The following is a 55,764-nucleotide window of genomic DNA, read 5'->3' as shown; positions in this document are numbered from 1 at the left end:
CTCCCTCGCCGCCGCCGCGGAGGCGATCCGGGCCCGGCGGCTCTCCCCCGTCGAGCTGGTGGACTCGGTCCTCGACCGCATCGAGCAGGTCGAACCGCAGCTCGGCGCCTACGTCACGGTCACCGCGGAGCAGGCCCGACGGGCTGCGCGCGAGGCCGAGCGCGAAGCAGCGCAGGGCCGGGACCGGGGGCCGCTGCACGGCGTCCCGGCCGGACTCAAGGACCTGATCGACGTCGCCGGGCTCCCCACCACGGCCAGCTCCCGGGTCCGCGCCGACCACCGCGCTCGGGCCGACAGCACGGTCGCCGCGCGCCTAACGGCGGCCGGCGCGGTCCTGGTCGGCAAGACGCACACCCACGAGTTCGCCTACGGCCTGACCACCCCGCAGACCGGCAACGCCTGGGACCGCGGCCGGGTCGCCGGCGGCTCCAGCGGCGGATCCGCCGTCGCCGTCGCCTCGGGCACGGCGACCTTCGCCCTGGGCACCGACACCGGAGGGTCGATCCGCGTACCCGCCGCGCTCAACGGGGTCGTCGGCCTCAAGCCGACCTACGGCCTGGTCCCCCGCCACGGCGTCACGTCCCTGTCCTGGTCGCTGGACCACGTCGGCCCGATCACCCGTACCGTCGAGGACGCGGCCATCGTCCTGAACGCCCTCGCCGGGCACGACCCGCGCGACCCCGCCTCGCTGGCCACCCCCGCCGTCGACCACCGGCCGGGCGCGGACACGGATCTGACGGGGCTGCGCGTCGGCGTGCCGCGCACCTACTACTTCGACCACGTCGACGCCCAGGTGGAGGCCGCCGTCCGGCGCGCCATCGGGCAGTTGGAGGCGCTCGGCGCACGGCTCGTCGAGGTCGACATCCCGATGACCCGCTACATCCAGGCCACCCTGTGGGGCCTGGTGGCGCCGGAGGCCAGCGCCTACCACGAGGCCGGCCTGCGGACGGTCCCCGACCTGTACCAGGCGGATGTGCGCGTCCTCCTGGAGGCCGGCGAGCTGATGACCGCCGGCGACTACCTGCGCGCCCAGCGCTCCCGGACGCTGATGCGGAGCGAGTGGGGCCGCATGCTCGCGGAGGTCGACGTGATCGCCGCCCCGACCGTCCCGATCACCGCGGTGCGGGCCGGCGAGGAGACGGTCAGCTGGCCCGACGGCACGGCCGAGAGCGTCTCCGACGCCCTCGTACGCCTTTCCGCCCCGGCCAACATCACCGGGGTGCCCGCCCTGTCCGTCCCGGTCGGCCACGACACGGCGGGCCTGCCGATCGGCATGCAACTGCTCGGCCGCCCGCTCGGGGAGCGCACACTGCTACGGGTCGGCCACGCCTACGAGCAGACCCAGCCCGCCCGGGCACTCGCACCGGCCGCCGCCCACTAAACGCAAGAAATATGTTTTAAGATGCTTTCATGAGCCGCAAACCGATGGTGCGCCCCGGCGGCCGCAGCGCCCGGGTCCAGGCGGCGGTGCACACCGCCGTCCGCGAACTCCTGGCAGAGGTGGGCCGCGACGCACTGACGGTGCCGCTCGTCGCCCACCGCGCAGGAGTCACCCCCTCGACCGTCTACCGCCGCTGGGGCGACCTGCAGGAGCTGCTGTCGGACGTCGCGGTGGAGCGCCTGCGACCCGACACGGCGCCGGAGGACCACGGCGACCTGAGGTCCGACCTGACGGCCTGGGCCGAACAGTTCCTCGACGAGATGGCGTCCCCCTCGGGCCGCGCCTACATCCGCGACGCCCTGCTCGGCGACCCGGACGGCGGCAACGCCGGCCAGTGCTCGGCCTACGCGGCCGAACAGATCGACGCCATCCTCACCCGCGCGATCGACCGCCAGGAGAACACCCCCGCCGTCGAGACGGTCATGGACGGCGTCGTCGCCCCCTTGATGTACCGCATCCTCTTCCGCCCGGCAGGCCTCGCCCCCGCCTACGCGCGCCGCCTCGTCGCCGAGCTCCTCGACCCCCGCGCGGGCCGCACGGCGTGACCCGCGGTACCGGGTGATCGCTCGCCAACCGGCCTGCGGTGCAACCGAATTCGGCTCCGTTCGCCCCCTTGCCAAGGTTAGTGACGTTTCCTAACTTTGCCTCATGTCCGAGACCTCACGGCACAGCCGGTCCACCGACAACGCGCCGTCCCTCGAATCCGCCGCAACCGACCGGGCCGGCCACACCACCCGGCCCCGCCCGGCCGAGCAGCACGGGAGCCCCGCCGCCCGCCACTCCCGGCGCGACCTCCTCCGGGTGGGCGCGGCGGGCGGAGCCGCCCTCGCCGCCGCCGGCATCCTGCTGCCCGGCACCGCGCACGCTTCCGCACGCCCCACCGTCCTCGGCACGCCGCCCCTGCCCGCGCCCAGGATCGAGAGGGCCGCCGGGTCCGCGCTGCGCCCCTTCGGCCGGCACCTGGCCTTCGGGGCCGATCCGTCCCAACAGGTGGTCGTCTCCTGGCAGGTACCGGGTGCGGTGACCGCGCCCTTCGTCCGGATCGGCCTCCAGCCCGGCGACTTCGGCTCCCCCGTCGCCGCCGAAGTCCGCACGCTGGTCAGCAAGCTCTCCTGGCAGCACCCGGTCGAGGACCAATCCCTGGTCAAGCCGACGACCGTCACCCAGTACTACCTGCACGCACAGCTGGACCGCCTGATCCCGGACACCACGTACTACTACGTCGTGGGCCATCAGGGCTACGACCCCGCAGGGCAGCGCGCGCAGCCCGGCGACGTGGCGAGCTTCCGCACCGCGCCCGCCCCGGGACGCGGCACCGGGTTCACCTTCACGGCCTTCGGCGACCAGGGCATCGGGTCCGACGCGGCCGCCACCGGCCGGCTGGTCGCCGGCCTCGGCCCCGCCTTCCACCTCCACATGGGCGACCTGTCGTACGCCAACAGCGGCGGCAGCGGCCAGACCGGCGACACATACGACGCCCGCCTGTGGGACGCCTTCTTCGTGCAGAACGATCCCGTCGCCGCCCACACCCCCTGGATGATGGCGGTCGGCAACCACGAGATGGAGCCGTGGTACGCGTCCGACGGCTACGGGGGCGTCCGCGCGCGGTTCACGATGCCCGACAACGCCTGGGGCCAGTCCACCGGCATCTACTCCTGGCGGTACCAGAACGTCGGCCTGATCAGCCTCGACGGCAACGACATCTGCTACAACACCCCGACCAACCTGAACCACACCAAGGGCAAGCAGAAGACGTGGCTGGAGAGCCGGCTCGCCGCGTTCCGCGCCGACAGGACCATCGACTTCGTCGTCGTCTACCTCCACCAGTGCACGTACTCCACCTGCCACGACAACGGGGCCGAACTCGGTGCGCAGCAGGACTGGGCCCCGCTGTTCGACAAGTACCAGGTGGATCTGGTGCTCAGCGGCCACAACCACATCTACGAGCGCACCGACCCCATCCGCGCCGGCAAGGCCACCCGTAAGGTCGGCTCCGGCGGCACCGTCGACCCCGCGAAGGACGGCACCACCTACGTCGTCGCGGGAGGCGGCGGTGACGCGCTCTACACCTTCCCTGCCGCCGACACCTACCTCGGGCACGAGACCCCGAACGACTCGCCCGTCCCCATGGTGATCTCCGATCCGAGCGGCCACGACCACACCGTCAAGGTCACCTGGTCCAGGGTGCGTTACACCGGCTACTGCCTGGTGGCGGTCGACGCGGCGCCCGCCACCCCGGGCAAGCCGGCCCGGCTGACGGTGCGCTCACTCACCGAGAACGGCACAGCCGTCGACCTGTTCACCGTGCAGCGCAGCTGAGGCGGCGCACCCACTGCCGTCAACCGCGCCGGAGGCGGAAGCGGAGGGCGTGCCGGCCTTGCCGTCCAGGGGCGGGGCCGGGGAGGGCGTCGCCGACGGCTCCGGGGTGCTCGCGGGGCCGGTGGCTGCGGCGGTACCTCCGGGTGTCCGCTGGTCCATGGCCTTGACGGTGAGGGCCCCGGCCCCCAGCACGGCCACCGTCGCGATGGAGGCCACCAGCATGCCACGACGGCCCTGGCGTCGCGTGGGCTGGTCCGGCACGTCGGCGGTGGTCGGCTCACCGTCGCCGCCACCGGTCCCGCCGCGTCCGGTCGCCGCTCATGCGTCGGTGCGGGCCCGGCTCCGCTCGGCCGCCAGCTGGGCGGCCCTGGCGGCGATCGGATTGACGTGGGCCCGGCGCGCCTGCTGCATGGCCGTCAGCCGGTGCACCACCACGATCGCGGCCACGGCCGCCACCAGCCTCAGCGCCGCCCCGGCCGTCTCCACCCGAACCGCGCTGCGCAGTTCCTCCAGGCTGCCGTCCACCGCTATGTGCACGGACTTCAGGACGGAGTAGGCGTACCAGCCGACCAGAAGCGAGCCGATCCAGGTGGACCACCACAGGACCAGAACCCGCTGCGACAGCGTAGGCCGTCGTCCGTCGGCGTCGAGTGGGGCGCTCGCCTGCCAGCAGTCCACCATCAACTGCCAGGGGAACCACAGCAGGACGATCGGGGTGAACCAGGAGCCGATGGTCCAGCCGCGCCCGAGGCGGTGCCCGTTCGGCACCAGCAGATCGGCGTTCTGGCGGACACGGTGGAACCAGCGGATGAACACCACGGCGGTGGCCAGCATCACCACGATCGAGAATGTGTTCACCCCGGTCGCCAGAGTGCCCAGCGAGGCGACCTCGTCGGCGCCGACGTCGCCCGACCCGTCCAGCAGCCGACCGAGGATCGTGTCGCTCCAGAGGTCGATCACGACCACCCATGCCGACACTGCGGCGCTCAGCCCCAGCAGGACGAAGACCGCCACCGCGAGGCCGTTCGCCGAGCGGTATGCCGCCAGCCAGCCCGGAGTCGCCTCGGTGCAGCCGAAGCAGCGCCCGCTCTCGGTCCCCACGGGACGCGCCCCGCACACCACACACACCATCAGACCGTCAACTCCTGGATTTGCCGCGCGCCCGGACATCCGCGCTGGCCACGCCGAAGCCCCGACCGGGGCAGGCTCGCCGACCTTAGGGGGTCCGCGACCTCTTCCGCCAGCAGGAATTCACAGCTCGGCGACGGTATCCGCACATAGCCGACAGATCGTACGGGCGTCGGGCCGCCCGGGGTGAAACGCCTCCGGCGCGGCACTGCCGGCGAGCACGGGCCGGCCGATGGAACACGACGTGCCGACGGACGGAGTCCTGACCCCGCCCCGTTTCGGCTCCGCCCGGGCGCCTTCGTACGCTGGGAGGACATCAGGGGGCGCCCGGTCTGCTGGACACCGGCCGAAACCAGCCGAAACCGCGCGGTCCTCACCACGCGCCGCCGGCATCCAGCATCCTGGACCCGCCCCTTCCCGGCCTTGGCCGGGATCGCGCTTGGGAGGAATCGCCGTGGGGAAGAAGATCCCGGTCCGGACCGGATGTCAGAACTGCTCGCGATGCACCGGCTCGATCGGCGGCAACGCGGCCCGCAAGGCGGCGCGGGGTACCGGGGTGACGGTGGGAGCGCTCGTCACCGTCGGGGTGAGCCTGCTGTTCATCCGGAAGTGCCGCGCGTGCGACCACCCCATGGGTAGCCACCACCACCGCTGACCACGGACCTCGACGGGCCTGTCCGGCCCCCGTCGGATCCGGACAGGCCCGCCGGCCGGCTGCTCAGGCCGCTTGGTCGTCCAGGTGCTTCAGGAAGTCCAGCAGCGCCTCGTTCACCTCGGCCGGGCGCTCCTGCTGCGTCCAGTGCCCGGTCTCCGGCAGCCGGACGTGGCGGTGCAGCCGGGGCACCCGGCCCAGCAGGTGCGCCAGCACGTCCGGCGGGACGAGCGCGTTCACCAGGTCCAGTTCGCCGGCCACGTACAGCGCCGGGACCTGCACCGTCAGGCCGTCGAAGGCGGTCAGCAGTTCGGCGTTGCGGTCGATGTTGCGGTACCAGTTGAGCCCGCCGGTGAAGGCGTGCTCGCCGTGCCGGGCGTAGTCGGCCGCGAAGGCGTCGATGTCCGCCTCGGTGAGCCAGTCCGGCAGCCGCTCCGGCTCCGGGACGGTGTCCAGCAGGGTCTTGCCCTCGGGCACGACCCACGCCCGTGGCTTGCCGTCGGGGTGGGTGCCCCCGAGGATGCGGCGGAAGCTCGACTTGATGTCGGCCGCCAGCTCGGCGTCGGCCCGGCCGGGCTGCTGGAAGTAGATCTGGTAGAAGCCCTCGCCGAACCTCTCCCGGGACTCGCTCGTCGGCCGCAGCCCGCTCACGCCCACCGGCGGGACGCTCAACCCGGCGACGCCGCGCACCAGATCCGGCCGCAGCGTGGCGGCGGCCCAGGCGACCGGGGCGCCCCAGTCGTGCCCGACCACGACGGCCCGCTCCTCGCCGAGCGCGCCGATCAGCGCCGTCACGTCGCCGACCAGGTGCAGCAGGCTGTACGCGTCCACGGACTCGGGCTGCTCGCTGCGGGCGTACCCGCGCTGGTCGGGGGCGACGACCCGGTAACCGGCCTCCGCGAGGGGGCCGAACTGGTGCCGCCAGGAGTACCAGCTCTCCGGGAAGCCGTGCAGCAGCAGGACCAGGGGGCCCTCGCCCTGTTCCGCCAGGTGCAGCCGCACGCCGTTCACCTCGACGTGGCTGTGCTTGATCGCGTCGTTCAACTCCCGCTCCCGGTCCGCTCCGAAGGTCCGGGGCGTCGGCCGCCCCGGTTCTGCCCGCCCCAACACCCCCGGAGCCCCGGGCATTCCCCCCGCCCCGCACGCGACGCGGCCGAGGCCGCCCCGGAACTCCGGGACGGCCTCGGCCTCATGGTGGTGCGTCAGTTCACCGTGTAGCTGTACGGGATCGCCGCGAGCACCGAACCGGTGGTGCTCAGGACGTTGTTGGCGGTCGCCAGCGAGGTGGGGCCGGACACCAGGTACAGCACACCGTGGACGGTGCTGCCCTTCGGGCCGGTCGGGGTGACGGTCACCTGCAGCGAGCCGCCGGCACCCGGCTGGACGGTCACCGGGTTGGCGGCCGGGGCCGTGGCGTCGACCGCGCGGGCGTACGGGTCACCGGTGCTGGAGGCCAGCGCCGGGTCGAACGCCTGGGTGTGCGCGGTCGCCGTGATGGTGGCGGTGCCGGTCGGGGCGCCGGCGGTGCCGAACGGACCGATCTGCTGCAGGAAGGTGCCCCACACGCCGGGGAGGATCGGCTGGGCCTGGCTGCCGGTGTCGGTCACGACCGAGATGGTCGAACCGTCCTGGGCCTTCTTCAGGTCACCGAAGAGGTCCGGCGAGCCGGTGGTGCCGGACAGCTCCAGGTGGGCCGGCGTCGAGGAGGCCGCCACCGCCTTCAGCTGGTCGGTGCCCGGCGGGACGAGGAAGGACGGCACCGCGGAGGTGAGGCTCAGCGGCAGGCTGACCGTCGCGGAGGCGCCCTGCGGCACCAGCGGGAGGTCCGCCCGGCGGTCCAGGCGACCGTCGGCCGAGATGTTCTGCGGGGCGACGGTGTTGTTGGTGTAGTTCACCTGGACGGTGACCGGCTTGCCGGCCGCCAGCTTGGTGCGCGCGTCGTTCGGCAGGCCGGCGGCGGTGGCGCGGTTCTGGTTGAACGCGACGGTGCCGGTGAAGTCCTGGGCGAGCTCCTGGCCGCTGACCGGGCCGAGCACGTTCAGGACGAACCGCCAGCGGCCGGCGGCCGGGTTGACGGTGGTGGCCGAGACGCCCCCGGTGGTGCCGGTCAGGTTGCCCTGCGCGTCGAGCAGGCCGTTGCCCTCGATGTCGATCGGGGTGCCGTTCGGGCTGATCAGCGCGCCCTGCATGAGCAGCTTCGAGTCCTTGGCGACGGTGAGGCCGACGCGCAGGTCCTTCTGGCCCTTCGGGACGTCGAAGGCGTACGCGAAGCTCTGCGTCGGCGAGGAGCCGCGGCCGTTGCCACCGGTGATGGTGCCGGTGAAGGTGCCGGTGCCCTGGTTGACCGGGACGAGGCTGCGCAGCACGACCGGGACGCTGGTGGTGGTGCCGTTGGAGCCGGCCACGGTGATCGACTCGCTGGAGTCGCCGCTGGTCGCCGGGGTGGTGAGCTGGACCTTCAGGGTCTTGGTCTCACCCGGCTTCAGGTCCGCGACGGTCGGGCTGACGGCGCCGGCCGGCACCGCGCGCTGGGTGGCGGTGCCCAGCTGGACCGGGCCGTTGTAGCCGGCCTTGCCCGCCGGGGTGTACAGGATGGCGGTCCACTCGCCGGCCACCGGGTGCGGGACGTCCACCAGGCCGAAGTTCGCCGAGGTGGCACCGCCCTGCGGACGGGTGTTGGTCTCGAAGCGGCCCGACGGGTCGAGCAGCGTCATGCGGACCACCGGGCCGTTGACGACCGGGCTGGCCGCACCCTGCCAGGCGATCGACGCCGCGAGGCGGTCGGCGCCGGCCGGGACGGTGAACTTGACCTGCTTCTGCACCCAGGTGGCGCCGTTGGTGGCGTACTTGAAGGTATCGGTCGAGGCCGTGTCCAGCTGGACGGTCTGCTGGTTGCTCGCCTGCGGGACGAAGGTGCGGGTCGCACCGCTGACCGTCTGGGTGGCGCCACTGGTGTTGGTGACGGTCACGTCGGCGGTGTGGGTCGAGCCGGGGGTGCCGGCGACGTCGACCTGACCGGAGGTGACGACGACGGTCTTGCTGTCGGACGAGCCGGAGCCACCCTGGTAGCCACGGGCGGCCTCGACGGCCGCACGGACGTTCAGCAGACCGGCGCCCTGCTCCTCGGCCGGCACGCCGAGGTCCTGAGCGGTGCCGGTGATGAACTTCTTCACCAGCGCCGGAGCGGGCGACTGGCCGTGGTGGGTGTCGCGGTAGGCCTGGATGACCAGGGCCGCGGCGCCGGTGACGAACGGCGCGGCCTGGCTGGTGCCGCCGAACGACTGGATCGGCGAACCCTGGCCGCTGAAGCCCGTGCAGTCGGTGTACTTGCTGGTGTCGGGCGAGCAGAGCGCCCAGTCCGACTCGCCCGGCGCGACCAGGTCGACCGTGCGGCCGGCCTGGGTGAAGCCGCCCGAGGAGAGCGCGGAGATGCGGTTGTCGCTCCAGGTCTTGTTGGAGAACTGGGAAGCCGCGTAACCGGTCTGCTGGTAGTTCTGGTTGTCCGTGGAGGCACCGACCGCGATCACGTTCGGGTCGGTGGCCGGGGTGCCGATGGTGCCGCTGATGCCCGCGTCGCCGGAGGAGACGGAGACGGTGACACCGGCCTTGACGGCCTGGTCGTTGAAGAGCGAGATGGTGTCGTGCGCGCCGCTGTCCGGGGTGACGTTGCCGCCGAAGGACTCGTTCAGCACGTCGACCTTCGCGACCGAGACCGCGTAGTCGATGGACTGCAGGATCGACGAGTTGGACATGATCTCGCCGCCGGCCCGCAGGGCGACCAGCGAGGCGTCCGGGGCGAGGCCGCGGATGCGGATGTTGCAGCCGGCCGGCAGGGCGCGCGAGGAGTTGACGAACTTCGCGACGTCGTACACCTGGCGGCCCTGTGCGATGACCGCCGAGGCGTCGCCGAAGGCCTCCGCGCCACCGGTCGGCGCGTCCACGCCGTCGCCCGCGAAGTCCTGGTAGTCGACGACCGCGTGCGAGCCGTCGGCCCGGATGAAGTCCGGGTTGTTCGGGTCGAGGCCGTCCGCGATGTAGGCGACCTTGACGCCCTTGCCGGTGGCCAGGTCGGCCGCGCCGGGCTTGCCGCCGGCGCCGACGGCGTGCGTGGAGTAGAGGCCCTCCGGCTCCAGCAGCGGCTGGGACGGGTCGGACGGGCAGACCGTGTTGGTCGCGTTCTGCTCCGCGCCCTGGCTGCCGTTGCTGCCCGAAACGGCCTGCGGGGCGGCGGCGGCCTTGGGCGCCTTGGCGCCGGCCGTGGTGTCCGCGGCGTCCTTCTTGGCCGCGCCGGCGGCCGGCGGCGCGACGGCGACCTGCTCGTCCGCCACCACCGAGGCGACGGCCGGGTCGGCGAGCAGCGCGGCGCGCAGCGCCGGGCTGACGGTGGCCGAGAACGCGTTCCCGACCACGAAGCTCTTGATGTTGGTGCCGCCGTTGGCCTTGACCTTGTCCAGCAGCGGCGCCTGGGCGTTCGCGGCCTTCTGCTTACGGGCGCCGAGGTGGCCGTTGTCGGCCGGGGCGTCCGCTATCTGGTCCTTGAGAATCACGATCACCGGCACCGGGGCCCCGTCCGCGGACGCCACGGGGGCGTTCTGCGAGTCGGGGACCGGAGTCGCGTTGGCGCTGGACCCGAAGGTCAGGACCATGGACGCGGCGGTGACCGTGACGGCAGCTGCTAGCTGGGATTTCCGCCAGCCGATCAATGGACATCCTTTCGTCTGATGAGACGTCAGGTTGCGCAGCCCAGCGTACGCGGATCCTGTCGGACGCGTGGTTGCTCCGGACCGCGCGTCCCGACAGCGGTCGCATTCCAGCGCATCCGACACGACCACGACAAGGGGGGAAATGCCCATTAAAAAGTAAAAAAGACCATCAGAAAGTAAAATTCACAGCAGAAATCGGGCCATGTCCGCCCCTTTTCCCCTGACCGGGCCCGGCCGGATCCGTTCGATCCCGGTCGAAAAATGTCGGTGGCGAACTCTGGACACTGGCGAACCACCGCCACCTGCGACACATCGTCAACACCGCCACAGACCCTTCCCCGCACGCCCGCACTGAAACCGGACATGACAGAGCCGGCGGCCGCGGGAGGGCGGCCGGAAAGCCCGGCCGCCGCGACCGCAAGGACGGGATCAGGAGGCCGCGAACCGCTCCTGGGCGTCCGCCAGATCCTCGGCGGTGGGCGCGTCGTCCTGGGTCAACCGGTGGCGCCAGTACCCGGTGAAGTCGATCGAAGACTTCGGCACCCCGCGCTCCTCCACCAGCTGCCGGCGCAGCGCCCGCACCGCGCCCGCCTCGCCGGCCAGCCAGGCGAACGGCGTGCCGCCCGGCAGCCCGGCGGCCCGGACGGCCCCGACCAGCGCCTCCCCCGGAGCCCGCCCGCACCGGGTCAGCCAGTGCACGGCCAGTTCGGCACCGCTCTCCAGCGGCTGCCGCTCGGCCTCGTCCGCGACCTCGACGAACGCCACCGCCCGCACTCCGGCGGGCAGCGCCGCGACCAGCGTCGCGATCGCCGGCAGGGCCGTCTCGTCCCCGGCCAGCAGCACCCAGTCGGCAGCGGCGGCCGCCTCGGCGAACGGGACCGTCGGGGCGTACAAGGCCGAGGGACCGACCATGCCGAGCCGCTGCCCGGGCGCGGCGCGATCCGCCCAGGCCGCGGCCGGACCGCTGTCGCCGTGCAGGACGAAGTCGATCTCGACCAGCCGGGTGCCGGGCCGACGACGGCGGAGGGTGAAGCTGCGCAGCAGCGGGCGCGCGGCCTCGGGGATCGCCAGGTACGCCTGGTACCAGCTCATCGGATCGTCGCTCTGCGCCGGCAGTTCGGGCTCCGCCTGCCCGGGGCGGGGGAAGCACAGCTTGACCTGCTGGTCGGGCGCCACGCCCACAGAGTCCGCCAGGGCCCCGGCCTCGAAGGTGACCCGGGCGGTGCGCGGCGTGATCCGGCGGACCTCGACGACCTCGACGAAGGTGACGGGCAGTGTCATCGCGAAACCCCTTCGATTGATAACCTTACGGCATAAAGAGTTGCCGTTGCCGAGGTTACTTTACGCCATAAGGAGTTGCTGCATGGTCGTCTACGCGGGACAGGGCGACGCCCACCGGTCCCTGTCCCTGCTCTGGGGCGCGACACCGGAACCGGGCACCGGGCGTACCGGGCGCAGCGGCCCCAAGCCGGGCCTCAGCGTGGACGCGATCGTGTCCGCCGGCATCGCGGTGGCCGACACGGACGGCATGGCCGCGCTCTCGATGCGCGCCGTCGGCGAGCGGCTCGGCCGCACCGCGATGGCCCTCTACACCTACGTGCCGGGCAAGGCCGAACTCCTCGACCTGATGCACGACCGGGCACTCGCCGAACTCCCGGCCGACCCCCCGGTCGCGGACGGCTGGCGATCGGCCGTCACCGCCTGGGCCGAAGAACTGTACGCCTGCTACCTGCGCCACCCCTGGATGCTCCAGGTGTCCCAGGCCCGCCCGGTGCTCGGCCCGGCCGAACTGGCCGCCATGGAACGCCTGTTGCGCGCCCTGCGGCCGGCCGCCCTCGCCCCGGGGCGGCTGCCCGGCGTGGTCGCGGCGCTCTGGCAGCTCGTCCGCGGCATGGCGGCGGTGGCCGCCGAATCGCGCGGCGCGGCCGCCGCGACCGGCGTCGCCGACGAGGACTGGTGGACCACCCGATCCGCCCGACTCGCCGAACTGGCACCGGACTTCCCCGAGCGCTTCCCCCTGCTGACCGCACTGCAGGGCGCCGCCGACGGTACCCCGCAGGACCGCGACCAGGAGGCCTTCCGCACCGGCCTCGCCGTCCTGCTCGACGGCGTGGCGGCCTCCGCCGCTGCCGCTGATTAGCCCCGGCGGGCCGCGGGGATCGCCAGCAGGATGCCGAGCACCAGCAGGATGGCGTACCCCGCGGTCTCATGACCCTCCGGCACCAGGAAGCGGACGAAGCCGAACAGGCGGAAGCCCTCCAGCCGGTCCGCCAGCAGGCCGGACCCGCCGCCGAGGATCAGGACGAAACCGAGATAGCCGAGCAGGGTCTTCATACCCCGAGCCTAGACAGCGCCCCGCGCCCGGAAATCCGACTTTCGGCGCGACCCGACCCATCGAAGGTAGCGACCACCGCGATGCCCGGGGCTGAACGGACCGCCCTGTGCTTCGGGCTCCGCCGGTCCCCCGACCCGCCGGGGGTGAAGGCCCGGCCGGGCCGGGTGGTGGGAACGGGAGAGGGGCACCGGGTGTGTCCGGTGCCCCTCTCCTCACGGTGCGCGTCCGCTTCGGCGGGCCGGTCCCGCCTCGGCGGCGGTCAGTTCATGAAGGTGACGTCCCAGTGGCTGCCCTCGTTGGCGTAGATGTTGCCCGAGGGAGCGGTCCACAGGTCGGCGCCGTCGGCGCGGGTGCCGCTGTGCGCGAAGTTGCCGGTGATGTAGTTGGTGAGGCAGCTCATCATGCCGAAGTCCAGCTTGTAGCCGTTCCCGTGGCTGTAGGTGCCGCTGGCGTGGCCGGTCTCGGTGCCGCCGGTGATGTTCAGCGGGCAGCTGCCGACCGCGTGCTTGAGCGCGACGGCGCCGTCCGCCGAGGCGCGGCGCAGGCCGTCGAAGGAGGTGCAGCTGCTGTTGTTGCGGTCGGAGCAGCCGCCCGAGGAGGACCAGGTGATCCCGGCGGACGAGAGCATCGAGGCGGCCTGCGACTGGCTCAGGGTGTCGCCACCGCCGCCGCCGGTGCTGCCGCCGCCGGAGACCAGGGCGGCCCAGGTGGCGGGGCCGACGATGCCGTCGACCGGGTTCAGGCCCGCGGACTGCTGGAAGTTCCGCACCTTGGAGTCGGTGCCGGCGCCGAAGGCACCGTCCACGGCGAGCCCGGCACCGTGGGCGTTCAGCTGGACCTGGAGCGCCTTGACGGCGTCGCCGTTGTCGCCCTGACGGACGGTCACGATCAGCTTGGACCAGGTGTCGGTGCCGACGACGCCGTCCACCGGGTTCAGGCCGTTCGCGCTCTGGAAGCTCTTGACCTTGTCCTGGGTGCCGGGGCCGAAGGCGCCGTCGGCGGTGGTCCCGAAGCCGCGGGCGCTCAGCAGGTACTGGACGGTGGTCACATTGTCGCCCCGGTCACCGTTCTGGACGATGGGCCAGCTCGCGGCCTGGGCGACGGGGGCGGACAGCAGTGCCGCAAGGATCGCGGCGAACATCGCGGCGACTACGGCCGAGACGCGCTTCATGACGGTTCCTCACTGAGTGGGAAGGAAAGTGGAGAGGGGGTGGCGGCAGGGAAGGGCCGCCGCCGGAAGCGGAGCGGGGCGGTCGTGATCAGAAGTACGTCGGGATGAACTGGTAGCACGGCTGGGTGTGGCTGTAGACCATCGAGTTGCCCGTGTTCTTCCCGACGATGCCGTCCGGCACGATGCTCGGGTTGCTCTGGCTCTGGACCTGCTGGAAGTACGTCACCAGCCCCTTGGTCCGGGGACCCCAGAGGCCGTCCTCCTTCACCGAGACACCCTGGATGCCACCGTTGGAGGCCCAGGTGTTCAGCAACTGCTGTACGCACAGCACGCTCTGGTAGCTGTTCGGGTACCCGTCGCCGATGTAGTCCGCGGTGGTCGACGCCTGCGCCGGAGCGGCCAGCGCGAGCGTGGCGCCCGCCGTGGCCAGGGCGAGAGCCGTCTTGAGACCGAGCTTTGTCCGCATCATGGTGTGCCCCTTCCTGTGGGCCCGGGGAGGGAGTCCGGGCGGCCACCAGCCAAGCAGCGCCTCACGCGTCCCACCAGGTCATGCCGTCCCGGGACGCGGCCGGGACGGCCGTCCACGTTCATCCGGGGTCCGGGAAGCGGCAGTGTGGTCAGGGCGCGGGGGTGGTGGCCGGTGCCGGGGGCTTGGGCACCGGCATGGCGCTCGCGCGGGCGGCAGGGTCGTTGACGACGCTGGTGCAGGCCGCGCCGCCGGACCGGTGGCCGCACACCTGGAGAGTGGTGTCGCCCGGGCCCGCGTCGACCATCACCGAGTAGTTGTCGTAGCCCCAGTGGATCAGGGCGGTCTCCTGCTCGCCGGTGTTGGTGGTGATCGTGGCGCTGTCACCCGGGGAACCGTTGGTGATCCCGGCCCAGGCGGCCCGGCAGCGCGGGCTGTAGTGGACATAGAGAATCGCCTCGCCCACGTTGCCGGTCAGCAGGGTGCGCTCGTCGAGGTCGCACCCCTGGGTCTGAGGGTCCTTGCCCGCGCAGCCCACGCCCTGACAGGGCGTCGGCGCCGTCGGCGTCGTCGCTGCCGCCACCGGCTGCGATCCGGTCCGGTCGTCGTGCGTGCCGCGTGGGTACAGGGCCGCGAACAGTGCGAACGCGGCGACGACGGCCACGCCCAGGAGGGTCGCCGGCCGCCGCCACCCGGCGAGCGCCGGCCCGGCGGTGTCGGCGTCCGCCGTGGAGGGGGACGGATCCGGCGACGCTGCGGGCTCGACCGCTTCGACCGGCGGCGCGGGTGTGGGTACGGGTGCGGGCGTCGATATGGGTACGGCGGCGGGTGCGGCCTCCGTGTCGCGGGCGGCCTCGGCCTGTCGCAGGAGGGAGGTCAGCAGCGCGGCGTCGCACTCCACCGCCGCGATCAGGCCGGACAGCGCCTGCGAGGTGATCAGGCGCTTCCCGTTCAGCCACCGCTCCCAGGACGCCTTGCTGAGGTGGGTCCGCTTCCCCAGGTCGGCCAACGAGATCCGGTGCGCGTCCTTGACCGCGCGCAGTTCCTCGGCCAGGCGCCGAGCCGGCTCCGAAAGATCAGCGGGGAGTGGCTTCCAGGACTGGCTCATCTCGGCTACCTCGTCAGGTGGATCGATGGGAAGCGTGGGACTGATTGCAGCCTGTGAGTTTATGCGGTCGTTGCCTGTCCTTTCCACGCCTCCACGGACCGGCCCCGCCCCTGCCCGGGCCCCGCCCGGAGCCGCCGATCGGGACCGGCGTTCCGGGAGATCGTCTCAACTTGCTCCGGCCCGGCGTCTCAAAGCACAGCTCAGGGCCGTGGTGCGGGTTGGGTCGTCCCACAAAGTTCGGAGCTCTCGCATCTCACCGGAGGATGCCGCAGAGTTTGCATGGCTTTTGACCACACCAGAGTGAGCCACACCAGAGTGAGTACGGGGAGTAGCACCATGGTCCGCCACCTTGCATCCGGCAACACGCCTCCGGCCCCTGCCGATCAGCTCGCCAGCGAGCTCCAGGCGCTGAAGTCCGGTTCCGGTCTGACGTACGTCCGGATCAGCGAACGCACCCACTACGCGAAGTCCTCGTGGGAGCGGTGGGTGAACGGCAAGCAGTTCCCGCCCCGCGACGCCGTCGAGCGGATCGCCGGCCTCTGCGAGGGCGACGCCGCGCACCTGCTGGACCTGTGGAACCTGGCGGACGCCTGTCGCGCGGCGGGCGGTGCGCCGGACCGCACGGCGCCGGTCGGGCCGGCCGGCGCCGTGCGGTCCGAGGACCGGGACCGGGACCGGGACCGGTACCGCCAGCAGGTGGCCGTCCTGTGGTCACTGGCCTCGCTCGTGCTGATCCTGACGGCGGGTCTGGTGCTGACCACCGCCGGTCGGCGGACCTTCCGGCGCAGCAGCTGATCCACCGGCCACGACGCCGCGTTCACCCCGGGACGGTTCCGGAAACGACGATGCCCCCGCGGAGCGCAGCGGCTCCGCGGGGGCATCGGGGGTGTCCTGGTCGTCCGATCAGTACCAGTTGTGGGACTGCCAGAAACCCCACGCCGAACACGGGTCGCCGTAGCGGCCCTTGATGTAGTCCAGGCCCCAGCTGAGCTGGGTGTTCGGGTTGGTCTGCCAGTCGGATCCGGCGGCGGCCAGCTTGTCGCCGGGGAGCGCCTGCGGTATGCCGTACGCACCGGACGACGGGTTGGTCGCGTAGACCTTCCAGCCGCTCTCGTGGATGTAGATCTGGTCCAGGCAGCCGAACTGGCCGCTCACGCTCCAGCCGTGGCTGCCGAACTTCCACTGGGCGGTGATCTGCACGGTCCGCGCGATCCCCAGCGCGTTCATGGTCGCCGGCCCGGCGATGCCGTCGTAGCTCAGGCTGTGCGCACGCTGCCAGGTGGTGACGGCGTCGGTCGTCCCCGAGCCGTAGGCGCCGTCCGCGCCCGAGCCGACCGCGCGCTGCACCTCGGCGACCTTGTTGTGCAGCGCGAGTTCGGTGCGGCCGCCGTACACGCCGTCCTCGTCGAGCCCGTTGTCGTGCTGGAAGCTGCGGACGGCGGCGGTGGTGTTCGGGCCGTAGGTGCCGTCGACGCCGCCGCCGGCCAGGTAGCCGATCCCCACCAGGTTGCGCTGGAGCCAGGTGGTGGAGTCGAGTGCCTGTGCCGGTGCGGGCAGCAGGGCGAGTGCGACGAATGCGAGCGCGGCTGCGGCGAGTCCGCGCAGGGCCGAGGTACGTTTCACGGGTCATCCCTCCAGGGCCTGTCGGGTGATCAGGCGGTGTCGCCCACTGTCGGGCTCAACTGGCCGTCCCACCAGGGATCCTGGCGTCCCAGGGACGTCCCGGCAGCCCTCGGGGTGCCCGGTGGTCCCGGCGTGTGCGGCCGCCGACGCCGGTGCCCCTCGCGGGCGGCAGGTCCGCGAGGGGCACCGGCGGATGCGGCGTCAGGCGACCAGTCGGCTCCAGGTCCGGGCGTCGACCACGCCGTCGGCGGGCAGCGACGCCGAGTTCTGGAAGGACGTCACCCCGGACTGCGTGCCGGGGCCGAACGCGCCGTCGACCGTCACCGGGATCCCGTGCGCGACCAGCTGGCTCTGCACCGCCGTCACCGCGCTGCCCGAGGCGCCGCGGGCGAGCGGCGCGACGGCCTGGCTCCACGTCTGGTTGCCCGCGACCCCGTCCGCCGAGGCGTGCGTGGTGTTCTGGAAGGCCGTCACGGCGCTCTGCGTGGCCGGCCCGTACGACCCGTCCACGGTCAGGGTCGCACCGTGCTGCACCAGCAGGTACTGCAGCGTCTTCACCCGCTCGCCCGAGGCCCCGCTGCTGAGCATCGGCCACACCGGCCCGGTCGGGTCCCCGCCGATCCGCGCGGCCACATCGCGGCGCAGCTGCGGGAGCAGCGCGTACAGGCGGTCGCCGGGGCACTCGGTGTTGTTGAAGTCCCGGTGCCCGTAGATCTGGTAGGCCCGCAGCCCGTACTGGCGGCAGATGGAGGTGATCAGGTCGACCAGCGCCGCGTACTGCTCGCTACGCGGGTCGACGGTGCTGTAGGTGCCCTCGTTCTCGATGCCGATCGCCACCGTGTTCTGCGCCGTGCAGTGGGCGGACTCCACGTGCTGGGTGCCGCCGAGCAGCGTGGACAGGCTGTTGTGGCGGCCCTCCATGATGTACGCGCCGCGGCTGATGGTGAAGTGCTGGCCGGTGTCTATCCAGCTCTCGCTGTCCATCTGGTAGGTCTGCATCGACCGGGCCAGTGAGAACGCGGCCGCCTGCGAGTAGTCCGTCACGTTGGCGGTCGCGGTGTGGTGCACGATCACCTTGTCCGGCACGCCGGCCAGGACGTTGATGGGGCTGCTGGAGGGCCGGGCCCCCCACGCGTTCGTGTCGGCGATCGCCGGTCCACCGGCGGCCCGTGCCACCCCGGCGGGCAGCACGGACGAGAGCAGTGCACCGGTACCGATCGCGAAGGCGCCGGCCAGCACCGAGCGGCGGCCGGGGTGGGACGGGGTCGGGTCGGGGTTCATACGGGGCTACCTGGTCCTCAGCTGGTCGGGTGGTGGTGAAAACACCGCTGCCCTCGGGCCTCTTGACGGCGCGAGGGCAGCGGTGGAGTCCGGGCCCGGCGGGCGGGGTGTCGCGCGGCCGGCCGGGTCGGCTCCGGTCGCGTCGACGACGCGGCGCGGCAGAGCCGGGTGGCTCCGGAGCAGACGCGCTGCTACCTGGTCAGGAGCTGGTGGGCAGCGCGGCCCGGCACTTGCCGTCCCACCCCTGGTCGCCGTAGTCGAGCAGCAGGTCACCGGTGAGGGGGCCCACGATGCCGTCGGCGTGCTTCGCGTAGCTGATCAGCATGTTCTGCATCCAGATCACCGCGCTGCGGGTGTTCGGGCCCCAGTAGCCGTCCTCCTTGAGCGACGGGTAGTTACCGCCCCGGGCGAGGGCGAACTGGTTGAAGTCGTGTTGGACGCACTGCACGGCGGTCCAGTCGTTGGCCTGGTTGTCACCGACGTATCCGGCCTGGGTGTTGGCACTGGCCGTGCCGGCCAGCGTGGTCGCCGCGATGGCGGCGGACGCCGTCACCACGGCGGCACGCTTGACCAGGGAGTGAATCGCCACGGTTCTCCTCGGGCTAGGGCATGGTCCGCACTCGACGGACTCGATGACCGCCACGCTAGGAGCGGCACGGTCCGGACCACCACGCTTCGCCGTCCCCGAACCGTCCCCGAACCGTCCCTGGACCGTCCCTGATCCCGTCCCGGGACGTCCGAGCTCCGGCTTCACCCGCCCACGGACCGTCAGCGACCGGATCGTGCCCGCCCCAGCGGCTGCGCGGTCCGGCGCACCCTGGAGCGGAAGTCACCGAGTCGCCGGCCGGATAGGCGATGGCCTCGGCGATCTGCGCCGGGTCAGCCGAGCGCCCGGTCGAGGTTGAACGCCGCGCTGATCAGCGAGAGGTGGGTGAACGCCTGGGGGAAGTTGCCCAGTTGTTCACCGGTCGGGCCGATCTCCTCGGCGTAGAGGCCGAGGTGGTTGGCATAGGTGAGCATCTTCTCGAAGGCCAGCTGGGCCTCCTCCAGGCGCCCGGCGCGGGCGAGCGCCTCGACGTACCAGAAGGAGCAGATCGAGAAGGTGCCCTCGGTTCCCCGCAGGCCGTCCGGGCTGGCCTGCGGGTCGTAACGGTAGACCAACGAGTCCGACACCAGGTCCGTGGTGAGCGCGTCCAGGGTCGAGAGCCATTTGGGGTCGGTGGGCGAGATGAACTTGGCCATCGGCATCATCAGCAGGGAGGCGTCGAGTACGTCGCTGTCCAGGCCCTGGACGAACGCTCCCCGCTCGGCCGACCAGCCGCGCTGCATGATCTGCCGGTAGATCGCGTCACGGCTCTGCCGCCAGCGGGGGAGGTCGGCGGGCAGGCCGCGCCGGTTCGCCATCCGGATGGCCCGTTCGATCGCCACCCAGCACATCAGCCGCGAGTACAGGAAGTTCCGTCGACCCCCTCGGGTCTCCCAGACGCCTTCGTCGGGCTGGTCCCAGTGACCGCAGAGCCAGTCCACCACGACACCGACCTCGTCCCACCGGTCGCTGCTGATCGGCTGTCCCCACTTGTCGTACAGGTAGACGGAGTCGATCAGCGCTCCGTAGATGTCCAGCTGGAGCTGGCCGGTGGCGGCGTTCCCCACCCGCACCGGAGCGGATCCCAGGTATCCCTCCAGGTGGGACAGCTCGTGCTCGGGCAGTTCGTCGCGTCCGTCGATGCCGTACATGATCTGCAGCGGGCCCGTGGCGGCGCTGTCCTGGCCGGAGCCCTGCATGCCCCGCTCGTCGAGGAAGGCCATGAACGCCTCCGCCTCCGAGGTGAAGCCCAGCCGGAGCATGGCGTAGATGCAGAAGGCGGCGTCGCGGACCCACACGTACCGGTAGTCCCAGTTGCGCTCGCCGCCGATCTGCTCGGGCAGGCTGGTCGTGGGCGCGGCCACGATCGCGCCGGTCGGCGCATAGGTGAGCAGCTTCAGCACCAGCGCGGAGCGGTGCACCGTCTCCCGCCACCGACCGTGGTAGCGCGAACCGGCCAGCCAGCGCCGCCAGAACCTGACCGTCGCCTCGAACTGCTCCTCCGCCTCGGCCCGGGGGCAGGCGCGGGGAACGACGTCGTCGCCGATCTGGTCGAGGGCGAACACCGCGGACTCGCCTTCGAGGAGCTTGAAGTGCGACCACACGTCCAGGTCGTCGCACTCGAGCGCCGCGGTGGCCGTCAGCGCCAGCGACATCGACCGGGACCGGAAGAGCGCCTCGTGGGCCCGCAGCTCCACGGTGTGCGGTTCGGCCCCGTAGCCGAAGCGGGGAGCGATCCGCGCCCGGAACGGGAGCGTCCCCCGCACACAGATCACCCGTCGGATCAGCCGGTGCCGGGCCGCCTCGCGCGACTCGTCGACGACCGGCATGAAGTCCTGGATCTCCGCCACACCGTCGGAGGCGAAGAACCGCGTGATCAGCACGTTGGTGTCGGGGAAGTAGAACTGTCGCGTGCGGGTCGGTACATCGGCGGCCAGTTCGAACGATCCGCCCCGGTCGGCGTCGAGGATGGACGCGAACACGCTGGGTGCGTCGAAGCGCGGGCAGCAGTACCAGTCGATGGTGCCGTTGGTGCCCACGAGTGCGGCGGTACGGAGGTCACCGATCAGGCCGTGCTCGGAGATCGGCAGGTAGCGGGCGCCGTCCACGCCTCCGAGACAAGCATTCCCGAACGCCATGTCGGCCTCCCTACCACTGCGGCCCGGGCACCGAAGAATGTCCCTATTCATGGTAGTCGGCCCGGACCGCGACCACCCGCCCTGCACGAGGCCACACGCTGTCGGCATGCCCTCTGACCAGGCCGGACGAGGTCTCCGGGAGGGCGGGGTCGCCGGCTCGCAGCCGATGACCCCGTTGACCGAAGGCAGTCCTGGCGGGCGGCGCGTGTCCCGGGCGGATGATCACCGATCCGCAGGTGGAGTGCGGCCAGCCGGACGGAGCAGCAGGCGCGGCGGCCCGGCGGCGGCCCGGGTACGTTCGCCGTGTGCAGCAGAAGTCACAGCAGGTCAGCAGGATAGCGGCGGCCGCCGCGGTGTCCGCCCTGGCGCTCGGCGCCGGCGTCCCGACCGCCACCGGCGATCCGACGGCCTTCGGTGCGCCGACCGCCTTCGATACCCCGACCGCCTTCGGGAAGGACGCCGCCGGCGCGGTCGGCGGGGAGCGGCTCGGCCGATCGACCGTCCAGGTCGCGCCGCTGGCTGGTGCGCCCGCGCTCCCGCGCGCGTTGACCGGGCGGTCCTGGCTGATCGCCGACGCCGGCAGCGGCGAGGTGCTCGCGGCCCGCAACGCCCACCTGCCGCTGGCCCCGGCCAGCACCCTGAAGATGCTCTTCGCGGACACCGTGCTGCCCAAGTTCGACCGCGCGACGGAGCACCAGGTGACCGCGGCGGAACTGGCCGACGTCGGTGTCGGCAGCAGCCTGGTCGGCGTCAAGGAGAACTTGCCGTACCGCGTCGAGGACCTCTGGCGCGGCGTCTTCCTCAGCTCCGGCAACGACGCCGTCCACGTCCTCGCGCACATGAACGGCGGCCTCCAGCAGACCGTCGCGCAGATGCAGGCCCGCGCCAAGGCGCTACAGGCCGGCGACACCAAGGTGGTCTCCCCCGACGGCTACGACATGGACGGCCAGGTCTCCTCCGCCTACGACCTCACCCTGTTCGCCCGCGCGGGGCTGCGCAACGCCGACTTCCGCGCCTACTGCTCGACCCGCACCGCGCGCTTCCCCGGCGGGCTGGACAAGCTCACCGGGCAGCGCATCAGCTTCGACATCGCCAACACCGACCGGCTGCTCGGCAAGTACCCGGGCCTGATCGGCGTCAAGAACGGCTACACCACCAACGCGGGCGCCACCTTCACCGGCGCCGCCCAGCGCGGCGGCCGCACCCTGCTGGTGACGGTGATGCACCCCGAGGTGCAGGCCGAGGTCTACGACGAGGCGGCCGACCTGCTCGACTGGGGCTTCGCGGCGACCGGCAAGGTCCAGCCGGTCGGGCAGCTGGTGGAGGACACCTCCGCCGCCTCCGCGGGCCCGGCCCCCGTGCGCGGCGGGTCCGCCTCCGGCCCCACCGCGAAGGTGGACCCGCAGGCCGTCCAGGACAGCGGACCCGGCCTCGGCCCGGCCGCCTGGACGGCCGCGTCCCTCGGCGCCGCACTCGCGCTCTGGGCCGCCTGGCGCACCGCCGCCCGCCGCCGCGGCGCACCCGCCGCCTCGGCCGCCGCCGCGCCGCCGGCCGAGCTCCCCCGCCCGGGCGCCGGCGCCGTCGGCTCCACCGGTGTCGGCGGGTTCGGCCGGCTGACCCGCCGGGCCCGCGCCCTGGCCGTCACCGCCCGCACCCGTCTGCACCGCTGAGCCCCCGGCCCCGGCCGCGACCGGCCGGCCGGCCAGCGGTGATCGGGGCGGGGCCCTAGACTTCCGGCCATGACCACGCCCGACCCCGCCTCGCCGGACCGGCTCGCCCGGATCATCAGCCTCGCCGCCGGGAGCTACCTCCTCGTCAGCACCTACAAGAAGGACGGCACCGCCGTACCGACCCCGGTGTGGGTGGTCCGCGACGGCGAGGCGCTCGGCGTCTGGACCGTCGCGGACTCCTGGAAGGTCAAGCGGATCCGCAACCGCGCGGACGTCCTGGTCGGCCCGTGCGACGTCAAGGGCCGGCCGACCGGCGAGCAGTACCCGGCCACCGCCGAACTCCTCAGCCCCGAGCGCACCGCCGCCTACCGCACCCTGCTGCGGCAGAAGTACGGCCTGCTCGGCGTGCTCACCCTGCTCGGCAGCCGGCTGCGCCGCGGCGAGCGCGGCACCGTCGGCATCCGGATCACGCTGACCTGACGCCCCGCCACCGCCCGGCCTTCCCGGTGGGCGGAGCGGGAGCAGCCCGGGCCGTGGCAGGCTTGGCGGCCATGGGAGTCAAGGACGCGGCCGGGGCCCGGGGCGGGCTGTCGCTGCTGGTGGTGGACGGTGCCAACGTGGTCGGGTCGGTGCCCGACGGGTGGTGGCGGGACCGGCGCGGCGCCGCCGAGCGGCTGCGGGACGCGCTGGTCGCCGTCGCCGGACAGGGCCTGCCGGAGCGGCCGGGGCCGCTGGAGGTGGTGCTGGTCGTGGAGAGCGCGGCCCGGGGTGTGCGCGAGGTGCCCGAGGTGCGGGTGGTCGCCGCGACCGGCAGCGGTGACGACCTGATCGTCGAGCTGGTCCGGGCGGCCAGGGCCGATCAGCCTGACCGGGACTGCCTGGTCGTCACCGCCGACCGCGAACTGCGGGCCCGGGTCGGCGCGCTGGGCGCAGCGGTCACCGGGCCGCGCAGCGTGCGGCGCTAGGTGTTCTGCCCCGTGAGGGTGGGGTCAGTCCGCCTGGGTGGCGTACATGCCCCAGTGGATCGCCTGGTCGGAGGCGGTGACGGTGAACTGCAGGTCCCGGCCGGGCCTGGCGGGGATCTCCACCGAGCCGATGCCGATGGCGTCCGCCGGGCACTGGACCGCGAAGTCGGCCGGGGCCAGGCCGGCGACGTGGACCTGCACCGAGCCGCCGCCCTGGCAGCCGACCGTCACGGTGAAGGGCATCGAGGGGTTCACGGAGGCTGACACGGCACCGCCGTCGCCGATCCATTCCGGGATCCAGCCGATTCGGCGCCGGGCGCATTCACCGGCAGCCGGACTCAGTAACGGACGGCCTTGACCACCACGGGCAGCAGCCGCTGCTGTGCCGGGGTTCGGCTGAACGCGATCGGGGCGGCCTGCTCCCCCACCGGGACGTGCTCGGCGCCGACCACCGTGCTGTCCACGGCCCTTCCGGCGGTGTCGGTGAAGTCCACCTGCACCGCGTAGGAGGCCGCGTTGATGCCCTGGTTCTCGATGGTGGCCACGACGGCGGGCAGCCCACCGGAATCGCTCAGCGGCACCGGGGTGAGGGTGACCGAGTCGAGGGCGTTGCCGCCGCCGGGCAGATCGGCGAGCACCGAGGCGGCCTTGGCCTGGGTCTGGGCCTCCTGGGCGGAGACCGAGGCGGCGAACGAGGCCGCCACCGACGCGTCGGCCGTGGGGGCCGCGGACGGCGACCCGGCCGGTGACGGGGAGGCGGTGCCCTCGGAGGCGGTGGCCGACTCGGACGGCGCCGGCGCCGAGGCGGCGACCGAGGGGTTGGTCGACGAGCTGCTGCACGCTGCCAGCACCCCGGCGGCCGCGAGGGCCGCCAGCAGGGCGGCCGCCCGGCGGCGGGGACGGAGCCGGGGACGGCGGCCCTGCCGACGGCTGGTGGCCGAGGGACTGGGAAGGCTGTGGAGTTCGCGCACCGGGGTTCTCTCTTCTCGCTCGGCGTCCGGCGGCCGGAGGCCCGTATGCACCCCATGCTTCGGGGTGCCCCGGGCGGGAGCGAGAGCTGCACACCCGTTCGAGTGGAGGGGATGACGACCAGCGGGAACGGCTCGGACTCCGGCTCCCGGACGCACCCCCGGTGGTGGGAGGCGGACGGCGTGGGCGATGGAGGGCGCCTCCCGGGGATCACCAACGGGCACCGGCAACTCTTCTGACGGGAAGTAGCCGGGCCCAGCTCAGCGGGAGGCGCCGTCCCGGACGCTACCCGCTCCGTTCGGGTCCGTCATCCGAATAAAACCGCTGGTGGTTCGAACCGTACGGGAACCAACCGCCTCCGCCGTCCGACTGCTGGGGGGTGAGTGCGAAGTCGCCGGGTGTCCGGCCGTTGAGTGTGCTGGCGGGGTTCGCCCTGCTGCTGGTGGTGGTGTTCGTGGCGGCGTATGCCGTGGGACGGCAGGCGGGGCCGGTGTCCCCCGGGCTGAGGCCCGGGAACCAGGGCAGCGACTCGCCCGGGATGGGCGGGCACGACATGGGCGGGATGCGGTGAGCCCGGTCGCGGGGGCCGATGCCGGGGCCCTGGTGAGCACCGATCTGGCGGTCGGCGGGATGACCTGCGCGGCCTGCGTGGGCCGGGTGGAGAAACGGCTGGCCCGGATCGACGGGGTGAGCGCCGGGGTGAACCTGGCGACCGGTCGGGCCCGGGTGCTGCATCCCGCCGCGGTGCCGGTCGCGGAGCTGGTGGCAGCGGTCGAACGCGCCGGCTACACCGCAGAGCCCGCGCCCGAGGGGGTGGGCGTCGGAGTGCCGGACGAGGAGCCGGCGGAGCGGTGGCGGCTGCTGGTGACGGTCCTGCTGGCCGTCCCGGTGGTGGTGCTGTCGATGGTGCCGTCGCTGCAGTTCGCCGCCTGGCAGTGGGTCTGCTTCGCGCTGGCCGTCCCGGTGGTGACCTGGGGGTCGGCCGGGTTCCACCGCCGGGCCTGGCAGGGGCTGCGGCACGCGGCCGCCACCATGGACACCCTGGTCAGCCTGGGGGTGGTGGCGTCCTTCGGCTGGTCGGCGTACGCGCTGGTGTGCGGCGGCGCCGGGGAGATCGGCATGCGGATGCCGTTCTCACTGACCGCGGACGGCGGCGGCGCGGCGCACGTCTACCTGGAGGCCGCGGTCGGGGTGCCGCTGTTCGTGCTGGCCGGGCGGCTGCTGGAGGGCCGGGTGCGGCGGCGCAGCGGTTCCGCGCTGCGGGCGCTGGCCGAGCTGGGCGCGAAGCAGGTCTGCGTCCGGGCCGGCGGCACCGGGGAGGAGCGCCTGGTGGCGATCGAACTGCTGCTGCCCGGGCAGGAGTTCGTGGTGCGCCCGGGCGAGCGGGTGGCCACCGACGGGGTGGTGGTCGAGGGCGGTTCGGCGCTCGACCTGAGCCTGCTGACCGGGGAGAGCGTCCCGGTGGAGGTCGGTCCCGGGGACAAGGTGGCGGGCGCGACGGTCAACGTCGGCGGCGCGCTGGTGGTGCGGGCGACGGCCGTCGGCGCGGACACCCAGCTGGCCCGGATCACCGCGCTGGTGGCCGAGGCCCAGGCCGGCAAGGCGCGCGCCCAACGGCTGGCGGACGCGGTGGCCGGGGTGTTCGTGCCCTGCGTGCTGGCGGGTGCGGTGTGCGTACTGGGCTTCTGGCTGGGCGCGGGCGCGGCCCCCCAGGCGGCGGTGACGGCCGCGGTCGCGGTGCTGGTGGTGGCCTGCCCGTGCGCGCTGGGCCTGGCCACGCCGACGGCACTGCTGGCGGCGACCGGGCGGGGCGCGGAGCTGGGCGTGCTGGTGCGCGGACCGGAGGTGCTGGAGAGCCTGCGCCGGGTCGACACCGTCGTCCTGGACAAGACCGGGACGCTGACCACCGGGCGGATGGAGCTGGCCGAGGTCACGGTGGCGCCGGGCCTCGACGAGCGCGAGGTGCTGCGGCTGGCCGGCGCGGTGGAGCACCGCTCGGAGCATCCGATCGGGCGGGCCGTGGCGGCGGCCGCGCGGGAGCGCTGCGGCCCGCTGCCCACGGCGGACGGCTTCGCGGCCGCCACCGGGCTCGGGGTGTCCGGGGCGGTCGAGGGCCGTGCCGTCCGGGTGATCCGCCCGGACGGCACGGCGCAGCCGCTGCCCACCGCCCTGGCGGACGCCGTCGCCGCGGCTGCGGACGCGGGCCGCACCGCCGTCGTGGTGGAGCTGGACGGGCGGGCCTCGGCCGTGCTCGCGGTCGGCGACACGCTGCGCTCGGGCAGCTGGCGGGCGCTCCACCGGCTGCGCGGGATGGGCCTGGAGGCCGTGCTGGCGACCGGGGACGGTCCGGGCGCGGCCCGGGCGGTGGCGCGCGAGCTGGGCATCGAGCAGGTGCACGCCTCGGCCTCGCCGGAGCGCAAGGCCGAGGTGGTGGCCGAGCTGCGAGCCGCCGGGCGGACGATCGCGGTGGTCGGCGACGGCGTCAACGACGCGGTGGCGCTGGCCTCGGCGGACCTCGGGGTGGCCCTGGCCTCGGGCAGCGACGCCGCGATCGGCGCGGCGGGACTGACCCTGGTGCGCGGCGAGATCGAGGCGGTGGTGGACGCCGTCCGGCTGGCCCGGCAGACGCTCGCGACGATCCGGGCCAACCTGCTGTGGGCCTTCGGCTACAACGTCGTGCTGATCCCGCTGGCGGCGGTCGGACTGCTCAACCCGATGCTGGCGGCGGTGGCGATGTCGCTCAGCTCGCTGCTGGTGGTCGGCAACAGCCTGCGGCTGCGCACCTGGCAGCCGGGGCGCGGCACCTCGGCGGCCCGGAAGGGGGCGCGGCGATGAGCGCGATCGAACGGCTGCGGACGGTCGGCCCGCCGGTGGGCGCGGCGGCGCTGACGCTGGCGCTGCTGACCGGGTGGACGGCGGCCGGCGGAGCCGGGCGGCCCCGGCCGGTGGAGGCCGGAGCGGGCTGGCTGCTGCTGCCGACGGCGGGCGCGGCCCCGGCCACGGCGGCGTTCTTCACGATCCGCAACCCGGGCGACGTGCCGGACGAACTGACCAGTGCCAGCTGGGAGTTCGGCGGTCGGATCACCCTGAAGCGGCACCTGCACCAGGGCGCCGCAGGACGCTGGGAGCCGGTGAGCGCGCTCCCGGTGCCGGGCCGCGGCGAGCTGGCGATGTCCCCGGAGGACGCCGACCTGATGATCGCCGACCCGCCGCCGCTGCGGGCCGGCCAGTGGGTGGAGTTCACCCTCGGCTTCCGGCACAGCCCGGAGCTGCGGCTCAGGGCCCAGGTGTTGCCGCCGGGCTCCCGCCCGCGCTGAGCGGGCCCGCGACCGGCCGCCGGGGACGCCGCCGTCCCCGGCCGGCCCCCGTCAGGTCGCCGAGCCCGCCGCGGACCCGGAGGAGCCGGCGGCCACGGGCTGCTGCTGGGTGGAGCAGTGGATGCCGCCGCCGCCGGCGGCGATCGCGTTGATGCTCACCGGCACGATCTCGCGCCCGGGGTGGAGGTCGCCCAGGATGCCCGCCGCCCGGTCGTCGGAGGCCTTGTCCCCGAACTGGGGCATGATCACGGCTCCGTTGACGACGTAGTAGTTGAGGTAGGTGGCCAGGAAGTCCTTGCCCCGGTCCGGCTGTCCGCTGAGGTCGGGCTCGACGAGTTCCACGACGCGCGGCGTCCGGCCCTGGGCGTCGGTGGCGCCGTGGAGCACCTGCAGGGCCTGGTCGGAGGCGCGGGACCAGATGTCCGGCGGGGTGTCCGGGCCGGGGCGGTGGATGACGACCACGCCCGGCTCGGCGAAGCGGGCCAGGGCGTCGACGTGGCAGTCGGTGATGTCCTGCCCGGACACGCCGGGGAACCAGATGACCTTCCGGACGCCGAACAGGTCCATCAGAGCGGCCTCGATCTGGCCCCGGTCCTTGCCCGGGTTGCGGTTCCCGTTGACCCACGAGCTCTCGGTGGCCATCAGGGTGCCCTCGCCGTCGACCTCGATCGCGCCGCCCTCGCCGGTGACCGGTGCCTGGATACGCCGGATCCCGTAGTGGTCGAGGAGCTTGCGGGCGACCTGGCTGTCGTTGTCGTGGTTCTGCTTGTTGCCCCAGCCGTTGAAGTTGAGGTCGACGCCGGCCAGCGCGCCCGGCCCGGTGACGAAGGTGGGGCCGGTGTCGCGGGCCCACAGGTCGTCCACCATGAGGTCGATGACCTCGACGCTGGCACCGCACTGCTGCCGGGCCTCGGCGCTCTGGTCCGGGCGGGCCATCAGGACCACCGGCTCGAACCGGGCGACGGCCTGCGCCACGTGCGCGATGTCCTGGCGGACGGCGGGCAGCTGGTCGCCCCACACCTGATCGAGGGCCGGCCAGGCCATGAACGTCCGGGTGTGCGGGAGCCACTCGGCCGGCATCGCGAGCGGGCCCGGGGCCGTCGTGGCGGCGGGAGGTACCGAGGACTCCTCCTCCCCGGGCGGGGTCGCGTCCGAGCCGCAGCCCTCCAGTACCGCCAGCGCGGCGGCGACGGCCCCGGATCGCAGCAGGGCCCGGCGGGACAGGGCGGGTTCTCTCATGGCACGTCCCCTCGTGGTCGGATTCACCCGGAAACGGGCGAATCCGACAGTAGGGCGGGCGGGGGGCAGGTCGGTGAACCCGCGCGCCGCCGATCGGGGGAATCGGGTCCGGGCCGCCGCCGTGGGGGCGTCGACGACCCGGACCCGGGTCAGGGGGCCGCCGCGTTACAGCGCCCGGCGCGCGGCCGCGATGGACCGCGGGTCCCAGCCCGGTCGGGGCACGGAGTCCAGCAGCAGCCGGGTGTAGTCGTGCTGTGGGTGGGCGAGGACCTCGGTGGTGGGCCCGGACTCGACGATCCGGCCGTGCCGCATCACCACGACGTCGTCGGTGACGCACCGGACGACGCCGAGGTCGTGGGTGATGAACAGGTAGCCGATGCCGGTCCGGGCGCGGATGTCGGCCAGCAGGTTGAGGATCTGCGCCTGCACGGAGACGTCGAGGGCGGCCACCGCCTCGTCGAGGACGAGCACGGCCGGTTCGACCGCCAGCGCGCGGGCGATGGCGACGCGCTGGCGCTGGCCGCCGGACAGCTGCCGGGGCAGTGCGTCGGCCTCGCGCTCGCCGAGACCGACCTGGTCGAGGAGTTCGGCGATCCGCCGCGGGTGGTCCGCGTCGGGGAAGTGCAGCCGAAGGGTCTCGCGCAGCGCGGCGCCGACGGTGGTGCGCGGGTCCAGGGACAGGTACGGGTCCTGGAAGACCAGTTGGACCTCCCGGGCCCTGGCGAGCCGGTGGGCCCGGCCGCGCCGGTGCTCGGTGCGGTCCCGGCGGTGGACCAGGACCTGCCCGGCGTCCGCCCGTTCCAGCCCGACCACGATCCGGGCGGTGGTGGTCTTCCCGGAGCCGGACTCGCCGACGATGCCCAGCGACCCGCCCTCGGCCAGGGTGAAGGAGACGTCGTCCACCGCCCGCACCCCGCCGAACGCGCGGTGCAGGCCGACGACCTCCAGCACGGTCCTGCGCACCGCAGGCGCTCCCTTCGGATCGACGGCGTCCTCCTGGTTCAGGTCAGGCATCGGCGCTCCCCTCCCCCGTCCGGTCGCTGTGGTGGCAGGCGGTGCGGCGGCCCGGCTCGGCCTCGATCGGCAGCAGGGCGGGCGCCTGTTCGGTGCACAGTTCGGTGGCGATCGGGCAGCGCGGCGCGAACGGGCACCCCGTCAGCTCCTCGCGCAGGCCGGGCGGCCGGCCCTCGATGGCGGCCAGCCGGCCCTGCGGGGCGTCCAGGCGCGGGGTCGAGGCGAGCAGTGCCGCCGTGTACGGGTGGCGCGGCCGGCCGAACAGGTCCTCGGCGGGGCCGGTCTCGACGATCCGGCCCGCGTACATCACGGACACCCGGTCGCTGATGGCGGCGGCGAGGCCCAGGTCGTGGGTGACGAACAGCAGACCGGTGCCGAAGCGCTCCTGGAGGTCGCCCAGCAGCGCGACCACCTCGGCCTGGGTGGTGACGTCCAGGGCGGTGGTGGGCTCGTCGGCGAGGATCAGCGCCGGGTCGCCCATCAGGGCGGCCGCGATCATCACGCGTTGCAGCATGCCGCCGGACACCTGCCCCGGGTACCGGTCCAGGACGGCGGCGGGCAGCCCGACCGCGTCCAGCATCTCGGCGGCCCGCTCGGCGGCAGCCGGGGCGGCGAGCCGGCCGTTGAGGCGCACGCTCTCGGTGAGGAAGTCGCCGAGGCGGCGCAGCGGGTTGATGGCGGCGCGGGGGTCCTGGAAGACCATCGCGGCGGTGCCGGTGCGCAGGTCGCGCAGCCGCTCGGGCGTCATGGTGAGGACGTCCTCGCCGTTGACCCGTACGGTGCCCCCGCTGGTCGCCCCGTCGGGAAGCAGCCCGAGGACGCTGCGGGAGGTGAGGCTCTTGCCCGAACCGGACTCCCCGACCAGGGCGACCGTCTCCCCGGCCCGGACGGTGAGGTCGACGCCGTCGAGGACGGGCCGGGCGGTGTCCGGCAGGCGCAGGCGGTAGGCCTGGATGTCGAGGATGGTCATCGGTCCCTCCTGGCGACCTGGTCGGCCCAGCGTTCGCCGACGACGTTGAAGGCGACGACGGTCAGCATGATCGCCAGGCAGGGCAGGATCGCGGACAGCGGGTAGCCGTGCTGGATGGCGGACTGGCCGTCGAAGACCATGCGGCCCCAGTCGGGGGTGAGGGCGGGGACGCCGAGCCCGAGGAAGGAGAGGCCGGCCAGGTCGATCAGGGCGTAGCCGAAGTTGACCGTCGCCTGGGCGAGGACCACCGGGGCGATGCCGGGGATGACGTGGCGCAGGCAGATCTGCAGGCCGGAGTGGCCCTGCACCTGGTAGGCCTCGACGTAGGGACGGGAGCGTTCGGCGAGGACGAGGGAGCGGGTGAGGCGGCTGACGTAGGGCAGGTAGGCGATCGCGAGGGCGACGACGGGGGCGATCAGGCCCTCGCCGTACACGGAGACGATCAGGATGGCCAGCAGCAGACCGGGGAAGGCGAAGACCAGTTCGGTGCCGCGGGAGAGGACGGAGTCCAGCCAGCCGCCCCGCCAGGCGGCGGTGACGCCGACGGCGATGCCGGCCAGCGTGGAGAAGGCGACCACGCCGAGTGGTCCGAGCAGGGAGGTGCGGGCCCCGGCCACCAGCCGGGCCAGGGTGTCGCGGCCGGAGGCGTCGACGCCGAGCGGGTGGTCTCCGGACGGGCCGGCGAGGGCGTTGCCCAGGTCGACGGCGTTCGGGTCGTGGGGCGCGAGCCAGGGTGCGAGCAGCGCGGCGAGGACGACCAGGGCGACGAAGCCGAGGCAGATCCGGTGCAGCGGGGCGCGGGAGGTGCGCAGCCGGGCGAGGCCGGGCCGGCGCAGGAGGGTGGCGGTCATCCGGCGGCCCTCCCGGCTCCGAGCGTGACCCGGGGGTCGACCAGGGGGTGGAGCAGGTCGACGACCAGGTTCACGGCCATGAACAGGCCGACCAGGATCAGGGAGATGGCCTGCACGGTGGGGAAGTCCTTGGTGGTGGTGGACAGTTCGAGGAGCTGCCCGACGCCGCCGACGCTGAACGCGGTCTCCACCAGGACGGTGCACACCAGCAGGGTGGAGACGATGAGTCCGCCGGTGGTCAGTACGGTGCCCAGGGCGTTGCGGAAGACGTGACGGCGGATCACCTGGTGCCCGGTGACGCCGCGGCTGCGGGCGACGGTGACGTGCTCCTGCCCGAGGACCTCGACCATCGCGGCGCGGGTGACCCGGGCGAGCATGCCGATCAGGTAGAGGGCGAGGGCCAGCGCGGGCAGCACGAGGTGCCAGAGCATCGACCCGAGGCCGTCCCCGGTGCCGCCGGTCGGGAACCAGCCCAGCTTCACCGCGAACAGCCCCTGCAGCAGGACGGCCGCGACGAAGGACGGGGTGCCGAGCGCGACGGTGGTGCCGATCAGGATGGTGGAGTCGGCGGCGCCGCCCCGGACGGCGCCGATCCAGCCGAGCAGCAGGCCGAGGGCGACGACGAGGACGAGCGCCATCGCGACCAGCAGCAGCGTGGCGGGCAGGCGGTCGGCGAGCAGCCGGGAGACGTCCGTGCGGTAGGTGATCGAGCGGCCGAAGTCGCCGTGCAGGATCTGCCCCGCCCAGCGCAGGTACTGCACGATGAACGGGTCGTTCAGGTGGTACTGGGCGTTCACCGCCTGCAACGCCTCCGGGGTGGCCGAGCGGCCGGCGAGCAGGAAGCTCGCCGGACTGCCCGGGGCGAGGTACATCGCGCCGAAGATCACCAGCGAGGCGCCGGCCAGGGTGGCCGCCATCTCCAGGAGTCGACGGACGATGAATCTGAGGAAGCTCACCGGGCCGCCCCCACGTCGGCCGCCCACGGGTAGTAGAGGTAGGAGATGGTGGTGGGGGCGCCGGTGATCCGCTTGTTCAGGAACACCGTGGTGGGCCATTCGGCGACGGGGATCCAGAGCAGCTGCTCGGAGGCGGTCTTCTGGAGCTGGGCCTCCAGGGTGAACCGCTCGGTGCTGTCGGTGGCGGCGGTGGCCCGCTTGACCAGGTCGTCGTAGGCCGGGTCGCTGTACGAGGCGAAGTTCTGGTAGGCGCCGGTCCTGAAGTTGGCCAGGAGGTCCAGCGGGTCGGTGATGGAGTCGTAGTACGTCTCCGGGAAGAGGTCGATGCCCTCGCGTGCCTTGGGGTCGGTGAACAGGGCGGTGAAGGCGTTGGGGGCGATGGTCTTCAGCTGGACGTCCAGGCCGATCTTCGCGCCCGCCGCCTGCACGGCGGTGGCCAGCAGCGCGACGTCCTGGCCGATCGGGCTGGTGGCGACGGTGACGGTCTTCCCGGTGGCGCCCGCCTCCTTGATCAGTGCCTTGGCCTGGTCGACGTCCGGGGCGGTGGGGGTGAGCCCCTCGAACGCCTCGGTGCGGACGTGCTCGGGAGCGGCCGCCCAGGCGGCGCGGGTGGTGAGCGAGCCGGTGGCGCTGCCGGCCCCGCCGAGACCGGTCCGGACGAAGCCGGAGCGGTCCAGGGCGAGCGAGAGCGCCTTGCGGACCCGGACGTCGCCGAGCACGCCCGTCATGGTGGTGACGTTGACGTTGACTGTGCTGAGGCCCTCGCCGAAGTAGAGCGAGCCGTTGCCGGCCGAGCGCAGCCGGTCGTAGCTCTCGGTCGGGATGAGGTAGCCGCCGTCGGCCTCGCCGGTGAGCATGGCGTTGACCCGGGCCGAGGGGTCGGTGAGGAAGCGGAACACGGCCTTGGCCGACTTGGCCTTGGGGCCCCAGTAGTCGTCGAAACGCTGGAGCTCGACCGACTGGCCCTTGTTCCAGGTGCCGAGCCGGAACGGCCCGGTGCAGTCCAGGCTGCCGCTGGTGCCGTAGTCCTTCCCCGCCGCCTCGATCCCGGCCTTCGACGCGACGACCCCGGCCGCGGTGGCCATGTACTGGTTGAACTGCGAGTCGGGCTGGGTGAGTTTGACGGTGACCTGGAGCGGGCCGGTCTTGGTGATGCCGGCGACGTTCTGGAACTGCTGGGCCCAGGCCGCGGCGTTGTCCGGGTTGGTCTGGCGGCCGAGGCTGTAGACCACGTCGTCGGCGGTCAGCACGCCGCCGTCGTGGAAGTGGACGTCGGGGCGCAGGTCGTAGATCCAGGTCGTCGGGTCGGGGCTGCTGGCCTTCTCCGCCAGGCCCGGGGCGAGGGTGAGCTGAGGCGTCCACCGCATCAGGCTCTCGCAGACGTTGGAGAGGATGGTGTTCTGCGGGTAGTCGAACGCCGAGATGTAGTCCAGGGTCGGCGGCTCGGCGTAGACGGCCCAGGTGAAGGAGTCCAGACCGCCCTTGGCGGGCGGGGTGTCGGCGGAGAGCTTGTACGACACGCCGGCTCCGCCGTCCTTCGGCGGCCCGGCACAGCCGGTGGCCAGGGAGAGGGCGAGGACGGCGACGGCGGCGGCCGGGGCCACGAAGCGGCGGCGGCGCAGGATGCGGGTTCCGGCCCCGGCCTGAGAGGTGCTCATGAGGGTTCTCTTCCGTGGGGGAGGTGCCGGTCAGACGCCGGGCTGGGCGGCGGGCACCTGCTGGGTGATGCAGTGGACGCCGCCGCCGCCGTAGGCGATGACGCGGGAGCGCACCCCGACGACCTTGCGGCCGGGCAGCGCCTCGGCGAGCACCGCGAGGGCGCCCTCGTCCTGGGGCACGCCGGCCGTCGGCACGACGACGCCGCCGTTGGCGATGTAGAAGTTGAGGTAGCCGACCTCGGTCTCCTTGCCGTCGACGTCGACGAAGGCGCTCTGCGGCAGGTCGATGATCTCCAGCGTGCGGCCCTTGGCGTCGACGGCCGCCGCCAGGACGGCCCGGTTCTCGCGCATCCGCTCGTGGTCGGGGTGCGCCGGGTCGTCCGGGAGCTGGACGACGACCTTGCCGGGGGCCACGAAGGCGCACACGCCGTCGACGTGGCCGTCGGTCTCGGTGTCCAGCAGTCCGCCGTACGGCAGCCAGATCACCGTGGTGACGCCGAGCTTGGCCTTCAGCTCGGCCTCGATCTCCGCCCGGCTCATGCCCGGGTTGCGGTTGGGGTGGAGCAGGCACTGCTCGGTGGTGATCAGGGTGCCCTCGCCGTCGACGGTGACGGCGCCGCCCTCCAGGATCATCCGGGAGTCGATGCGCTCGACACCCAGGCGCTCCAGCAGGAGGCCCGCGATCCGGTCGTCGGTGTCGTACGGGTGGTGCTTGCCGCCCCAGGCGTTGAAGCGGAAGTCCACACCCGCCCGCCGGCCGTCGGGGTCGAGCACGAAGATCGGGCCGGAGTCGCGGAACCAGGAGTCGTCGAGGGGCAGTTCCACCACCTCGACGCCCTCGCCGCACAGGGTGCGGGCCTCCTCGCCCTGGCCGGGGCAGGCGACCATCGTCACCGGCTCGAACGCGGAGATCGCCCGGGCGACCCCGGCGTACTCCCGCTTGACCTCCTCGTAGGTCTCGCCCCAGAGCTCGGCCCGGGTGGGCCAGGCCATCAGGCAGCCCTCGTGGTGGGTCCACTCGGCGGGCATGCGGAAACCAGCGGTACTCACGATGGAACTCTTCTCTGCTCGGACGTTCGGTCGGTGCGGAAGGGCTCCCGCCCGGGCGCACGGGGCGCCTTCGGGCGGGTGGTTCGGGCTTGAGCGGCTCAGGGGGCGGGGCTCGGCGGGCGGGACGGTCAGAGGACGGCGGGCACGGCCGGCTGGGACTGCGTGGCGCAGTGGATGCCACCGCCGCCGGAGGCGATGGCGTCGATGTCGACCTGGACGACGGTGCGGTCCGGGTACGCGGCCTGGAGGATGGCGTAGGCGACGCCGTCCGCGTAGCCGTCGCCGAACTGCGGGACGATGACGGCGCCGTTGACGGTGTAGTAGTTGACGTAGCTGGACAGGAAGTCCTTGCCGCGGCCCCGGATCACGCTGCGGTCCGGCCCGGGGAGTTCGGTGATCTGCAGGCGTCTGCCCTGGGCGTCGGTGGCACCCTGCAGCACCTGCTTGGTCGCGTTGTAGACGGCGACCCACTGGGCGTCGACGCCGGGGCCGGGCTGGTCCAGGATGACCTGGCCGGGGGCGGTGAAGCGGGCCAGGCAGTCGATGTGGCAGTCGGTGATGTCCTGGCCGGCCAGGCCCGGGACCCAGATGACCTTGTCGATCCCCAGCGACGACTTCAGTGCCTGTTCCACCTGGGCCTGGGACTGGCCGGGGTTGCGGTTGGGGTTGACCAGCGAGCTGACGGTGGCCAGCAGGGTGCCCTGGCCGTCGGTCTCCAGCGCGCCGCCCTCACCGACGAACGGGGCCCGGATCCGGTCGACGCCGTAGCCGGCGAGGAGCGTCGCGGCGGCTGCGGCGTCGTCGGCGAACGGCTGGTAGTACGGCGTGCCGGTCTTGCCCCAGCCGTTGAAGTTGGTGTCGACGCCGGCGATCGCGCCGGGCCCGACCACGAAGGTCGGCCCGAAGTCGCGGATCCACAGGTCGTCGACGGCGATCTCCAGGACCTCGATGGCGTAGTAGGCGCCGGAGCCGCAGGCGTAGCGTGCGTCGGCGGCCTGCCCGGGGCGGGCGAGGAGCACCACCGGCTCGAAGCGTGAGATCTCGTAGGCCAGGTTGGCGATGTTCCGGCGGACGGCGGGCAGTTGGTCCTGCCAGACCGAGCTCAGGGCCGGCCAGGCCATGAAGGTGCGGGTGTGCCGGTCGGTCTCCACCGGCATCCGCAGCCCGCCGCCGGCCGGCGGGGTGGCGGCGTGCGCGCTCGTGGGGAGGGCGGCGCCGAGGGCCGCCAACGGCAGGGCGGCCGCGCCGAACTTGAGCACGCTGCGGCGCGAGGACGTGGGGGTGTTCATGGGGCTCCCTGGAGGGATCGGGAGGTGGGGGTGAGCACATCCTGGACCGAACTGAAAGTTCAGTCAATATTTCGGCGCGAGATACCCGTCGGTGGATTCGGCGCGGCCCGCACAGCCCGCGCCGTGCGCGGACGTACCGAATCCCGGGCGCCGCCGAACCCCGGGCGGAGCAGCCGAAACGACGGGAGGGCAAGATCCTGAAGATGTGATCAGGATGTGGCCCGTCGACCGGGTCCGTGCGAGTAGAGTGAACGCCCGTGTCAGAGCGTCGAACAGAGATCGTCAGAGCCGCCACCCGCGTCATCGCGCGACGCGGCGTCCGCGGGCTGCGGGTGGGGGAACTGGCGGCCGAGGCCGGAGTGTCGACCTCGCTGATCTACTACCACTTCACCGACCGCGCCGGAATCCTCCGCGAGACCCTGGAGTTCATCGGCGAGCGGGCCGACCGCTACACCGCCGAGCCCGACCGGGAGAACCCCGGGAACGACCCCAGGACGGAACTGGAGCAGGCCCTCCTGCTGGAGCTCCAGGACGCCGCCGAGGTGCGCGAGAACAGCACCGCCTGGGGCGAGTTGAGGGCGAGCGCGGTGTTCGAGTCCGGCCTGCGCGACGACCTCGCCCGGGCCACCCACAGCTGGGTGCACGAGATCGCCGGGTTGCTCGGCCGCACTCACCCGGCCGGCACCGCGCCCGCCCACGCCGCGTCCGCGGAGCGCCTCACCGCCCTCCTGGAGGGCCTCAGCGTCCGGTGGCTGAGCGGCTCGCTGTCGCTCGACCAGGCCCGCAGGCTGCTCGGCGAGGCGATCGACGCGGAGCTGGCGTACGCCCGGGCAGGGCACGGCAGGAGTGACTGATATTTCAGTAGCCGAGGGCCGCGCCCACCACGACGCCCAGCCCCCGAGCCTGTGGCTCGGGGGCTGGGGCTGGGGCTGTTCGCCGGTACCCGGTCGGCTCCACGACGTAGAGGTGGCTGAGCGAGACGCCGTCCGCGGGTGCGGAGTGCAGCGGCTCGCCGTCGGATCGGCAGCCGGTCCCGCTCGGTCGGTGTCGGTCGCGTGGTGCCTCGTCCGGGAGGGGAGCCGCACCTGACAGGGGGTCAGGACTCCGGGCCGACAGGGAGCGGGTCAGGACTCCGGCTTGCCGGGCTGGTCGTGGGTCGAGCAGTGGATCCCGCCGCCGCCGGAGGCGATGTTGTCGATCTTCACCGGGACGATGTCGCGGCCGGGGAAGTGGTCGCGCAGGATCTGCTGGGCCCGGTCGTCGGCCTTGGCGTCGCCGAAGCGCGGCAGGAACAGCGACTTGTTGGCGACGTAGAAGTTGATGTACGAGGAGACGAAGGCGTCGCCGCGCCCGGTGATCCGGTCCGGGTCGGGCTGCGGCAGGTCGATCGCCTGCAGCGGCTTGCCGTGCGCGTCGGTGGCGTTCTTCAGGACCTCGCGGGCCTGGGCCGAGGACCGCGACCAGACGTCGGCGGGCGCACCCGGGAACGGCTGGTCCAGCAGGACGACCCCGGGCGCCGCGAAGCGCACCAGGCAGTCCACGTGCGCATCGGTGATGTCCTGGTCGCGCACGCCGGCGAACCAGATCACCTTGGTCACGCCGAGGGCCTTCTTGAGCTCGGCCTCGATCTCGTCCCGGCTCTTGCCCGGGTTGCGGCGCTGGTTGACCACCGAGCTCTCGGTGACCATCAGCGTCCCCTGGCCGTCGGTCTCGAAGGAGCCGCCCTCGGCGACCACCGGCGTGCGGACCCGCTCGATCCCGTACTTGCCGAGGACGGCGGCGGCCAGCGCCGTGTCGTTGCCGTGCTCCTTCTGCTTGTTGCCCCAGCCGCTGAAGTTGAAGTCGACGCCCTTCAACGCGCCGCCGTCCTCGACGAACACCGGCACGGTGTCCCGGGCCCACAGGTCGTCGACGGGCAGCGGGACGACCTCGACGTCCTTGCCGCAGGCGCTCTGCGCGGCGTCCACCTGCGCGGGCCGGGCGAACATCAGCACCGGTTCGTAGCCCCCGACGGCGCGGGCCAGCCGCGCGATGTCGGCGCGGACGTCCGGGAGTTGATCGCCCCAGATGCCGGTGGACGCGGGCCAGGCCATGAAGGTCCGGGCGTGGCTCTCCCACTCCGCGCCGAACCTGCGCCCAGGCGTCGCCCCCGTCGGACCGGGCGCGGCGGGGGCGGAGGTGCCCGGCGCCGGCGGCTGGGGCCCGCCCGCTGCGGGCGGCGTGGCGGAGTCCGAGGGCAACGCCTCGCCGCTCCCCTCCGAGGAGGAACAGGCCGCGGCGCCGAGCGTCAGCAGGCCGACGCCGGCCGCGGCGCGCAGCATCGTGCGGCGGGACGGGGTGGAGCGGGGGGCGGACGGCGGGGAGGAGTTGAACACGGAACACTCCGGCTGGATGAGGGTGCAGGACTGCGCGGATGGGGTGGACGGCCCCCGGCGTGGTCACGGGAGGCCTCACGGGGGGTCCGTCCGAGGACGGGCCCTAGGGAAGCGGTTCCTGCATCGTGGAGCAGTGGATGCCGCCGCCACCGGCCATCAGGCGGTCGACGTCGAGCTGGACGACCTCGCGCCCGGGGAAGGCCTCCGCGAGGGTGCGCCGGGCGGCCTCGTCCTTGTCCACGTCGCCGAACTGAGCGGCGATCACGCCGCCGTTGACCACGTGGAAGTTGAGGTACGAGTCGACGAACTTCGCATCCCGCGAGCGGACCGTGTCGGGGCCGTCCACGCGGATCACCTGGAGCCGTCGGCCCCTGGCGTCGGTGGCCCGGGAGAGGATGTCGAACTGCTCGCGGGCGTCCCGGGCCCAGACGTCGCGGCGGTCCGCCGGGGGCAGCTGCACCAGGACGACGCCGGGCCGGACGAACCGGGAGGTGACGTCGATGTGGTTGTCGGTGATGTCCTTGCCCTTGACCCCGGGGACCCAGATCATCGTGTCCGCGCCGTACGCGTCGAGGACGGCCTCCTCGATCTCGTCCCGGCTCATGCCCCGGTTGCGGTTCTTGTTGACCAGGCTGCTCTCGGTGGCCATCACCGTGCCGTCGCCGTCGGTCTCGATCGAGCCGCCCTCGCCGACGAACTCCGCGCAGGAGAAGGGGAGTCGGAGCAGCCCGGCGATGCCGCGCGCGGCCTCGGCGTCGTCGCGGTGGGTCTGCTTGTCGCCCCAGCCGTTGAAGTTGAGGCCGACCGCGTCGAGCCGTCCGTAGCCGTCACGCCGGAACACCGGGGCGATGTCCCGCATCCACAGGTCGTCGGTGGGGATGGAGTCGGTCACCGTGACGTTCGGGCCGCACAGGGACTGCGCCTCCCGGACGCTGTAGTCGTCCGGGGCGCACATCACGACCGGCTCGAAGCGGGCGATCGTCGCCGCGATCAGCGCGATGTCCTGCTGGACGCCCGCCAGCTGCCGGCCCCAGACGGACCTGCGGGACGGCCACGACATCCAGGTACGGGCGTGCGGGACGTCGTCGCGGTCCACCCACCACTGCGGGAGCCCCGCCTCGCCGTCCCCCGCCCCGTGGGCGTAGGCGGGCGCCCAGCCGCTGTCCGGAACCGCCCCGTGCGGGGGCTGGGCTCCGAAGAGGCGGCCGAACAGAGAGCGGCCATCACCGTGGGTGTCGCTCATGCTGATCTCCAGAATCAAGTATTGCCCACCGGCCGACCGGTGGCCTTGCCGCGGGGGCCGGGCGGTGATCGCCCGGCGCCACGCCTCCACTCTTACATTGACTGAATTTTCAGTCAAGAAATGCGACAGGGATCGGCCCCGCAGGGTTACCGTCACCCTCGGGGGGCACCGAGCGGGGCCACGGCGGGCACGAGAAGGCCCCGGACCGCCTGAGCCCGGGGCCGAATCCGGCCGGCGCCGGCCGCCCGGCTCGGTCGCTCAGCTCGGTCGCTCAGCTGCTCAGCCGTTCAGCCGCTCCAGCTCGCTGTCGATCGCGCCCGCCATCAACTCACGTGCGTGCTTCACCGGCAGGCTGCCGCTGAGCCAGCGGACGCTCAGCCCCTCCAGCAGCGCGGTCAGCCGCTCGGCAGAGGCGGCCAGGGCGGCGGCCCCGCTCATCGGCCGCACCTTGCCGAGCAGGTCGGCGACCTCCTGCACCCAGACCAGCGTCGCCCGGGCCAGGTCCTCGCGCAGCTCGGGGTCGAACACCGCACTCGCCCGCAGCTCGCCCCAGGCCGTGCTGTTCTCCCGCACCTCGGGGGTGTCCTGGAACTCCAACAGCAGCGTCTGCTCCAGCTCACCCCTGGCGTCCAGGGGCGGCGCGTCCGCCGCACGCTCCGTCGTGTACCGCTCGGCGCGGTCGTTGATGAACTCCAGGGTCGAGCGGAGGATCCCCGCGCGGTCCTTGAAGTGGTAGTAGATCAGCGCGGTGGAGACACCCGCCTCCGCCGCCAGCTCCTCCACGCGCAGCCCGCGCACACCGCGCCGGGCGATGACCCGCGCAGCCGCTTCCATGATCAAGGTTCGACGGTCAGCCACAAGAGGTCACCCTACCCGGCGGACCGGCCGCCCGGCCGAATCGGGCCGGTCCTGACTGAAACTACAGTCGGGGTATGATCCGTGCGGTTCGGACGTCGGCGCACCCACGGGCCCTGCCCGGTCGCCACACCCTCCCGTCCCACCCGCCCGACCCGCTGGGAGCCAGCATGACCACAGAGCCCTTCGGCGCCCCGTCGCCCTCGGCCTTCCAGGCGCTGACCCCGGACGACCCCCGCGAAATCGGCGGCTACCGGGTCTGCGCACGGCTCGGCGCGGGCGGCATGGGCCGCGTCTACCTCGCCTACACCCCCGGCGGGCGCCCGGTCGCGCTCAAGGTGATCCGGCCCGAACTCGCCGAGGACCCCGACTTCCGGCACCGCTTCGCCCAGGAGGTCGCCAGCGCCCGCCGCATCCACGGCCTCTACACCGCCCAGGTGGTCGACGCGGGCACCGACGCCGCCATGCCCTGGCTCGCCACCGCCTTCGTACCCGGCCCCTCCCTCCAGCAGGTCGTCCAGCGGCACGGGCCGCTGCCCGAGCGGACCGTCCTGCTGCTCCTCGCCGGCATCGCCGAGGCCCTGCAGGCGATCCACACCGCAGGCGTCGTCCACCGCGACCTCAAGCCCGGCAACGTCCTCATCGCCGCCGACGGCCCCCGGGTCATCGACTTCGGCATCGCCCGCGCCGCCGACGCCAGCCCGCTCACCGGCACCGGCCTGCGCATCGGCTCGCCCGGCTACATGGCCCCCGAGCAGGCCCTCGGCCTGGCCGCCACCCCGGCCACCGACGTGTTCGCCCTGGGCGCCCTGATCGCCTCCATCGGCTCCGGCACCTCGCCGTTCGGCGACGGGCCCGAGCCCGCCGCCCTCTACCGGGCCGTGCACGAGGAACCCGACCTCTCCCGGCTCCCGCCCGGACTGCACGAGCTGGTCCGGCTCTGCCTGGCCAAGAACCCGGGGGACCGGCCGGACACCGCCCTGCTGATCGAGGCCGCCCGCGACCACCCCGCCACCGGCGGCGAACTGCGCTTCGCCGACGGCTGGCTGCCCCAGCCGGTGAGCAACGACATCCACCGCCACAGCGACCTGCCGACCACGCCTCCCCCGCGTGTCGGCGGCCACGCCCCGGCCAGCGCCGCGGCCGATGCCCCGACCGCGCACGTCCTCCCCGCCCCGGCGGCCACCAGACTCCTGCCGGCCCCCGCCCCCGCCGCCCCCACCGGACGAAGAGCCGCGGCCACTCCACGCCGAGGCGCCCGCACCGTGTTGCTGACCACCGTCGCCCTCCTCGTCGGCGCCGCGGCGGCCTTCGTCCTTCTTGATCCCGGGTACCTCGACGACCTCGACGACCAGAACGCCGCCGCCACCGGCGGCCCGTCGCCGTCCGCCGCCGCGACTGCCGACTCCCCCTCCCCCATCCCCACCACGCCCGCGCAGCCAACCACCGTCCCCGGCTACACCACCGCGTACGCGAACCTCGAACTCACCTCCCCCGACCACCAATACGAGTTCGACCTCACCACCGGGAAGGTGGCCGCCCAGGACACCGCCACCTGGTACCTGGGCCGCCACTCCGGTGAGTTCTACATCGCCGACGACAACGAAGCGCACATCGCACCGGCCGACGGGCTCACCCTCCCCGAGTGCCTCAAGGGCATCAAGACCCAACCCGCCGCCACGCTGCCCTTCGCCACCCTGCGCCCCAGCCGCAGCTTCTGCGTCAGCTCCCAGGGCGGCCGGGACGTCGCCGTCGTCCGCGCGCTCACCACCGCCTCGGACGACGGGCCGGTCAGGGTCTCGATCACCGCCTACCACCGGGCCGGCTGACGCACCGACGTCGGTCGGCCGGTCGGACGGACGTCCGTGAGCGGCCGGATCGACGGCTCCCCGGCCGGCGCGGAGCCAGAGCCCGGCGGGCGCGGGCCAGAGGCCTCGCCCGCCGGGCCGTAGGTCACCTCACCCGTGCGGGACGACCGCCACCGGGGCCTGCGCGTGGTGCAGGACGGCGTGCGCGACCCGGCCGAGGCGGGGCCCGAACTCGACCGACCGGTGGCGGCGGCCGACGACCACCAGAGCGGCCCCGGCGGAGGCCTCGACCAGGCCCCGGGCGGCGCCGAGCCGGACGTCCTCGACCACCACGGTGTCCGGGTGCCGCTCGCGCTGCCCGGCCAGGGCGAGCGAGAGCAACTTGGTTTCCAGCGCCTCCAGCTGGGCGATCTCGCCGGCCGGCACGGCGCCGCCCGCGTAGCCGAACACCGGTGGGAGGTCCCAGCCGTGGACGGCCCGCAGCCGGGCGCCACGCAGGGCGGCCTCCTGGAAGGCGAAGGCGAGCACCTCCTCCTCCGGGGCGTACGCGTCGACGCCGACCAGCACCTCGGGCCCGCCGTCGCCGGCCCCGTCGCCGGCGCCCGGCTCGCGCACCACGACGACCGGCACGTCGCTGCGGGCGGCCGCGGCCATGCCGACCGAGCCGAGCAGCAGACCGGTGAACCCGCCGAGGCCGCGCGAGCCGAGCACCAGCAGTGCGGCGTCCGCGGCGGCCGAGAGCAGACCGTCCACCGGTGCGTCCAGGACGGCGTCGGTGTGCACCACCAGGCCGGGGTGGCGTTCGCGGATCTCGTCGGCGGCCGCGCCCAGGACCCGCTGCGCGGCGGCGGGCAGATCGTCGGGTTCGGCGAAGGAGGCCACGCCGTCGGTCAGCCAGGGCCAGGCGTGCACCAGGCGCAGCGGCACGCCCCGGAGCAGTGCCTCCTCGGCGGCCCAGTGGGCGGCGGCGGTGCTCTGCGGCGAGCCGTCGACCCCGACGAGAACGGTCGGCGTCATGCGCCCGCCTCGCTTCGCTCCGCGCGGGCGTTCGCCCACGCGCGCCTCTCGATGATGAGCTCGCTTCGCACGCTCATGACGGTTCCTCCACTGTGTCGGCACTCGGCAGGTCGGTGCTGGGACCGGTACGCGCTGACGCCCCGTCCGTTCCACTCCCCCACCCTGACGGCCCCCGCCCGCCCCGCACCAGAGGCCGCAGGGCCCGCGGGGACGGGACGAAAGGCCCGCCCGACGGAGCCTACGGCCGACCCCGCCGTACCGGGCACCGACACCCGGGCGCCGCCTCGGCCGCTCTCCCGCCCGAGCCGGGAAGTCCGCTTCGCCCGGCGGACTTCCGATCCGTGCCGCGGGCAGGCCCTTCGGGCGGCCGCGTCCCGGAACGCTGGAACCCCTCCCGCCGCCACGAGTCGGCGGCGCGGGCTCCGGTCGGCGTCGTGTCAGACCTCGCGGGGCCCGGGGTCGGTCTCCACGGGCCAGCGTGCCCGCGTCCCCGGACCGGGAGCAGCCGCAGTCCCACCCGGCCCGAAGGCCTCGTCATCCTCCGGTCTATCTTGTGAACACGGCAATCCCGCTGGTCGGACGGCACCCGAGGCGGTCCGGCGGACGGTGGGAGGCGTTCAGGGCGACACACGAGGAGGACACCGGTGGGCGGAGCGGACGGCAGCGCGGCGGTCGGCGGCGCGCGGATGCCCCGGCTGCGCCTGGACGAGCTGCTGGGGGAACTCCAGTGGCGGATCGACGCGGCGCGCGGCACCCGGGACCGGGTGCACAGCCTGCTGGAGGCGGTGCTCGCGGTCGGCCGGGAGCTGGACCTCGCCCAGGCCCTGCACCGGATCGTCGAGGCCGCCGCCGACCTGGTGGACGCCCGCTACGCCGCGCTCGGGGTGATCGGCCCGGACGGGCACTCGCTGTCGCAGTTCCTGACGGTCGGACTGTCCGAGGAGGAGCTGGCGGCGATCGGCCCGCCGCCGTCCGGTCAGGGCATCCTCGGCGAGTTGATCCGCGACCCGCAGCCGCTGCGCTGCCCGGTGCTGTCCGAGCACCCGGCCTCGGTGGGCTTCCCGCCGAACCATCCGCCGATGCACACCTTCCTGGGGGTGCCGGTGCGGGTGCACGGCGAGGTGTTCGGCAATCTGTACCTCACCGACAAGCGCGGCGGGGTGGACTTCGACGCCGACGACGAGGCGGTGATCTCCACCCTGGCGGTCGCGGCCGGGGTGGCGATCGACAACGCCCGGCTGTACGAGGAGGCGCAGCTGCGCCAGCGCTGGCTGCGGGCCAGCGCGGAGATCACCCGCAGCCTGCTGTCGGGGGCGCCCCGGCTGGAGGTGGTCGAGCTGATCGCCCGCCGGGCGGGGGAGATCGCCGGCGCCGAGCTGGCGGACGTCTCGGTGGCGCTGGCCGGTCCGGAGGAGCGCGCGGACGAGCTGACGGTGGAGGTCGCGCTGGGCGGGGCCCCGGCCGCGCGGCTGGGGGTGACGGTGCCGGTGGACGGCACGCTGTCGGGCGCCGCGTACGCCTCCGGTTCGCCGGTGACCAGCGACGACCTGGCCTGCGACGCCCGCTACCCGGCGGGCCCGGCGGGGCGCTTCGACGGGCTGGGCCCGGCGGTCGCGGTGCCGCTGGGTACCGGGGCGGGGTACGGGCGGGGCGTGCTGCTGCTGGCCCGGGCGGCCGGGCAGTCCGCCTTCGGGCCGGACGAGACGGGGCCGCTGCTGGGCTTCGCGGATCAGGCGGCGCTGGCCCTGGAGCTGGCCGAGCGGCGGCGCGACGCCGAGCAGCTGACCCTGCTGGAGGATCGCGACCGGATCGCCCGGGACCTGCACGACCTGGCGATCCAGCGGCTGTTCGCGACCGGGATGACGCTGCAGAGCGCGGGCCGGCTGATCGACAGCCCGGCCGCCGCCGACCGGGTCGCCCGCGCGGTGGGGGACCTGGACGAGACCATCAAGATCATCCGTTCGACGATCTTCGGGTTGCGCGCCCACAGCGAGCCGGACCGGGGTCTGCGGGCCCGGGCCACGCGTGCTGTCGCCGAGGCGCAGGGGACGCTCGGCTTCGCGCCCCGGCTGAGCATGGAGGGCCTGCTGGACACCGACGTGCCGCAGGAGTTGGCCGAGCACCTGGTGGCCGTCCTCGGCGAGGCGCTCAGCAATGCCGCCCGGCACGCCCGGGCCACCCGGGTGGAGGTGACCCTGCGGGCGCTCGCCGGACGGGTGGCGCTCACCGTGACCGACGACGGGGTGGGCGTGCCCGAGGGCGGGCGACGCAGCGGGCTGCGCAACCTCGCCGAGCGCGCGGAGCGAGTGGGCGGCGCCTTCACGGTCGCGCCCGCCGAGGGCGGCGGCACCAGGATCGCCTGGGAGGCCCCACTGGGCTCCTGACGCCACGTCACGAGCCTTGGCCCGGGCCGTCCGCCGCCACGCCCCGTCGGCGGCACGGCCCGCCGTTGACCCGCACCGCCGCGGGCCCTGGCCCGGGCCGCCGTGGCCGCGCTGCGCACCGCCCCTACCCGAACGACCGAACAGCCTTGGGCGGCGGGTCAGCCGGCCTGCGGCCTGCCCCCGATCGCCACGCTCTGCCCGCGGAACTCGGCGATGACCTTCCCGTCCGTCCGCCGGACCGTCACGTCGTAGATCCCGCTGCGCCCGGCCCGCGACCGCTCCACCGCCTCCGCCACCAGCTCGTCCCCGACCGCCGCCGGGGCAAGGAAGGCGACCTGCGCCGCCTGCGCGACGGTGACCGGGCCGTGACTGTTGCAGGCGAACGCGAACGCGGCGTCGGCCAGCAGGAACAGGTAGCCGCCGTGCGCCGTCCCGTGCCCGTTCGTCATCGTCGCGGCCACCGTCATCCGCGTCACCGCGTGGCCGGCGGACACCTCGTCCAGCGCGATGCCCAGCGTCCGGCAGGTCTCGTCCCGCGCGTAGAGGGCGGCGATCCCGGGGTCGAGCATCTGTCCTGTCCCTCCGTCGGCGGTGTCCGGCCCAGCCTAGGGCACGCCCCTCTCCCGGGCCCCGGCCGCCGTCCGGGGGAACTCCGCCGCGCCGGCCCCCCGTTCGGCCGACCCCGCCCCGCGCCGCCCCTAGCCTGCTCGCGTTCCCCGAGCACAAGGACGGCTGATGGCTCAGAAGTCACCCCTGACCGCCGTCCCCACGGGCGCCGCCGAGATCCCCTCGGCGCGGCCGCCCTGCTGGCCTTCGTGATGCCGCTGACCCGGCAGATCTCCTGGCTGCTCGCGGCCGTCCTGATCGCCTGGTACGGCTACTACCTCTTCCGGATCGGCCGCTGCAGCGAGGACGACGAGGAGGAACTCGTCGGCGTCCCGGCCCGGTTGGCCGCCCTGCCGCGACGCCGCCGCCGGGCCACCACCGTGTTGGTCTTCGCGGTCGCGGCCGGCGTGGTCTTCGCCTGCGCCGAGCCCTTCGCCACCTCCCTGGTCGACGCCGGCGCCTCGCTCGGCATCGACCGCTTCCTGCTGGTGCAGTGGCTGGCCCCGCTCGCCTCCGAGGCGCCCGAGCTGATCGTCGCCGTCGTCTTCGCCTGGCGGCTGCGCGGCGACGACGGACTCGGCGCGCTGCTCTCCAGCAAGGTCAACCAGTGGACCCTGTTGATCGGCTGCCTCCCGCTCGCCTACCTGGCCGGTGGTGGCGGGGCCTCCCTCCCGCTGGTCGAGCGCCAGGTGGACGAGGTGCTGCTGACCGCCGCCCAAGTGCTCCACCACGTAGCCGCGTACGTCGTCGCGGACCTGATCGGCATCCCACTTGGCCCGGCCCAGCAGGTGCTGCATTCCGCCCGGCGTCGTCTCACCGGCCCACTCGGCGATGGTCCAGCAGTTCTTGCGCGGCAGGTCGGACAGCAGCCCGAGCGCCAACTTCCTCATGCGGCGTCAGGGTTCGACCCGGGTGAAGCGACCCGCGACCTGGCCCATGAGGTTCTCGAACGCAGCCTGCCAGCGGGCGGGGTCCACGTTGTGCCCGGCGGTCACCGTCTGGTCCTTCTCGTCTTGGTAGAGCTGGGTGGGTGCCGATGGCCGCACCGGTGCCAGTGTCGGCCTCGCATCGATGGTGGGCTTGCCGGGATGGGCGAAGGAGGTTCTTTCACAGGTCCAGTTGGTTGCGCATCGCGTCCGCGTCGCGCAGGGCCCAGTGCTCGACAATTCGGCCGTTGTGGACGCGGACCATGTCCATGCTGAGGACCTCGTAGTGTCGTCCGGAGGCCGTGTGGGTGCCCCGGCTGGTATACCGGTTGACGGAGGTGTCGCCGCAGACGATGTTCTGTTCGATCGTCACCGAGACGTCGTGGAAGGCGCTGCCCGCGCTCATTCGTTCCCACTTCTGTCGCCAGGCGTCGCGTCCGCGGTGGTCGCCTTCCATGCCTCCCCTGTGGTCGACGACCTCCGGGTCGACCAGCGTAAGGGCGTCTTCGAGTCGGCCTTCCAGAATCTGCGCGTAGCTCTCGACGATGCGTCGGTGGACCTCGCCCGGTCCTGCGTGCGCGGTGTCTTCTGTTCCCTGTGGCATACGGAATCTCCTCTGCGGGACACGCTTGAGGCGGCAAGTGGGGATCTCCCCGTTTGTCGTGTCCGGATACCGTAACCGGGGATGTCCCCAATTAACAAGGAGGGTCATGTCATCGCAAAACGCCGGACCTGCGCCACGGCCGGAACCCCAGCGTCGTCGTCGCGCAGACGCACAGCGCAACTACGACCTGCTCGTAGCCGCAGCCAGGGACGTCTTCCACAACCACGGCATCGACGCCCCACTCGACGACATCGCCCGCCAGGCCGGCGTCGGCAACGCCACGATGTATCGGCACTTCCCCACGCGCCGCGAGCTGATCATCGCCGTCTACTCCGAGGAGGTAGCCGAACTCAGCGCCCGCAGCCAGTCCCTGCTTGCCGAGAACCCTCCCGGCGACGCCCTCTTCATTTGGCTGCAGGACTTCATCGCGCACGTGGCCGACAAGCGGGAACTCGCTTTGTCCATCACCGACGACCGCGCCGGGCAGCGCTCAGCGCTCTTCGACCGCTGGCACACCTCGATGCACACCGCCGCGTCCGCGCTGCTGACCCGGGCTCAGTGCGCCGGTACTGTTCGCTCCGACCTTGACCCGTCGGAACTGCTCGCTCTAGCCAATGGGATCGCCCTGACCGCCACAGGCGCCACTCAGGCAGAGCGACTCGTCCTTCTTGTCAGACAGGGCACGGACACTCCCACCGCACCGGACGACAACATCCGCTGAAAGCCGCAGACGCGATGCCGACGGCCTCAAGATCACGATCTACGGCTGGAGTATTAGTACTCCAGCAGGACTTCGATGTTTTGCCTGCTCAGAGGCTGCGCGCAGTGAGTGTAGCGGCCTGATGTCCCATCAGGGACGGTCTTCATGAGATCGCCCCTCGATCGTGTGCAGCCGACGTTGGTAGTGACAGCGGCGGGCGATGGCCTGGCGTTGTCGGCGCCAGGTGGACCAGTTCAAGGAGTGAGCGCGGGGCGAGCACCGTGGCGGACGCGGCCCGTGGGGGCGGCCAGCCGCCAGGAGCCGCCGGATCTCTGCCACGGTGAGGTCCACCAAGGCGCGGGAACCGTTTCTGCAGCCCCCTTTGATGCCGCCGCCATCGCGGCCAGGAAGGCGTGGGCGAGCATGGCCAGGGTGATGTGCCGCATCCAGCCGGTGTAGCGACGGACCTCGTACTGATCCAGGCCGCATTCGTTCTTCGCAGCCTGGGGGATCTTCGCCGCGCGGCAGCGGTCCCGATCCTCGGTCCAGGACCTGGGCAGGTAGAGCTCGCGGTCGACAAGGGCCCGCAGACAGAAAGCCCCCGCTACCCGCCTCCCGTGCGCGCGGTGACCAGGCCGGACTCGTAGGCCGCGATGACCGCCTGGGCACGGTCCCGGACGTCGAGCTTGCCGAAGATGCTGGTGATGTAGTTCTTCACCGTCGACAGGCTGATGTCCAGGGCCCGGGCGATCTCGGTGTTGTCGAGGCCGGTGGCCATCAGCCGCCACACCTCGACCTCCCGGGGCGTCAGCCCGCCCGTGTCGGTGACCGGCGGCGGGGCGCCGACCGGGGCCCGGACGTAGGTGGAGATCAGCCGGGTGAGCAGGCGCGGGGCGACCACCGCCTCGCCGGCGTGGACGGTGCGGATCGCCGCGCCCAGTTCCTCCGGCGAGACGTCCTTGGGCAGGAACCCGTGGGCGCCGGCGCGCAGCGCGGCCACCACGTACTCGTCCATGTCGAAGGTGCTGAGGGCGAGGACTCGGCAGGAGGGGAGGGTGCGGGCCAGCTCCCGGGTCGCGCCGACCCCGTCGAGCACGGGCATCCGGATGTCCATCACCACGACGTCGGGGCGCAGCAGGCGGGCGGCGGTGACGGCCTGCTCCCCGTTCTCGGCCTCGCCCACCACCTCGAAGGACGGGTCGGGGGAGAGGATCAGGGACAGGCCGCGCCGCACCAGCGGCTGGTCGTCCGCGATGAGGACCCGGATGCCCGGTGCCACCGCGCCCACCGGGCCGCCGTCGTTCGACCTCACCGGGCCGTCCCCGTCCCCGCTCACCGGGCCGTCGCCGTTCCGTGCTGGACGGCCGCGTCGGCCGTCTCCTCCGGGGCCAGTGGCAGGTCGGCCAGGACGGCGAAGCCGCCCTCCGGACGTGGTCCGGTCCGCAGGGTGCCGCCGTGCAGGGCGACGCGCTCGCGCATGCCGATCAGGCCGTACCCGCTCCGGCCGCCGGCCGGCACCGCCGCCTGCGGTGCGGCGCCGCCCGTGCCCGCCGTGCCCCCGTCGTCGCGCACCTCGACGGTGACCCGGTCCGGACCGTACGTCAGGGTGACGGTCGCGCGGGCGGGCCCGGCGTGCTTGCGGGCGTTGGTGAGGCCCTCCTGGACGATCCGGAACACGGTCAGGCCGACGGTGGGCGGCAGCGGGCGGCGGGGCCCGTGGACGCCGAAGTCGGTCGGCAGGCCGGCCACCCGGGACTCGTCCACCAGCCGGCCGAGGTCCTCGGCCCCGGGCTGGGGCGAGGGCGGGGCGGTGTCCGGTTCGTCGCCGGCCCGCAGGACGTCCAGGAGCTGGCGCATCTCCCGCAGGGCCAGTCGCCCGGAGGACTCCAGGGTGACCAGGGCGTCCCGGACCACCTCCGGGTGGGCGAGGTTGGCCCGGGCGCCGCCGGCCATCAGCTGCATGGTGGTGATGTGGTGCGCCACGATGTCGTGCAACTCCCGTGCGATGCGGCGGCGTTCGTCGGCCACCGCGCGGTCGGCCAGCAGTTTGCGGTTGGCCGCGACCTCCCGCTGCCAGCGCGCCACGGCGAGGCCGGCGCCGGCCACGAGCAGGGTGGAGCAGGAGGTGCCGGCGAGCGCCTGCCAGGAGGGGACGCGCAGGTGGCTCTGGCTCAGCGTGGTCAGCACCGTCGTCGCCGCCGCGGCGGCCGCCGTCACCGGGGCGGGGCGGGCCCGGGCGACCGAGTACAGGCTGACCATCAGGACGGCGCCGAAGTGGGTGCTCGCCGGTGTGGAAAGGTCGATCGCGGCCTCGACGGCCAGGACCACGGCGAGCGCCGGCACCGGGTGGCGGCGCCGGACGAGCAGCGGCAGGGCCGACAGCGCGACGAGGAGCAGGCCCGGCGGGGTCACCCGGCGTACCCCGTCCATCTCGCTGAAGAGCAGGTAGTTGAGCAGGTCGAGCGTGCAGGCGCCGGCGGCCACCAGCGCGTCGGTGTGGGTCCACGGCGCGCCGTCGGTCTCCGGCGGCGCGTCCGCCACCCCGCCGGGCCCCGGGCTCCCGCTCGCCCGGTGTGCCGGGTGCGCCGGGTCCGCCCCGAGTGCCGTGTCCATCGCGGAGCGCTGATGACCGCCCATGTCCGTTCCCCCTCCGTGCCCGGCCCGCGCCGCGCCTCACCGATGAGCCCTGACGAGCCCTGACGAGCCCCCGATGAGCCCGATCTGGCCCCGATCAGACCCTGTTTCAGACCCTGAACAGGCTCTGAACAGGCCCGATGACCCCATTCTGGCATCGGCCCACCCCGCCCCGGCATGGTCCCCACGGCCGATCACGGGGGCCCGGACCAGGACCACGGTCCCGGGTCCGGGCCCGGCCGAGGAGCAGGGGCCCCGGTGCGGATCGTCCGTCGCAGGGACGTCCGCGGCCCACCCCGGGTGATGGTCTGGAACCCGGCCGGGAACCCCCGGAGCCGAGACCGACCTTGCGGACGCTCGCGTCCACCGCCGGAGGAAACCGTGATCCGCGCACTGACCGGATACTCCACCAGGAACCCGTGGAAGGTGATCACCCTCTGGGTGGTGCTGGGAATCTCCCTGGCCCTGCTGAGCCCGATGCTGCTCGCCCGCGTCACCCAGTCCCAGACCGGGGACTTCCTGCCCAAGAGCTACGACTCGGCCGCCGCGCTGCGGATCGCCGAGGAGAACTTCGGGATGAAGCCCGACGCCACCACGGTCACGGTGCTGGTCGCCAGGACCGACGGCCAGGCGCTCACCGCCGCCGACCAGCAGCGGGTCGAGGCCGAGGCGGCGAAGCTCGCCCAGCGCCGGGTCGTCATGCCCAGGAAGGACGACGAGCCGGCCTTCCTCGTCCCCGACCGGTCCCAGACCCCCCGGGTCGCCCCGGCCATGGTGGCGCCCGACCGCGGCTTCGAACTGCTCTCCGTCGAACTGACCGGCAACGCCGCGGACGAGGGCGTCCAGGGCGTCTACCGGGCGTTCCGGGACGCCACCCGGGCCCAGTTCGCCGACGCCGGGATGCGCACCGGGTTCACCGGGCGACTGGCCGACGCCGTGGACACCGCCGACTCCCACCGCACCGCCGCGACGGTCGGCAGCGCGCTCGTCATGGGGTTGATCGTCCTGCTCAACGTGCTGGTGTTCCGCAGCGTGGCGGCGGCCCTGCTGCCGCTGCTCGCCGTCGCCATGATCGGCAGCGTGGCCGGCGGAGCCGTGGCCGTCGCCGCGACGCTGACCGGCCTCAAGCTCGACGCCGGCACCCCCGGGCTGGTCTCCGTGGTCCTGCTCGGCATCGGCGTCGACTACCTGCTCTTCCTGCTCTTCCGCTTCCGCGAGCACCTGCGGGCCCGGCCCGAGCAGCCCGCCCGCGAAGCCGCCGCCCAGGTGACCGCCCGGGTGGGCACCGCGATCACCTCGGCCGCGCTGACCATCGTCGCCGCCTTCGCCACCCTCGGCGTGGCCAGCTTCGGCCAGTTCCGCTCGCTCGGCCCGGCCATCGCCGTCGCCGTCCTGGTCATGCTGCTGGGCAGCCTCACCATGATGCCCGCCCTGCTCGCCGCCTGCGGCCGCGGCATGTTCTGGCCCTCCCGCAGCCTGCGCCGCCAGCCGGGCGAGGGCTTCGCCGCCCGCTTCGGCACGCTCGTCGCCCGGCGGCCGCTGCCGATGCTGCTCGCCGCCCTCGCCCTGCTCGGCGCGCTGGCCGCCGGGATGACCGGGATCCGGATGGACTACGGCCTCGGCGGCGCCGGCGACCGGACCCCGGCCGCCGCCACCGCCGCCGAGATCTCCCGCACCCTGCCGGCCGGCGTCTCCGACCCGACGAGCGTCTACGTCGTCACCACGGACGGCACCACCCTCACCCCCGGCCGGCTCGACGGCCTCTCCCACGCCCTCACCCAGGTCGAGGGCGTCGGCAAGACGGGCGGCACCGTCCTCAACGGGGACCGGCGCGCCGCCCGGATCGACCTCTACCTGACCGCAGACCCGCAGAGCCGGCGCGCCCGAGACCTGGCCTCCGGCCCGGTCCGCGCCGCGGTCGCCGCCCACACACCCGCCGGGACCAGCGCCCACGTGGGCGGCACGGCGGCGATCTTCGCCGACATCTCCACCGCCGTCGACCACGACCTGGCGATTGTCTTCCCGGTCGCGGCCGCCCTGATCGCCCTGATCCTGCTGCTGCTCCTGCGCAGCCTGCTCGCCCCGCTGGTCCTGATGCTCTCGGTCGGGCTCGGCTTCGCCGCCACCCTCGGCGCCGCGACCCTGCTGTTCCAGCACGGGCTGGGCGAACCGGGCGTCAGCTTCACCCTCCCGCTGGTGCTGTTCCTGTTCGTCGTGGCGCTGGGCACCGACTACAACATCCTCATCACCGACCGGATCCGCGAGGAGATGCAGCGCCCCGGCCCGCCCCGCGCCGCCGTCGCCCGCGCCGTACGGCACACCACGCCCGCCATCGCCACGGCCGGCCTGGTCCTGGCCGGTTCCTTCGCGACCCTCGCCGCCACCCCGGGCAGCGAACAGGTCGCCTTCGCGCTGACGCTCGGCATCCTGCTCTCCGCCGTCGTCCTGTCCCTGGTCCTGGTGCCCGCCGTCGCCGCCCTGCTCGGCCGCGCCCTCTGGTGGCCGCTCCGCCCGGCCCGCCACCACCACCGGGCCGAGCCGGCCCCGGAGCCGTACCGCGTCCCGGTGCCCTGACCGGCGAGCCGTTAGTACTCCAGCACGACTTCGACGTTTTGCCTGCTCAGAGGCTGCGCGCGGTGAGTAGCGGCCTGATGTCCCATCAGGGGCGGTCTTCATGAGACCGCCCCTCGATCGGTTGCAGCCGACGTTGGTAGTGACAGCGGCGGGGCGGCCTCTCATCGTGATCAACGAGCCTGCAGCCGAGACCTGGGACAACGAACTCGAAGACCTCTTCCTCCGCATCGGCCACCGCTTCAGCCGTGTGGAGCCACGCCGGCGGATGCGCGACTACGTCCGCGGCTCGCTCGGCCCGGTCGGCCGCAAGAACGGGTGGGTGCGCCACGAGGCGCCATGTGACCGAGTGGAGGTGCGAGACCTTCACCGCCGGGCCGTCGCAGCGGCTGGGTAGAAGCTGAGGGCAGTCTGATCCGGGGAACGCCGGGGAGGATGGAAAGCAGCCCTGACAACGCCGGGACGGTGCGGCACTTCCAGACGTGCCGGGTCCGGCAAGCGAGGCCAGAAGGCGTACGAAGAGGAACCCGTGTAAAGCCCCGTAAGTCTTGTCACCGGCTCCAACCTGGAGGATGTGGGCCGGGGTGCAGTGCGTGGCCACTTGCTCTGCTGGGGTGGTCAACTCCGAAGCCGGTCTCCAACTGCCGGTGGGGAGGCCACGTTGAAGGTCTGCGGCGTAGGCGTGGCGATGCTGCCGGGGTAGTAGCGGGACGCCGACCTGGCCGATCGGCACATGGTGAACGTGGGAACCGCCTGCGGTCGTCCTTGGGGCCGGACAGCCAGTCCGGACTGCTGGGGACAGGCCCGTTGCCGGCTGAGGGCCGCAGGTGGGGCGGAGGCCTCGTAGTAGTCCGAGCGGAGGAAAGCTCCGTACATGGCGAAGGGGGCCAGCAAGTCGGCGGGGAGGAGACTGCAATGCCGGGAGGTCGTTGGTGAATACCGACGCGCTGGAGATCGCCTTGTTCAAGGCAGAGCGCCGGGTACTGGAGATGCAGACCAAACTGCACTGTTGGGCGAGCGGCGATCGTGATCGCCGGTTCGATGACCTGTTCGTGCGCCACGAGGCGCCACTTGACCGTGCGGAGGTGAAAGACCGCCGCCGTGGCCTTGTCGCAGCAAGGCCACGAAGCTGAGGACAGCCT

49 protein-coding genes and 3 pseudogenes (1 of these 52 only partly in view) are annotated in these 55,764 nt (G+C 73.4%); 18 read left to right on the top strand and 34 right to left on the bottom strand.

Features of this window, described 5'->3' with window-relative positions; genetic code table 11:
- From ACIOJE_RS30265 to ACIOJE_RS30255, 3 genes are all read left to right on the top strand, one after another.
- A protein-coding gene (locus ACIOJE_RS30265; RefSeq protein WP_400780504.1) for an amidase crosses the window boundary here: on the top strand, positions 1–1,381 show its 3' portion. Its footprint begins 17 nt before the window's first position; 1,381 of the gene's 1,398 nt are visible here — the last part of the coding sequence; the start codon falls outside the window, past its left edge; its stop codon occupies positions 1,379–1,381.
- Between the two features lie 29 nt (positions 1,382–1,410).
- On the top strand, positions 1,411–1,986 hold the full coding sequence (locus ACIOJE_RS30260; protein ID WP_400780502.1) for a TetR/AcrR family transcriptional regulator: 576 nt from the start codon (positions 1,411–1,413) through the stop codon (positions 1,984–1,986).
- 103 nt (positions 1,987–2,089) lie between these two features.
- Complete coding sequence (locus ACIOJE_RS30255) at positions 2,090–3,760, top strand: purple acid phosphatase family protein (protein WP_400780500.1); 1,671 nt, start codon at positions 2,090–2,092, stop codon at positions 3,758–3,760.
- Positions 3,761–4,078: 318 nt separating this feature from the next.
- Here ACIOJE_RS30255 and ACIOJE_RS30250 read toward each other — a convergent pair whose 3' ends face one another.
- The 5 genes from ACIOJE_RS30250 to ACIOJE_RS30230 form a co-directional block, all read right to left on the bottom strand.
- Positions 4,079–4,861, bottom strand: a complete 783-nt coding sequence (locus ACIOJE_RS30250; RefSeq protein WP_280683256.1) for a DUF4328 domain-containing protein — start codon at positions 4,859–4,861, stop codon at positions 4,079–4,081.
- 513 nt (positions 4,862–5,374) lie between these two features.
- Positions 5,375–5,521, bottom strand: coding sequence for a hypothetical protein (locus ACIOJE_RS30245; protein WP_280683254.1), 147 nt, complete (start codon positions 5,519–5,521; stop codon positions 5,375–5,377).
- Between the two features lie 85 nt (positions 5,522–5,606).
- A complete protein-coding gene (locus tag ACIOJE_RS30240) occupies positions 5,607–6,584 on the bottom strand; it encodes an alpha/beta hydrolase (protein WP_280683252.1) in 978 nt (325 codons plus the stop codon).
- Positions 6,585–6,742: 158 nt separating this feature from the next.
- A complete protein-coding gene (locus ACIOJE_RS30235) occupies positions 6,743–10,186 on the bottom strand; it encodes a S8 family serine peptidase (RefSeq protein ID WP_400780495.1) in 3,444 nt (1,147 codons plus the stop codon).
- 486 nt (positions 10,187–10,672) lie between these two features.
- Positions 10,673–11,524 (bottom strand): siderophore-interacting protein, encoded by an 852-nt coding sequence (locus ACIOJE_RS30230; RefSeq protein WP_280683248.1) that lies wholly within the window; start codon positions 11,522–11,524, stop codon positions 10,673–10,675.
- Positions 11,525–11,606: 82 nt separating this feature from the next.
- Between ACIOJE_RS30230 and ACIOJE_RS30225 the strand changes: the two genes are divergently transcribed.
- Positions 11,607–12,383, top strand: coding sequence for a TetR/AcrR family transcriptional regulator (locus tag ACIOJE_RS30225; protein WP_280683246.1), 777 nt, complete (start codon positions 11,607–11,609; stop codon positions 12,381–12,383).
- Here the strand turns inward: ACIOJE_RS30225 and ACIOJE_RS30220 are convergent.
- From ACIOJE_RS30220 to ACIOJE_RS30205, 4 genes are all read right to left on the bottom strand, one after another.
- Entirely contained in the window at positions 12,380–12,577 is a 198-nt protein-coding gene (locus ACIOJE_RS30220; RefSeq protein WP_280683244.1) for a hypothetical protein, read from the bottom strand. The genes ACIOJE_RS30225 and ACIOJE_RS30220 overlap by 4 nt on opposite strands.
- Before the next feature lie 260 nt (positions 12,578–12,837).
- Complete coding sequence (locus ACIOJE_RS30215) at positions 12,838–13,749, bottom strand: peptidoglycan-binding protein (protein ID WP_400780490.1); 912 nt, start codon at positions 13,747–13,749, stop codon at positions 12,838–12,840.
- 88 nt (positions 13,750–13,837) lie between these two features.
- Positions 13,838–14,218 carry a hypothetical protein gene (locus ACIOJE_RS30210; RefSeq protein ID WP_280683242.1) on the bottom strand — a complete coding sequence of 127 codons (381 nt, stop codon included), beginning with the start codon at positions 14,216–14,218 and terminating at the stop codon, positions 13,838–13,840.
- A gap of 148 nt (positions 14,219–14,366) precedes the next feature.
- Positions 14,367–15,323, bottom strand: a complete 957-nt coding sequence (locus ACIOJE_RS30205) for a DUF2690 domain-containing protein (RefSeq protein WP_280683240.1) — start codon at positions 15,321–15,323, stop codon at positions 14,367–14,369.
- A gap of 336 nt (positions 15,324–15,659) precedes the next feature.
- On the opposite strand from ACIOJE_RS30205, the gene ACIOJE_RS30200 reads away from it, so the two are divergent.
- Positions 15,660–16,118, top strand: coding sequence for a helix-turn-helix domain-containing protein (locus tag ACIOJE_RS30200; protein WP_400780486.1), 459 nt, complete (start codon positions 15,660–15,662; stop codon positions 16,116–16,118).
- A 108-nt stretch (positions 16,119–16,226) separates the two neighbouring features.
- On the opposite strand, the gene ACIOJE_RS30195 is transcribed toward ACIOJE_RS30200, so the two are convergent.
- From ACIOJE_RS30195 to ACIOJE_RS30180, 4 genes are all read right to left on the bottom strand, one after another.
- Positions 16,227–16,946 (bottom strand): peptidoglycan-binding protein, encoded by a 720-nt coding sequence (locus ACIOJE_RS30195; protein ID WP_400780483.1) that lies wholly within the window; start codon positions 16,944–16,946, stop codon positions 16,227–16,229.
- Between the two features lie 201 nt (positions 16,947–17,147).
- Entirely contained in the window at positions 17,148–18,227 is a 1,080-nt protein-coding gene (locus ACIOJE_RS30190) for an N-acetylmuramoyl-L-alanine amidase (RefSeq protein WP_280683236.1), read from the bottom strand.
- 199 nt (positions 18,228–18,426) lie between these two features.
- Positions 18,427–18,816, bottom strand: a complete 390-nt coding sequence (locus ACIOJE_RS30185) for a peptidoglycan-binding protein (protein WP_400780479.1) — start codon at positions 18,814–18,816, stop codon at positions 18,427–18,429.
- Positions 18,817–19,106: 290 nt separating this feature from the next.
- The gene (locus tag ACIOJE_RS30180) at positions 19,107–20,951 is read right to left on the bottom strand and encodes a glycoside hydrolase family 15 protein (RefSeq protein WP_400780476.1); all 1,845 of its coding nucleotides are present in this window, start codon (positions 20,949–20,951) and stop codon (positions 19,107–19,109) included.
- A 305-nt stretch (positions 20,952–21,256) separates the two neighbouring features.
- Between ACIOJE_RS30180 and ACIOJE_RS30175 the strand changes: the two genes are divergently transcribed.
- From ACIOJE_RS30175 to ACIOJE_RS30165, 3 genes are all read left to right on the top strand, one after another.
- On the top strand, positions 21,257–22,621 hold the full coding sequence (locus ACIOJE_RS30175; protein ID WP_400780474.1) for a D-alanyl-D-alanine carboxypeptidase family protein: 1,365 nt from the start codon (positions 21,257–21,259) through the stop codon (positions 22,619–22,621).
- A gap of 69 nt (positions 22,622–22,690) precedes the next feature.
- Entirely contained in the window at positions 22,691–23,101 is a 411-nt protein-coding gene (locus ACIOJE_RS30170; RefSeq protein WP_400780471.1) for a PPOX class F420-dependent oxidoreductase, read from the top strand.
- A gap of 71 nt (positions 23,102–23,172) precedes the next feature.
- A complete protein-coding gene (locus tag ACIOJE_RS30165) occupies positions 23,173–23,586 on the top strand; it encodes an NTP pyrophosphohydrolase (protein WP_400780468.1) in 414 nt (137 codons plus the stop codon).
- Positions 23,587–23,610: 24 nt separating this feature from the next.
- Here ACIOJE_RS30165 and ACIOJE_RS30160 read toward each other — a convergent pair whose 3' ends face one another.
- Together ACIOJE_RS30160 and ACIOJE_RS30155 are read right to left on the bottom strand one after the other, a co-directional pair.
- The gene (locus tag ACIOJE_RS30160; protein ID WP_280683225.1) at positions 23,611–23,853 is read right to left on the bottom strand and encodes a hypothetical protein; all 243 of its coding nucleotides are present in this window, start codon (positions 23,851–23,853) and stop codon (positions 23,611–23,613) included.
- A gap of 71 nt (positions 23,854–23,924) precedes the next feature.
- Positions 23,925–24,557 (bottom strand): hypothetical protein, encoded by a 633-nt coding sequence (locus tag ACIOJE_RS30155; RefSeq protein ID WP_400780465.1) that lies wholly within the window; start codon positions 24,555–24,557, stop codon positions 23,925–23,927.
- Positions 24,558–24,964: 407 nt separating this feature from the next.
- Here ACIOJE_RS30155 and ACIOJE_RS30150 point away from each other — a divergent pair, with 407 nt between their 5' ends.
- From ACIOJE_RS30150 to ACIOJE_RS30140, 3 genes are read left to right on the top strand one after another with little or no spacing between them, the layout of a single operon-like run.
- Positions 24,965–25,126 (top strand): hypothetical protein, encoded by a 162-nt coding sequence (locus tag ACIOJE_RS30150; RefSeq protein ID WP_280683222.1) that lies wholly within the window; start codon positions 24,965–24,967, stop codon positions 25,124–25,126.
- Positions 25,127–25,158: 32 nt separating this feature from the next.
- Positions 25,159–27,390: a heavy metal translocating P-type ATPase gene (locus tag ACIOJE_RS30145; protein WP_400780462.1), complete on the top strand. Its 2,232-nt coding sequence runs from the start codon at positions 25,159–25,161 to the stop codon at positions 27,388–27,390.
- Positions 27,387–27,872 carry a copper chaperone PCu(A)C gene (locus tag ACIOJE_RS30140; RefSeq protein WP_280683216.1) on the top strand — a complete coding sequence of 162 codons (486 nt, stop codon included), beginning with the start codon at positions 27,387–27,389 and terminating at the stop codon, positions 27,870–27,872. The genes ACIOJE_RS30145 and ACIOJE_RS30140 overlap by 4 nt, the downstream gene beginning before the upstream one ends.
- A gap of 51 nt (positions 27,873–27,923) precedes the next feature.
- On the opposite strand, the gene ACIOJE_RS30135 is transcribed toward ACIOJE_RS30140, so the two are convergent.
- The 8 genes from ACIOJE_RS30135 to ACIOJE_RS30100 form a co-directional block, all read right to left on the bottom strand.
- Positions 27,924–29,111, bottom strand: a complete 1,188-nt coding sequence (locus tag ACIOJE_RS30135) for an agmatine deiminase family protein (protein ID WP_400780458.1) — start codon at positions 29,109–29,111, stop codon at positions 27,924–27,926.
- Positions 29,112–29,276: 165 nt separating this feature from the next.
- Positions 29,277–30,125, bottom strand: a complete 849-nt coding sequence (locus tag ACIOJE_RS30130) for an ABC transporter ATP-binding protein (protein WP_280683212.1) — start codon at positions 30,123–30,125, stop codon at positions 29,277–29,279.
- Entirely contained in the window at positions 30,118–31,095 is a 978-nt protein-coding gene (locus tag ACIOJE_RS30125) for an ABC transporter ATP-binding protein (protein WP_400780455.1), read from the bottom strand. The genes ACIOJE_RS30130 and ACIOJE_RS30125 overlap by 8 nt, the downstream gene beginning before the upstream one ends.
- A complete protein-coding gene (locus ACIOJE_RS30120) occupies positions 31,092–31,946 on the bottom strand; it encodes an ABC transporter permease (RefSeq protein ID WP_400780452.1) in 855 nt (284 codons plus the stop codon). Before ACIOJE_RS30120 ends, ACIOJE_RS30125 begins: the two co-directional genes overlap by 4 nt.
- Positions 31,943–32,902: an ABC transporter permease gene (locus tag ACIOJE_RS30115; RefSeq protein WP_280683206.1), complete on the bottom strand. Its 960-nt coding sequence runs from the start codon at positions 32,900–32,902 to the stop codon at positions 31,943–31,945. The genes ACIOJE_RS30120 and ACIOJE_RS30115 overlap by 4 nt, the downstream gene beginning before the upstream one ends.
- A complete protein-coding gene (locus ACIOJE_RS30110) occupies positions 32,899–34,560 on the bottom strand; it encodes an ABC transporter substrate-binding protein (protein ID WP_400780449.1) in 1,662 nt (553 codons plus the stop codon). Before ACIOJE_RS30110 ends, ACIOJE_RS30115 begins: the two co-directional genes overlap by 4 nt.
- Before the next feature lie 30 nt (positions 34,561–34,590).
- The gene (locus ACIOJE_RS30105) at positions 34,591–35,610 is read right to left on the bottom strand and encodes an agmatine deiminase family protein (protein WP_280683203.1); all 1,020 of its coding nucleotides are present in this window, start codon (positions 35,608–35,610) and stop codon (positions 34,591–34,593) included.
- Between the two features lie 128 nt (positions 35,611–35,738).
- Complete coding sequence (locus ACIOJE_RS30100) at positions 35,739–36,899, bottom strand: agmatine deiminase family protein (RefSeq protein ID WP_400780446.1); 1,161 nt, start codon at positions 36,897–36,899, stop codon at positions 35,739–35,741.
- Between the two features lie 257 nt (positions 36,900–37,156).
- On the opposite strand from ACIOJE_RS30100, the gene ACIOJE_RS30095 reads away from it, so the two are divergent.
- Positions 37,157–37,753: a TetR/AcrR family transcriptional regulator gene (locus ACIOJE_RS30095; protein WP_280683199.1), complete on the top strand. Its 597-nt coding sequence runs from the start codon at positions 37,157–37,159 to the stop codon at positions 37,751–37,753.
- A 270-nt stretch (positions 37,754–38,023) separates the two neighbouring features.
- Here ACIOJE_RS30095 and ACIOJE_RS30090 read toward each other — a convergent pair whose 3' ends face one another.
- From ACIOJE_RS30090 to ACIOJE_RS30080, 3 genes are all read right to left on the bottom strand, one after another.
- Complete coding sequence (locus ACIOJE_RS30090) at positions 38,024–39,220, bottom strand: agmatine/peptidylarginine deiminase (protein ID WP_400780589.1); 1,197 nt, start codon at positions 39,218–39,220, stop codon at positions 38,024–38,026.
- Between the two features lie 157 nt (positions 39,221–39,377).
- Complete coding sequence (locus ACIOJE_RS30085) at positions 39,378–40,517, bottom strand: agmatine/peptidylarginine deiminase (protein ID WP_400780443.1); 1,140 nt, start codon at positions 40,515–40,517, stop codon at positions 39,378–39,380.
- A gap of 279 nt (positions 40,518–40,796) precedes the next feature.
- A complete protein-coding gene (locus ACIOJE_RS30080) occupies positions 40,797–41,351 on the bottom strand; it encodes a TetR/AcrR family transcriptional regulator (protein ID WP_280683193.1) in 555 nt (184 codons plus the stop codon).
- A gap of 191 nt (positions 41,352–41,542) precedes the next feature.
- Here ACIOJE_RS30080 and ACIOJE_RS30075 point away from each other — a divergent pair, with 191 nt between their 5' ends.
- Positions 41,543–43,201: a serine/threonine-protein kinase gene (locus ACIOJE_RS30075; RefSeq protein ID WP_400780441.1), complete on the top strand. Its 1,659-nt coding sequence runs from the start codon at positions 41,543–41,545 to the stop codon at positions 43,199–43,201.
- 129 nt (positions 43,202–43,330) lie between these two features.
- On the opposite strand, the gene ACIOJE_RS30070 is transcribed toward ACIOJE_RS30075, so the two are convergent.
- Positions 43,331–44,197: a universal stress protein gene (locus ACIOJE_RS30070; RefSeq protein WP_400780439.1), complete on the bottom strand. Its 867-nt coding sequence runs from the start codon at positions 44,195–44,197 to the stop codon at positions 43,331–43,333.
- 686 nt (positions 44,198–44,883) lie between these two features.
- Between ACIOJE_RS30070 and ACIOJE_RS30065 the strand changes: the two genes are divergently transcribed.
- Positions 44,884–46,581 carry a GAF domain-containing sensor histidine kinase gene (locus tag ACIOJE_RS30065; protein WP_280683428.1) on the top strand — a complete coding sequence of 566 codons (1,698 nt, stop codon included), beginning with the start codon at positions 44,884–44,886 and terminating at the stop codon, positions 46,579–46,581.
- 158 nt (positions 46,582–46,739) lie between these two features.
- Here the strand turns inward: ACIOJE_RS30065 and paaI are convergent, their stop codons facing one another.
- Complete coding sequence (paaI, locus tag ACIOJE_RS30060) at positions 46,740–47,150, bottom strand: hydroxyphenylacetyl-CoA thioesterase PaaI (protein ID WP_400780436.1); 411 nt, start codon at positions 47,148–47,150, stop codon at positions 46,740–46,742.
- A gap of 249 nt (positions 47,151–47,399) precedes the next feature.
- Here paaI and ACIOJE_RS30055 point away from each other — a divergent pair.
- Positions 47,400–47,768: pseudogene (locus ACIOJE_RS30055) on the top strand (hypothetical protein); the annotation flags it as partial.
- A 111-nt stretch (positions 47,769–47,879) separates the two neighbouring features.
- Here the strand turns inward: ACIOJE_RS30055 and ACIOJE_RS30050 are convergent.
- From ACIOJE_RS30050 to ACIOJE_RS30040, 3 genes and pseudogenes are all read right to left on the bottom strand, one after another.
- Positions 47,880–48,077 (bottom strand): annotated as a pseudogene (locus ACIOJE_RS30050) (transposase); the annotation flags it as partial.
- A 6-nt stretch (positions 48,078–48,083) separates the two neighbouring features.
- Complete coding sequence (locus ACIOJE_RS30045; protein WP_400780433.1) at positions 48,084–48,233, bottom strand: hypothetical protein; 150 nt, start codon at positions 48,231–48,233, stop codon at positions 48,084–48,086.
- 61 nt (positions 48,234–48,294) lie between these two features.
- Positions 48,295–48,717 carry an ester cyclase gene (locus ACIOJE_RS30040; RefSeq protein ID WP_280683188.1) on the bottom strand — a complete coding sequence of 141 codons (423 nt, stop codon included), beginning with the start codon at positions 48,715–48,717 and terminating at the stop codon, positions 48,295–48,297.
- 106 nt (positions 48,718–48,823) lie between these two features.
- Here ACIOJE_RS30040 and ACIOJE_RS30035 point away from each other — a divergent pair, with 106 nt between their 5' ends.
- Entirely contained in the window at positions 48,824–49,438 is a 615-nt protein-coding gene (locus ACIOJE_RS30035) for a TetR/AcrR family transcriptional regulator (RefSeq protein WP_400780430.1), read from the top strand.
- Positions 49,439–49,671: 233 nt separating this feature from the next.
- Here ACIOJE_RS30035 and ACIOJE_RS30030 read toward each other — a convergent pair.
- The 3 genes and pseudogenes from ACIOJE_RS30030 to ACIOJE_RS30020 form a co-directional block, all read right to left on the bottom strand.
- A pseudogene (locus ACIOJE_RS30030) lies at positions 49,672–49,923 on the bottom strand (IS701 family transposase); the annotation flags it as partial.
- A 98-nt stretch (positions 49,924–50,021) separates the two neighbouring features.
- Positions 50,022–50,729 (bottom strand): response regulator transcription factor, encoded by a 708-nt coding sequence (locus ACIOJE_RS30025; RefSeq protein ID WP_280683184.1) that lies wholly within the window; start codon positions 50,727–50,729, stop codon positions 50,022–50,024.
- A 20-nt stretch (positions 50,730–50,749) separates the two neighbouring features.
- On the bottom strand, positions 50,750–52,054 hold the full coding sequence (locus tag ACIOJE_RS30020) for a sensor histidine kinase (RefSeq protein WP_400780426.1): 1,305 nt from the start codon (positions 52,052–52,054) through the stop codon (positions 50,750–50,752).
- 378 nt (positions 52,055–52,432) lie between these two features.
- Between ACIOJE_RS30020 and ACIOJE_RS30015 the strand changes: the two genes are divergently transcribed.
- Complete coding sequence (locus tag ACIOJE_RS30015; protein WP_280683180.1) at positions 52,433–54,625, top strand: MMPL family transporter; 2,193 nt, start codon at positions 52,433–52,435, stop codon at positions 54,623–54,625.
- Between the two features lie 929 nt (positions 54,626–55,554).
- Positions 55,555–55,755: a hypothetical protein gene (locus tag ACIOJE_RS30010; RefSeq protein WP_280683178.1), complete on the top strand. Its 201-nt coding sequence runs from the start codon at positions 55,555–55,557 to the stop codon at positions 55,753–55,755.
- The last annotated feature ends 9 nt before the right edge of the window (positions 55,756–55,764 follow it).

Source organism: Kitasatospora sp. NPDC087861 (assembly GCF_044742585.1).
In the GTDB taxonomy this organism is placed as follows: domain Bacteria; phylum Actinomycetota; class Actinomycetes; order Streptomycetales; family Streptomycetaceae; genus Kitasatospora.
This window is presented reverse-complemented; position numbering and strand designations above follow the sequence as displayed.

Coding starts and splice junctions, on each gene's coding strand:
- ACIOJE_RS30260 (WP_400780502.1), top strand. CDS start 1,411: ATGAGCCGCAAACCGATGGTGCGCCCCGGCGGCCGCAGCGCCCGGGTC.
- ACIOJE_RS30255 (WP_400780500.1), top strand. CDS start 2,090: ATGTCCGAGACCTCACGGCACAGCCGGTCCACCGACAACGCGCCGTCC.
- ACIOJE_RS30245 (WP_280683254.1), bottom strand. CDS start 5,521: ATGGGGTGGTCGCACGCGCGGCACTTCCGGATGAACAGCAGGCTCACC.
- ACIOJE_RS30235 (WP_400780495.1), bottom strand. CDS start 10,186: ATGGTCCTGACCTTCGGGTCCAGCGCCAACGCGACTCCGGTCCCCGAC.
- ACIOJE_RS30230 (WP_280683248.1), bottom strand. CDS start 11,524: ATGACACTGCCCGTCACCTTCGTCGAGGTCGTCGAGGTCCGCCGGATC.
- ACIOJE_RS30225 (WP_280683246.1), top strand. CDS start 11,607: ATGGTCGTCTACGCGGGACAGGGCGACGCCCACCGGTCCCTGTCCCTG.
- ACIOJE_RS30220 (WP_280683244.1), bottom strand. CDS start 12,577: ATGAAGACCCTGCTCGGCTATCTCGGTTTCGTCCTGATCCTCGGCGGC.
- ACIOJE_RS30215 (WP_400780490.1), bottom strand. CDS start 13,749: ATGAAGCGCGTCTCGGCCGTAGTCGCCGCGATGTTCGCCGCGATCCTT.
- ACIOJE_RS30210 (WP_280683242.1), bottom strand. CDS start 14,218: ATGATGCGGACAAAGCTCGGTCTCAAGACGGCTCTCGCCCTGGCCACG.
- ACIOJE_RS30205 (WP_280683240.1), bottom strand. CDS start 15,323: ATGAGCCAGTCCTGGAAGCCACTCCCCGCTGATCTTTCGGAGCCGGCT.
- ACIOJE_RS30200 (WP_400780486.1), top strand. CDS start 15,660: ATGGTCCGCCACCTTGCATCCGGCAACACGCCTCCGGCCCCTGCCGAT.
- ACIOJE_RS30190 (WP_280683236.1), bottom strand. CDS start 18,227: ATGAACCCCGACCCGACCCCGTCCCACCCCGGCCGCCGCTCGGTGCTG.
- ACIOJE_RS30180 (WP_400780476.1), bottom strand. CDS start 20,951: ATGGCGTTCGGGAATGCTTGTCTCGGAGGCGTGGACGGCGCCCGCTAC.
- ACIOJE_RS30170 (WP_400780471.1), top strand. CDS start 22,691: ATGACCACGCCCGACCCCGCCTCGCCGGACCGGCTCGCCCGGATCATC.
- ACIOJE_RS30165 (WP_400780468.1), top strand. CDS start 23,173: ATGGGAGTCAAGGACGCGGCCGGGGCCCGGGGCGGGCTGTCGCTGCTG.
- ACIOJE_RS30140 (WP_280683216.1), top strand. CDS start 27,387: ATGAGCGCGATCGAACGGCTGCGGACGGTCGGCCCGCCGGTGGGCGCG.
- ACIOJE_RS30135 (WP_400780458.1), bottom strand. CDS start 29,111: ATGAGAGAACCCGCCCTGTCCCGCCGGGCCCTGCTGCGATCCGGGGCC.
- ACIOJE_RS30130 (WP_280683212.1), bottom strand. CDS start 30,125: ATGCCTGACCTGAACCAGGAGGACGCCGTCGATCCGAAGGGAGCGCCT.
- ACIOJE_RS30125 (WP_400780455.1), bottom strand. CDS start 31,095: ATGACCATCCTCGACATCCAGGCCTACCGCCTGCGCCTGCCGGACACC.
- ACIOJE_RS30120 (WP_400780452.1), bottom strand. CDS start 31,946: ATGACCGCCACCCTCCTGCGCCGGCCCGGCCTCGCCCGGCTGCGCACC.
- ACIOJE_RS30110 (WP_400780449.1), bottom strand. CDS start 34,560: ATGAGCACCTCTCAGGCCGGGGCCGGAACCCGCATCCTGCGCCGCCGC.
- ACIOJE_RS30100 (WP_400780446.1), bottom strand. CDS start 36,899: ATGAACACCCCCACGTCCTCGCGCCGCAGCGTGCTCAAGTTCGGCGCG.
- ACIOJE_RS30090 (WP_400780589.1), bottom strand. CDS start 39,220: ATGCTGCGCGCCGCGGCCGGCGTCGGCCTGCTGACGCTCGGCGCCGCG.
- ACIOJE_RS30085 (WP_400780443.1), bottom strand. CDS start 40,517: ATGAGCGACACCCACGGTGATGGCCGCTCTCTGTTCGGCCGCCTCTTC.
- ACIOJE_RS30080 (WP_280683193.1), bottom strand. CDS start 41,351: ATGGAAGCGGCTGCGCGGGTCATCGCCCGGCGCGGTGTGCGCGGGCTG.
- ACIOJE_RS30075 (WP_400780441.1), top strand. CDS start 41,543: ATGACCACAGAGCCCTTCGGCGCCCCGTCGCCCTCGGCCTTCCAGGCG.
- ACIOJE_RS30070 (WP_400780439.1), bottom strand. CDS start 44,197: ATGACGCCGACCGTTCTCGTCGGGGTCGACGGCTCGCCGCAGAGCACC.
- ACIOJE_RS30065 (WP_280683428.1), top strand. CDS start 44,884: ATGCCCCGGCTGCGCCTGGACGAGCTGCTGGGGGAACTCCAGTGGCGG.
- paaI (WP_400780436.1), bottom strand. CDS start 47,150: ATGCTCGACCCCGGGATCGCCGCCCTCTACGCGCGGGACGAGACCTGC.
- ACIOJE_RS30040 (WP_280683188.1), bottom strand. CDS start 48,717: ATGCCACAGGGAACAGAAGACACCGCGCACGCAGGACCGGGCGAGGTC.
- ACIOJE_RS30035 (WP_400780430.1), top strand. CDS start 48,824: ATGTCATCGCAAAACGCCGGACCTGCGCCACGGCCGGAACCCCAGCGT.
- ACIOJE_RS30020 (WP_400780426.1), bottom strand. CDS start 52,054: ATGGGCGGTCATCAGCGCTCCGCGATGGACACGGCACTCGGGGCGGAC.